Source organism: Amycolatopsis sulphurea (assembly GCF_002564045.1).
GTDB classification, from domain to species: Bacteria; Actinomycetota; Actinomycetes; order Mycobacteriales; family Pseudonocardiaceae; genus Amycolatopsis; species Amycolatopsis sulphurea.
The window spans coordinates 2,925,662-2,981,608 of the sequence record NZ_PDJK01000002.1; the positions used below are offsets into that span (position 1 = coordinate 2,925,662).

Sequence of the window (55,947 nt, forward strand, 5' to 3'; positions counted from 1 at the left end):
CGCCGACGAGGCGGTCGAAGAGCTGTACGAGATCAAGGACTTCCTGCAGAATCCGGCGCGCTATCAGGCGCTCGGCGCGAAGATCCCGAAGGGCGTATTGCTCTACGGGCCGCCGGGTACCGGTAAGACGCTGCTCGCGCGAGCCGTCGCCGGTGAGGCGGGGGTGCCGTTCTACACGATCTCCGGTTCCGACTTCGTCGAGATGTTCGTGGGTGTCGGCGCTTCCCGGGTGCGCGACCTGTTCGAGCAGGCCAAGCAGAACGCGCCGTGCATCATCTTCGTGGACGAGATCGACGCGGTCGGCCGCCAGCGCGGCGCCGGCCTCGGCGGCGGCCACGACGAGCGCGAGCAGACGCTGAACCAGCTGCTGGTCGAGATGGACGGCTTCGACGCGCGCGGCGGCATCATCCTGATCGCGGCCACCAACCGGCCGGACATCCTGGACCCGGCGCTGCTGCGCCCCGGCCGGTTCGACCGGCAGATCCCGGTCTCCGCGCCGGATCTGCTCGGCCGCAAGGCGATCCTCGAGGTACATGCGAAGGGCAAGCCGATCGCGCAGGGCACCGATCTGACCGGGCTGGCCAAGCGCACCGTGGGCATGTCCGGTGCGGACCTGGCCAACGTGCTGAACGAGGCCGCGCTGCTCACCGCCCGCGAGAACGGGCACGTGATCACCGACACCGCGCTCGAGGAATCGGTCGACCGGGTGGTCGGCGGTCCGGCGCGCAAGAGCCGGATCATCTCCGAGAAGGAGAAGAAGATCACCGCCTACCACGAGGGCGGGCACGCGCTCGCCGCGTGGGCGATGCCGGACATCGAGCCGGTGTACAAGCTGACCATCCTGCCGCGTGGCCGCACCGGCGGGCATGCCCTGCTGGTCCCCGAGGACGACAAGCAGCTGATGACCCGGTCGGAGATGATCGGCAGGCTGGTGTTCGCGATGGGTGGCCGCACCGCCGAGGAGCTGGTGTTCCACGAGCCGACCACCGGTGCGTCCTCGGACATCGAGCAGGCCACGAAGATCGCCCGCGCGATGGTCACCGAGTACGGCATGAGCGCGCGGCTCGGCGCGGTCAAGTACGGCCAAGAGCAGGGTGACCCGTTCCTCGGCCGGTCCGCCGGACGGCAGGCCGACTACTCGCTCGAGGTGGCGCACGAGATCGACGAGGAGGTGCGCAAACTCATCGAGACCGCGCACACCGAGGCGTGGCATGTGCTCAACACCTACCGCGACGTGCTGGACAACCTGGTCGTCGAGCTGCTGGACAAGGAAACCTTGCAGCGCAAGGACCTGGAGCGGATCTTCGCGACCGTCGAGAAGCGCCCGCACATCACCGTGTTCAACGAGTTCGGTGAGCGCACCCCGTCGGACAAGCCGCCGGTGAAGACCCCGGGCGAGCTGGCGATGGAGCGCGGGGAGCCGTGGCCCCCGCCGGAGAAGGAGAAGCCGGTGCTCCAGCCGGCCCCGACCCCGGTCGCCACCGCGCCCGGTGCCGGTGACCTGCCCGGTGGCCCGCCGTACCCGGCCCCGGACCCGAACGCCAACCCGTACGCCCCGCCGGCCAACGGCGGCCGGCCGAACGGCGGGTCGAACGGTTCCGGCCGCTGGCCCCAGCCCTACGGCGGTCAGCAGCCGGGCGGCCCGCCCGGTGGCTACCACCCGGGTGGCCCGGGTGGCGCGCAGAGCGGCCCGCCGAACTACGGGGCGCCCCCCGGCTGGACCCCGGCGACGTCGCCGGGTGGTCAGCAGCCGTGGCGTCCGGCCGAGGACCGTCCGCGTGAGCCGGGCTGGTTCGCCGACGGCGCGAACGGCCAGCAGCCGGACGAGGGGCAGCAGCGGCGTGACGGCGACGGAACCGACAAGCAATAACCACGGCGGCCGCCCGGTCTTCGACCAGGACCGGGCGGAGCGCGCCATCCGCGAGCTGCTGCTCGCCTGCGGTGAGGCCCCGGATCGGGACGGTCTCCAGGACACCCCGGCCCGGGTCGCTCGCGCTTACCGGGAGATGTTCGCCGGTCTCTCCGCCGATCCGGACGAGCTGCTGACCCGCACCTTCGATGAATCGCATGAGGAACTCGTGCTCGTCACCGGCATCCCGATGTACTCGACCTCTGGGCCGGCCGGGCAGACCGTGGATGCGATCGCGGGGGCGAAATCGGCGGAAGACGTCGTGGTGGGGGATCGGCTCCGGACGCCGGCCGGCGTCCGGGTCGCGGAGACGACGGTCGTGGCGATCGGCTCGCACCGGACCAGCGCACTGGTCGAGGTCAACCTGATTCGGAGCACCCGATGATCCCGCGTCCAGGCCGATGCGCGGTGATGGGCGTGCTCAACGTGACGCCGGATTCCTTCTCCGACGGCGGCCGTTACCTCGATCTGGACCAGGCGCTGGACCACGCGCGGGAGATGTGGGCGCGCGGTGCGGACCTGATCGACGTCGGGGGTGAGTCGACGCGGCCCGGTGCGTCCCGCGTCGATGCGGATGTCGAGGCTGCGCGGATACTTCCGGTGATCCGGCAGCTGGCTTCCGAGGGCATCGCGCTCTCGGCGGACACGACGCGGGCCACGGTCGCGGAGGCCGCGCTGGCGGCCGGTGCCAAGGTGATCAACGACGTCTCCGGTGGCCTTGCCGACCCGGACATGGCGCGGGTGGCTGCCGAGACGGGTGCCCCGTGGGTGCTCATGCACTGGCGCGGCCACAGCAGGGACATGACCTCGCTCGCCGAGTACACCGACGTCGTCGCCGAAGTGCGGGACGAGCTGCTGTCCCGAGTGGACGATGCCATCGCCGCGGGAGTCGAGCAGAGCGCTATCGTGCTCGATCCCGGGCTCGGCTTCGCGAAGCGCCCAGAACACGACTGGGCCCTGCTGCATCAGCTGGATTCCTTGCTGTCGCTGGGTTTTCCAGTGCTCGTCGGCGCTTCGCGGAAACGCTTCCTCGGTCGTCTGTTGTCCGGAAAGGATGGTCATCCGCGGCCGCCGGGCGGGCGCGAGGTGGCGACCGCCGCGGTGTCCACTTTGGCCGCTGCGGCCGGCGCCTGGGGCGTGCGGGTGCACGAGGTGGGCGCCTCACTCGACGCCGTGGCAGTAGCCGCGGCCTGGCAACGCGGGAGGGCCGATGGCTGACCGGATCACGCTCACCGGGCTACGGGTGTTCGGCCGCCACGGCGTGTTCGAGCACGAGAAGCGGGACGGGCAGGAGTTCGTCGTGGACGTCACCGCGTGGCTCGACCTCGGCCCGGCCGCCGCTTCGGACGATCTCACCGAGACGCTGCACTACGGCGAGCTGGCCGAACTGGCCGCCGGGGTCGTCGCCGGGAAACCGTACGACCTGATCGAGAGCGTCGCGGGCAAGATCGCCGACGAGGTCCTCGCCGATCACCGGCTGCGCGCCGTGGAGGTCACCGTGCACAAACCGGCCGCCCCGATCCCCCTGACCTTCGACGACGTCGCGGTCACCATCCGGCGGGAACGATGAGCCGCGCCGTCTTCTCGCTGGGCTCGAACCTCGACGACCGGCTCGCCTGCCTGCGCATCGCGATCGAGGCCGTCCGCCCGGCGCTGGTCGCCGTGTCCAGCGTCTACGAAACGAAGCCATGGGGCGTGGAGGACCAGCCGGACTTCCTCAACGCGGTCTGCGTGGTCGACGACCCGGCCCGCGACCACTGGGCGTGGCTGTGCGTCGCCCAGTCCGCCGAGCAGTCCGCCGGCCGGATCCGCGAACTACGCTGGGGACCGCGCACGCTGGATGTCGACATAGTGACAGTGGACGGCGTCAGCTCGGCCGACCCGGAGCTGCTCCTGCCGCACCCCGGCACCCCGGAGCGAGCCAGCGTCCTGATCCCCTGGCTGGAAATCGACCCGGACGCCGAACTGCCCGGCCACGGCCGTATCTCCGGCCTGCTGGCCCGCCTTTCGCCTGCTGACCGCGAGGGCGTGGTCCGGCGGCCGGATCTGACTTTGATCTGACCGTGCCGCGCCGGTCCGGGTGCTGGGGTTGTGGCCGTCGCGGGGCCTGCCGGGATGCGCGCGAAAGGGGCAATGAGCCCGCGAACCTGCTGGTCGAACGCCCGGCAGGGTGGGTGCTGGTGGCTTCGGGTTCTTGAGCGTTGGCGGCGATCGATCGCACCGCCGCTCGGTCCGTAGCTGCACACCCAGCACCGAGATCGCGATCACAGCGGCCGGCGGCATCACTACCGCTACGAGCAACGCCGTCCAGCGGAACTGACGCAGGGTGTCGGCAAAGTCGGTGTGAGGGGCCCTGCGCAGACTGCGGAGGTCTGTGAAGGTCTGTGAAGGGGCCCTTCACGGACTCAGAGTCCGTGAAGGGCCCCTTCACAGACCCGAGACAGGTCCGGCGCACACCACGAGGTTGTCGCGCGTCTCGAACACCACTGCTTCGCCGCTGCCGGGCGAAATCGACGAAGATGGCAGGCGCCGTCGATGATGACGCGGCAGCCACGGCTCACCCTGATGATCACTGGTCCTCGACCGACTTTGCCGGGACCCTGGGGTGCGGCCGCGAGATACAACCGCCGCCGGCGTCCTTGCCGGACAGCCCTCTCGTTCATCCCCGTTCCCCCTCGCCGCCTTGGTTTACGAGAAGTCGTGGACTCCGGGCCTCCCGTGACTCACCACGCCGGTCCGTACGCCCTCGCTGACACCGACCCTGGCCAAGAACTCATTGCCCGAGTCGGCCGGGCCGAGTGGTTCGCACTCGGCCCGACCAGGTCGCTTCAGCGGTATTCGGCTGTCCGCGCAGGCCGAGCCCCGAAGACTCCGCTCACGCCCGCAACGCCGCCAGCAGGAACCGCAGCTCCTCCTGGCTGCTCGGGATGGCCGGCCAGCCGTTGATGATCGCCAGTAGCTGCCAGTATCGCTCGGCTCGGGGATCGCCGCCGTCGGCGAAGGTGGCGGCCAAGGCGTGGCGGAACCCCGGGTCCTGCGGATTCTGGTCTGGACGGGCGGAGTCGGCCGCGACCTTCGTGGCCAGTGCGCGACCGACCGCGGAGTCCGGGGTATCACCGGCATCGAGGGCGGCACGAGCTTCAGTCATCCAGGTGAACCAGTGCTCTCGCTGGGCCTGGCCGGGCTGCTCGTACTCGCCGGCCGCGCGGGCGGCGGCCTGACGTTCGCTCAGGTGCCGGATCAGCGCGCGGAAGTCCGGATCCTGCACGAGTTCGGCGAACTCGATCCAGGCTTCCAGCTGCTGCGGGCTCGGATCGTCCGGCAGGGCGGGTCTGGCCGCGCGCATCCGGGCGTAGAACTCGGGGTCCACGTCCAGCCCCGCTTCCATTTCCGTCCAGAATTCCTCGACCAGCCGGTGCCGCTGTTCGTCGGACATCTGTGCGAGTCGGTTCATCAGTTTCACTTCCTCCAGCTCGGAATCACGTTTCACCACCGCGCGCAGGACCGCGCGGCGCAGCCGTAGCCGCCGGATCTGCTCGTCCAGCGCCTCGACGTGGTGCACGGCGAGGTCGCGCACCGTCGTCTCCCGCGCGAGCGCGCGGGCCACGTCGGGCAGGCCGACGCCCAGTTCGCGCAGCGTCCGCACCAGCTCCAGCCGGGCGAGCGCGTGCACGTCGTAGAGCCGGTAACCGGCGCCGGAGCGCCGGGTCGGCGGGAGCAGGCCCTCGTCGGAGTAGAACCGGATGGTCTTCACCGGCAACCCGGTGCGCCGGGACAGCTCGCCGATGGTGAAGACCGGGGTGGCAGGCATGGCAGTCATGGTGAAGTCTCCAGTCACTGGAGAGTCAAGACTGCCAGAGCGGGGTCGGTACGGTGGGCGTATGCACTTCACCCGGCCCCGGGACCTGGTGGTGGCCGCAATCGCCGGGTTCGTCGTGGTCTACCTGCTCTTTCAGTTCGACTACGGGAACCTGCCCCGGCTGCCGCTGCTGGCCGGGGTCACCTTCGCGGTACTCGCCGCGGCCGAGCTGGTGCTGTCGTTGTCGATCCGGTCGCGGATCCGGTCCGGCCGGGTGACCGGCGCGGTCGGTATCGCCCGTTCGGTGGCGCTGGCGAAGGCCTCGTCGCTGGCCGGCGCGTTTCTGGGTGGTGGCTGGCTGGCCGCTTTCGGTTACGTTTTCCCACGCCGTGACGAACTCGCCGCCGCGGTCGCCGACAGTCGTTCGGCGGTGGTCGGCGTGGTGTCCTCGGCACTGCTCGTAGCTGCCGGTTTGTGGCTGGAACACTGCTGCCGGACCCCGCCGGAGAAACCGGAGCGACCGACCGGTTAACGATTCGATCCGCCCGCTCGAAGTACCGACTGGGTCTCATTAAGGTCACTGGAAGGTACGGTGTTCGGCATGACTGGCGTGGGTGACGACTCGCGCGGCCGCCGTTGGGGCGGGCCGTGGCTGATCGTCGGATTGCTCCTCGCCGTCGGAGCCACGCTCGCTATGGTGCTCAGCGACGACCTCCGGTTCCTCCGGCTGGGTATCGTCGCCGCGCTCTGGGCCGCGCTGATCGGCGCGTTCCTCGCCGTGCGGTACCGCAAGCACGCCGCACACAGCGAGGACGCGGTCTCCGAGGCGCAGGCGGTGTACGAACTCGAGCTGGAACGCGAGATCGCGGCCCGGCGGGAGTACGAGCTGGAGATCGAGGCCGAGACGCGCGAAGCCGCGCAGTCGCAGTCTCGTGACGAGCTGGAGGCACTGCGGGCCGAGGTGTCCGCGCTGCGCGAGAGCCTGCAGTCCCTGCTCGGTGGTGAGGTGCTGCTCGAACGCGTGGCGCTCACCGCGCAGGCGACCCGGATGCGCGCGCTGAACGACGAGCAGCGCCTGGTCACCACCGGCGCGGAGAGCGGCAACGGCAGCAAGAAGCCCGCCCAGCTGCTGGCCCCGCAACGGCCGGTGAGCGAGACGCCCGAACGGCAGACCGAGCTGATGGACCGGGTGCTGGACCCGGCCGGCGCGCAACGGCGCCGGCCGCAGCCCCCCGCGAATCCGGTGGGCGGTCATCCGGTCGCGCACCGGACCGAGCAGCTCACCCGCCGGCAGCCCGACGAGTCGGTCGGCAGCGGCGAGCCCGGTCCCGAATCAGCTGCCGCGCGCGCGGTGAAGGAGGCCGAGCGTCGCGCCGAAGCCGCCCGCCGCACCGCCGAATCCCAGCCGACGCGCATGGTCGCCCCGGTGGCCAAGCCGGAACCGGCCGCGGAGCCGCCCGCCGCCGAGCCGGCCCGGCAGGCCCCGCGCCTCGGCGTCAGCCCAGGTCCGCGCCGTCGTCCGGAGCCGTCCGAGCAGCACGCGGAAGCCGGGGAACGGACTGAGATCTCGGCCCCTGCCCGTCGCCCGGAGCCACTGGCGGAGCCGGCTGGCCGCCGCCCTGCGCCGGGTCCTCGCGGTGACGCGGAAGCAGATCTGTTCGACGGCCGCCGGACGGTCGCACTGCGGGCCGAGGGCGAATCCGAGCCGCCCGGCCGCCGCCCGGCACCGGGTCGCTGGACCGAGCCGGAACCGATCGAAGCCCGTCCGGCCCCCGGTCAGTGGGCCGAGGACGAACTGGCCGCCGAGCCCACCGGCCGTCCCTCCCCGGGCCAGTGGACCGGGCACGACCAGGAACCGGCCGAGCCGAACAGCAGCCGTGCCCGCTGGGCCGGCGCCGAACAGCAGCCGACCGGCCGTCGCGCGGCCACCGGCAGGCAGCCCGTCGGCGAGCAGGCGAACGGTCAGTCGGCGGCTCCGCGGCCGGAGGGCGATCGTGGCCCTCGTTGGGTCGACGAGCAGGACGAGCGTGCCCAGGCGGCTCCCCGGAGGGAAAGCGAACAGGCCCCGGCGGGCGGTGGCCGCCAGGCGCCCACGGGCCAGTGGGCGACGGACGAGCGTGCCCAGGCCGGTCCCGGCCGTGCCGCGGCCGGTCGTTGGGCCGGGACTCCGGCCGCCGCCGTCCAGTCCGCTCCGGCGGCTTCATGGTCGGACGACGAGTCTGCCGATCGCCGTGCGGCAGCGGCCCGCCGAGCCGAGGACGAACCCGATTCGGCTGCGGACGGTCGCCGTGCCCGCTGGGCGGGAGCTGCCGTTCGCCGCGAAGCGAGCCGTCGGGGCGCCGTGGCCGAGCAGCCTGCGACGGCGCAGCCGGGCGGCGCCGAGTCGCCCGCGGAGCCCGCCGTGAGCTGGAAACCCGTGCAGGACAACGCTTCCGAGCCGTCAACCGCGGACTCGGCGGACCGGGTACCGTCGCGGCTGCAGCAGCTCTCGCAGCCCGATGCGTCCCCTGTGTCCCCCTTGGCTGCGGAAACGCCGACCGGACGGCATGGTGCCCCGGCGGATGACGAACCTGCCAACTCGACCTTGCCGGAGGCCGTGCGCAGCAACGCCTCCTCCGGGGCCGGCGGCCGCCGTCGTCGGGCGGAGGACGAGCCGGCGGCCGCTTCGGGTGGCCGTCGCCGTCGTCCGGAGGGGGAGCCGCCGGGCTGGCAGAGCCAGCGGCACGCCGAGGCGGCAGGACGCCGGGCCGCACCGGAATCCGCGCACAGCCAGCATTCCGCGCCGGAGACGGACGAGCCAGCGTCCGGTCGCCGCGCCGCGCCGCGGGCCGAAACGGGTTCGCACGCGTCCGGCCGTTCGGTCACCGAGCTGCTCGCGGCCAACGGCAAGGCGGAATCCACGCCCCGCCGCCGTCGCCGCGCAGAGGACTGAACGGGGTCCGCCCACCCGGCATCCGCCAGCTCGTCTGCGTATGGTGACCGCTCGTGAACGGAACCCTGGCCATGAAGGGCTCGGCTCCCCGGTCCCGGCAGGTCACCGTGCTGCTGCCGGTGATCGGCCTGATCGTGGCCGCCTTGTGCGGCCTGTTCCTGTTCGGTCTCGCCACCGCGCGGGTCGGCTGGCTCGCGGTCGCGATCGGCGTGCTCGCCGCGCTGGTCCCGGTCGGGATGGTGGTCGCCGGGTTCCTCTGGGTCGACCGCTGGGAGCCCGAGCCCGCGAAGCTGCTGTTGCTTGGTTTCGCTTGGGGCGCCTGCATTGCCACGATCGTCGCGCTGCTCATCAACAGCGGTGCGGAAGCGGTCGGTGATCTGCTCCTCGGCGGTGGCCGTGGGAGCAAGTTCAGCGCGCTGCTGTCCGCGCCGCTGGTGGAAGAAGCCGCGAAGGGCGCCTTCGTACTGTTGATCTTCTGGCGGCGCCGCGACGAATTCGACGGCGTGGTCGACGGAGTCGTCTACGCCGGCTTCGCCGCGGCCGGATTCGCGTTCACCGAGAACATCTACTACTTCGGCCGCGCGTTCGCCGACTACGGTTTCGGCAACGGCGCGCACTCCGGCGTCCTGGCCGCGTTCATCCTGCGCGGCGTGCTCTCGCCGTTCACACATCCGCTGTTCACTGTGATGACCGGCATCGGCTTCGGCGTGGCCGCGCGTGCCACGCAACGGTGGGTACGGATCTGCGCGCCGCTGGCCGGTTATGTCGTCGGCGTCTGCTTGCATGCGTTGTGGAACAGCGCGGCCACGCTCGGTGGTTCCAATGCGTTTCTCACGGTGTATTTCCTGGTGATGGTGCCGCTGTTCATCGGCGTCGTCTACGTGATCGTGCTGCAGCGAAGACGGGAGCAGAAGATCGTCGCCGCCGCGCTGCCCCGGATGGCGGCGGCTCGCTGGATTTCGCCGTCGGAGATCCAGCTGCTGGCGAGCCTGTCCGGGCGGCGGGCTTGGCGACGGCAGGCTCGCCGCGAGTCCGGACGGGCCGCGGCGCGCGCGGTCGCGCAGTACCAGGCGAGCGTCAGCGAACTCGCCTTCCTCCGGCGTACCCGGCTCCGCACCGACGACGACCGTCGCCGCCAGGACGAGCTGCTGCACACGCTACGGGTGGCTCGCGCGGATGCGGTGCGATTGGCCAACCGCGGCCACACCCAGTGATCATCCACCCGCCAGGGGTAGCTCGGCGGTGTCAAAAACCTGATCCCACCGGGGTATCCCTGTCCCGCGGCCGACCGGCCCGGCTAGGGTACGGCCGCGCCGGACGCCCCGGGTGAAGCTGGTCACCCGGGCGCCGCGAACCGGCTCGGTCCGGGCTACCCTCGCGCGGTCGTCTGGTACCCGCGCCGGAAGCGGGACTGGAACGAGCACTAGGAGTTTCGAGCCATGAGCGTCCACAGGCGCACGCCATGAACCGGCCTGCCCGTCTCGCGGTCGGGGTGGTCTCCGCCGGCCGGGTGGGCAGCGTCCTCGGCGCTGCGCTGGCCAGGGCCGGACACACCGTGGTCGCGGCCTCCGGGTTGTCCGCCGCCTCGCTGTCCCGTGCCGAACGGTTGTTGCCCGGTGTTCCGCTGCTGCCGCCCGACGAGGTCGTGCGCAGCGCCGATCTGGTCCTGCTGGCGCTGCCGGACGACGCGCTCCCCGGCATGGTGCGTGGCCTCGCCGCCACCGAGTCGGTGCGGCCCGGGCAGATCGTGGTGCACACTTCCGGCGCGTACGGCGTCGACGTACTGGCGCCGGCCGCCGAGGCGGGCGCGCTGCCGCTCGCGCTGCACCCCGTGCTCACCTTCACCGGCCGCGAAGAGGATCTGGAACGGCTGGCCACCGCGAGCATCGGCATCACGGCCGCGTCCGAGGACGAGGCGGCGTGGCATGTGGGCGAGGCGCTCGCGGTGGAGATGGGCGCCGAACCGGTCCGTATCCCGGAATCCGCTCGCGCGCTTTACCACGCGGCGCTGGCGCACGGGGCGAACCACTTGATGACACTCGTGGCCGACTGCACGGAAGTCTTGCGGAAAGCGGGGATCGGGCAGGCCGAACGCCTTGTCGCGCCACTGTTGTCGGCGGCGTTGGACAATGTGCTGCGCCACGGCGACCGGGCGCTCACCGGACCGGTCACCCGCGGCGATCTCGGAACCGTGCGCAAGCATCTCGACGTGCTCTCCGCGCAGGCCCCGCAGATCGCTCCGGCCTACCGGTCGCTGGCCCGCCGCACCGCCGAGCGCTCCCGTGACGCCGGACTGCTCGACGCGGCTGCCGCCGACGCATTGACCGATCTCCTTTCCGATCCCGCCGAAGGACAAACGCCGTGACCACACCGAAATTTCAGCGCGGCACGCTCAACACGTTCCAGCCGCCCGAGCACATCGCCCAGGTGAGCCGGGCGCTGCGCGCGGTCGGCCGCAAGGTCGCGCTGGTGCCCACCATGGGTGCGCTGCACGACGGCCACCGTGAGCTGCTGCGCCGCGCGAAGCGACTGCCGAACACGGTGGTGGCCGCGTCGATTTTCGTGAACCCGCTGCAATTCGGCGCAGGGGAGGACTTCGAGGCGTACCCGCGTCCGCTGGAGAAGGACCTGGAGTCGTTGTCCGAAGCGGGTGTCGAGCTGGCGTTCACGCCGAAGGCCTCGGATCTGTACGCCGAGAACGCGATCGTCACGCTCAACCCCGGGCCGCTCGGCGACGAACTGGAAGGGGCGGTGCGGCCGGGGCACTTCAGCGGCGTGCTGACCGTCGTGGCGAAGCTGTTCAACCTGCTTCGCCCCGACTACGCGTTTTTCGGGGAAAAGGACTACCAGCAGCTGGTGCTGGTGAAGCGGATGGTGGCCGACCTGAACATCGACACCCGCGTGATCGGGGTGCCGACCGTTCGGGAGCGTGACGGGCTCGCGCTCTCCTCGCGCAACGTCTACCTGACGCCGGAGCAACGGGAGGACGCCGTCGTTCTCTCGGCCGCGCTTTCCGCGGGCGCGCACGTCGGCCGGGAGGGGGCCGGCGCGGTGCTCGAGGTGGCGCGCCGGACACTCGCCGCCCGGCCACGGGTGGAAGTGGATTACCTGGAGTTGAGGGGAACCGACCTCGGGCCCGCGCCCGTCGACGGTGAGGCACGGCTGTTGGTCGCCGCCCGGGTGGGGAGCACCCGGCTGATCGACAACGTGGGAGTGCTGCTCGGAAAGGCTGTGGAGCATCCGAGCGTGGAACCGGACGCAGGGGAATAGGGAGAGTCCACGATGTATCGCACGATGCTGAAATCGAAGATCCACCGGGCCACGGTGACCCAGGCGGATCTGCACTACGTGGGTTCGGTGACCGTCGACGAGGACCTGATGGACGCCGCCGATCTGCTGGCGGGCGAACAGGTGTCCATTGTGGATGTCACGAACGGGGCCCGGCTGGAGACCTACGTGATCAAGGGCGAGCGCGGCAGCGGCGTGCTCGGCATCAACGGCGCCGCCGCGCACCTGGTGCACCCCGGTGACCTGGTGATCCTGATCTCCTACGGCCAGATGGACAACGCGGAGGCGCGCGCCTACGAGCCCCGCGTGGTGTTCGTGGACGGGGACAACCGGATCGTCGAGCGCGGGGTGGACCCGGCCTACGCCCCGGAGGGTTCCGGGCTGCTCAGCGGCACCGTAGTGCTGCCGGAAGAGGAGACGATCTCTTTCCCGGTGGCCGAGACCGCCGACGCGCGCCGGCTCGACGCCTTGCTGCACGCGGAAAACTGAACCCTCTCACCGGAGTGCGCACGCCTGCGCCGCAGTAAAGGAAGTCGCGTTGCTGCTCACTGTGGACGTCGGGAACACCAATATCGTGCTCGGTCTCCACGACGGGCCGGACCTCGTCGGTGACTGGCGCATGCGCACTGACGCGCAGATGACCGCGGATGAGCTGGCGCTGACCATGCGCGGCCTGCTGGGCCCGCATGCGGACGCGATCACCGGCATCAGCGCACTGTCCACAGTGCCCGCGGTACTGCGTGAGCTGCGGGTGATGCTCGGCCGCTACTACGCGCGCGTGCCGAAGATCGTGGTGGAACCGGGCGTGCGCACCGGGGTTCCGCTGCTGGTGGACAACCCGAAGGAGGTGGGCGCGGACCGGCTGGTGAACACGCTGGCCGCGCACCACCTGCACGCCACCGCCTGCGTGGTGGTCGACTTCGGCACGTCCACGAACGTCGACGCGATCTCCGCCCGCGGCGAGTTCCTCGGCGGCGCGTTCGCTCCCGGGATCGAGATCTCGGTGGACGCCCTGGCCGCCCGCGCCGCCGCGTTGCGCAAGGTGGAGCTGGTCCGGCCGCGGTCGGTGATCGGCAAGAACACCGTGGAGTGCCTGCAATCCGGCATTCTTTTCGGCTTCGCCGGGCAGGTGGACGGCCTCGTCCGGCGCATCGTGCGCGAACTCGCGCACGACCCCGACGAGCCGGTCTCGGTGATCGCCACCGGCGGCCTGGCCCCCCTCGTGCTCGGCGAGTCGGAGACGATCACCGAGCACGTACCGGACCTGACCCTGCTCGGCCTGCGGCTGGTGTACGAGCGCAACGTGCGTTAGTGCAGCAATTTCAGCCCGACGACCCCCGCGACGATCAGCAGCAGGCAAGCGATCCGTCCGAACGTCATCGGATCGTTCAGCGCGAGGATGCCGTAAAGCGCGGTGCCGACCGCGCCGATGCCCACCCACACCGCGTACCCCGTGCCGATCGGGATCTCGCGCAGTGAGTACGCGAGCCCGGACATGCTGAGCAGCAACGCGGCGCCGAACAGCACGCTGGGCCACAGCTTGCTGAAGCCCTTGGCCGCGCCGAGTGCGGCGGCCCACACGGTTTCGAGGACTCCGGAAAAGACCAGGACGAGCCAAGCCATGATCGAACCCTTTCGCAGTGGCTGATTGAGTCACTGCGCCGTCTTGTCCTGACCGGGTACGACGCGCTCGTCCGGAACGCCGGAGCGCCACCTCGAAGGTAGCACCGCCGGCACCCCGATACCGGTGACCTTCGTCGCCGGTCAGCTCCGCCGGAGGCGGGCCACGATGGTGCGCAACGGATAGTCGAATTCGCCGCTCGCGGTTTCCGGCACGGTGTCCAGGTAGGCGCGAGCACGGGCCAGCAGTCGAGCGCGGTCCGCCGGCTCGGCGACCAGCAACGCGGAGTGAGTGGACACTGTGGCCAGTAGCGAATCGGTGGTGCGCCGGTGGCTGTGCGGGAACTCCGTCTTTTCGAACAGCTCGAACCCGGCGGCGTTCAGGTGCTCTTCGCCGTCGGCCACGCCACGGTTCACGTCGGTGTGCAACAGCCGGGAGAACTCGTTCGCCCAGGCCACCGATTCGTCCGGGTGGTTCCAGAGCGCCGCCAGCACACCGCCGGGGCGCAGCACGCGGTGTATTTCGGCGAACGCGGCGGGCAGGTCGAACCAGTGCAGGGCCTGCCCGACGAACACCGCGTCCACCGAGCCGTCCGGCAGCGGGATGTCCTCGGCCCGGCCGAGCTGTGCCGGTACGTCCGGCAACACCCGCGTCAGCTCGGCGAGCATTTCCGCATCGGGTTCGACCGCCGTCACCGCGCGGCCGGTCGCGACCAGCCCGGCGGTGAGCTTTCCGGTACCCGCGGCGAGATCGAGCACGTCGCGTACCGGGTGGCCGGCGCCTGCCATCCCCCATTCGAGGGCGGTGCGCGGGTAATCGGGACGGTGTTCGGCGTATGCCGCGGCCCGGCCGCCGAACGACGAGGCGCGCCGGGCGTGCAGTTCCGCATCGGCAGTGGGATCGGTCACGTAGCTCGACTCTAATACCGCCGGTACCCCGATAAGGGGAATCCGGTGGAACCGGTCCACCAGCGAGTTCGTACCCTGTGGGCCATGACCGAATTCCCCGCGTCCGACGCGTTGCCCGATGACGACCTGCCCGAACAGCTGCGGGTGCGCCGGGAGAAGCGCGATCGGATCATCGCGGCGGGCGCCGATCCTTACCCGGTCGAGGTTCCCCGGACGCACAGCCTCGCCGAGATCCGGGCCGCGCATTCGGGGCTGGCCCCGGACACCGCGACCGGCGTGACGGCCGGGGTCACCGGGCGAGTGATGTTTCTCCGCAATACGGGCAAACTCTGTTTCGCCACTCTTCGTGAGGGTGACGGTACCGAACTGCAGGCGATGCTCAGTCTCGCCAAGGTCGGGGAGGAGGCGCTCGCCGCGTGGAAGTCCGATGTCGATCTCGGCGACCACGTATTCGTACAAGGCGAGGTGATCACCTCCAAGCGCGGTGAGCTTTCGGTGATGGCCGAGAAGTGGCAGCTCACCTCGAAGTCACTGCGGCCGCTGCCGGTGGCGTTCAAGGAGCTGGCCGAAGAGACCCGGATTCGCCGACGTTATGTCGATTTGATCATGCGCCCGCGGGCCCGCGACGTAGTGCGTACTCGTGCCGGAGTCGTACGTTCCCTGCGTGAGTCGTTCCATCGGCGCGGCTTCACCGAGGTGGAGACGCCGATGCTGCAAACGCTGCACGGCGGCGCCTCGGCCCGGCCGTTCGTGACCCGGTCGAATGCCTTCGACCTCGAACTCTACCTGCGTATCGCGCCGGAGCTCTATCTCAAGCGCTGTGTGGTCGGCGGGATCGAGAAGGTCTTCGAGATCAACCGCAACTTCCGCAACGAGGGCAGCGACTCCTCGCACTCGCCGGAGTTCGCGATGCTCGAGTACTACGAGGCGTACGCCACTTATGACACGAATGCCGTCATGACCCGCGAACTCATCCAGGAGGCCGCGGAGAACGTGCTCGGTACACAGGTGGTCACGCTCGCGGACGGAACGGAGTACGACCTTTCCGGCGAATGGACGACACTGGGTATGTACGAGTCGTTGTCCGCGGCACTGGGCGAGGAAGTCGGTCCGGAGACGCCGGCCGCACAACTGCACAAGATCGCCGCCGCCCGGCAGATCGAGGTGGACCCGGCACTCGGCCACGGCAAACTGGTCGAAGAACTCTGGGAACACCTCGTCGGGGATGATCTTCGGGCTCCGACATTTGTCCGTGATTTTCCACTGGAGACCTCTCCGCTCACCCGGCAGCACCGCAGCCGGGCCGGGGTGGCCGAGAAGTGGGACCTCTACGTTCGTGGTTTCGAACTCGCCACCGGATACTCCGAACTGGTGGATCCGGTGGTGGAACGGCAGCGGCTCACCGATCAGGCCCGGCTCGCCGCCTCGGGGGATAGTGAGGCCATGCGGCTGGACGAGGATTTCCTGCGGGCGCTGGAGTACGGAATGCCGCCGAGCGGGGGAGTCGGAATGGGGATCGACCGGCTGCTCATGGCGCTGACCGGGCTCGGTATCCGGGAGACGATCCTCTTCCCGCTCGTCCGGCCGGAATAACCGGTCCCCCGGCTGCGACGTGACGGAGATTATCCGCATTGCGGATTTGCACTTGCGGGACCGAGCGGGTATTAATACAGGAGACAAAGACTTCTGTCCCCGGGGCTTGCCCCGTACCCCAGATCATTCGCGTAAGCCCGCAGGAGGAAACAGATGGCACAGAAGGTGCTGGTCTCCCTGGTCGACGACCTCGACGGGAGTGAGGCCGAAGAGACCGTCGAGTTCGGTTTGGACGGTGTGAGCTACCAGATCGATCTCTCTTCGGAAAACGCCGAGGAGCTGCGCGACGCTCTCGCTCAGTACGTGGAACACGCGCGCCGCGCGGGTGGCCGCAAGCGCGCGCCGTTGCGTCCGGTGGCCGGTGGCAAGGTCCCCGCGCGCCCGGCCGCGGTGGATCGCGAGCAGAACCAGGCCATTCGCGCCTGGGCCCGCAAGAACGGTTTCCAGGTTTCCGACCGCGGGCGCATCCCGTCCGAGGTCGTGGAGGCTTACCACAAGAAGAACTGAGTGCCCCGGCGAAACCGGTGCGCCGCCCGCCTCGGCGGGCGTCCACGGATTCGCTTCGGCAGACTCCGCAGGAGAACCGGCAGGACAGTGGCGGCCATCGGGAGAATTCCCGGTGGCCGTTTCACTTGTCCGGCGGCGGCCGGTGCGCGGATCGGGTGAACGCGGTCGGCGAGCGTCCGGTCACCGCGTGAAAATCACGGTGAAGTGCGGTTGACCGCTATAGTCCAGCCGGGCGGCCGGCCCAGCGTAATCCGGCGTCCGCTCGGCGGACGGCACTCGGGCCGCTTCGTGCAGCCGGTAAATCCGGATGGTCCACTTCGGTGTGCTGCCGGCCTGTTCGGCGAACAGCCGCGGCAACGCTCGCACGGACACTCCGGTGGCCGCCGCGAGGTGCGCCACCCGGGTGATTTCCGGGTCGGCCGGGATTGTTTCCACTGCTTCCGCCGCGGCCCGGGCGGCGACCGGAAACGTTCGTTCGCCTGCAATCAGCAACTTGTCGATTGCAGTGATCTTTTCTTCGCCGGTGCTCGCATTCTGCACCTCGGTGGCAGTCGTGGCCGCCCGCGCACCGAAGATCTCGGATACCGGCACCGCCCGGTCGGCCAGTGAACGCACGGGGGCGCCCAGGAACGACCGGAAACACCCGGGCCGCGATGCCGTGCCCGCGACCGATCAAGCAGTGGGTGAAGAGCCTGTGCATTGGGCCGTACGCCGCTGTCGCGCCGAGCTGGGCAGCACCTGTTGTTCATGCGGGCTCGGCCAGGTCCCAGCGCAGCAGCCAGTAGTACTCGACCGATTCGCGCAGTTCTTCCGCAGGCGGATGCCGGACGAGCGTGAACTTGGTGCGGCTGAGCCGCTCGTCCACGATGCCGCGGGGGATCCGGTGCATACCGAGCACGGCAATGCGTCGCGTTGCTTCAAGACGGCGCCATCGGGATGTGTTTGACTCTGCGCCATGTCCGATCACTCCGCATTGCTGGGGCCTGCTGCAGCCGAGCTGCTGCGCGTTGCCACCGCCGTGCCTTCGTTGGACGCGCGCACCGCCTGTGCTGGCTACGACGTACGCGGTCTGCTCAACCACCTTCTCTACTGGGGTCCGTGGCTGACAGCTGCCGGGCGGCGCGAGCCGTACGCAGCGTCGGTCGCCGAAGAAGCCGACGCTGCCCTTGTGCAGGACGGCTGGCCGACGCTGCTCGCGAAGCAGACCGACGAGCTCGTCGCGGCCTTCGCTCCGCCGGAGGCCTGGACCGGCACGGTGACGCTCGGTTCGGCCGAGCTGCCGGCCGCCGTCGTCGGAGACATGGTGCTCGGAGAGTTCGTCTTGCACGGCTGGGACCTCGCGTGGGCGAGTGGCAGCACGCTGTCGTGTTCCGACGCAGCTGCGGCTGCTGTCCTCGCTTCTGCGACGGCGATGGGTGTACAGGCGCGCTCGATGGGCGTTTACGGCGAAGTGGTCCAGGTGCCCGAGACTGCGTCGCTGTTGGACCGTGCGCTGGGGGCTTCCGGGCGCGACCCGTCATCCGATGCGGTTCAGCGCTGACAGATGCGCGGACACTCTTCGCATTCCGCCTCGCCGGGGAGGAGATAGGAGAAGCAGCAGCTCTCACGCTGCCGTCGCCAAGCGCGATGGCCTTCGTCGTCGACAGTGGCCCGTAGCTTGGACGCCGACGTAAACGGCCGGTACCGCGCGTCGAGCACCAACGCTGCGTCGGCGACTCCGGCGCCTTCCGCTTCCGGCGTACCGCCTTGTCGGCCGGCCCACCAGAGGGAGTTGTCGAGCGCATCGGTGGCCGCAGCCCACATCATCCGCCGTCCAAGCCGCGTACTCGGTGCGTACGCGCGAACGAAGCGCGATGCGTGCGCCGTGAACTGCGCGCGGAGCATCGCGGCCAACGCACGCTCGTCGCGAACGACTGTGGCTTCCGGCCGGGCGGAGCCGGGGTCGGTCGGCAGGCAGTAGAAGGCCTTGCCGAGCACTGCGATACCTACCGGGTGCGGACGGTCTTCGCCAAGGCTGAACGCCAGCCGCTCCGGCTTGAGGGACGGCACACGCCGCTCGTGATGAAGCAGGAGAGCGCCGACGTACGCGGGGACGTGGAGATACCACGACATCACGTAGCTGGCCGCTGTCCGCTCGGGTGCGGCATCGTGCGCTTCGGTGAGCCAGGCAGACAGCCGTGCTCGCCAGTCGGCGATGAGCGTTGGCTGCTCCAGCAAGTCTCCGCAGCGAAGCCAGCCGGACGGGACGTCGGTACGCAGCTCACCACGCTCCTGGCGGCGGCCGGCGCGCAACAGCGAAGACGCGAGGTCGTCGCCGACGTCGCGGACGTCACCGCCGGTGCGCGACCGCTGCGGGTTCACCCGATCCACCCGTCCTCTCAGCATCGTGATTAGGCCTGCCTAACCTAAACGACCGGGCAGAATTGCGCCAATCGGGTGCCCCATTGCCGGACGACCGGGTGGTCGCCGCCGTGTTCGCGCTGAGCGGACAGGGGTACCCGATCGGAATCACGGCGCGGTCCCGTACGTTCGAACTGGCGTAAAGGTGCAGCGCAACCGGCTGACCACAGATGCCCGCACGGGGCGCCGGCCGGGAGCGAGCGGGCCACCGGGAGCCGTAGTGGTACGCATCCGCGACCACATGGCTACTAGAGTGGTCTCACGGTGCTGTCTCTCCGTGGGTGATCCACGGGGGTTACGGGCCGCCGACGCAGCAGTCGAGGGAGTGCGCATGTTTGAGAGGTTCACCGACCGCGCGAGGCGGGTGGTCGTCCTGGCCCAGGAAGAAGCCAGGATGCTCAACCACAACTACATCGGCACCGAGCACATCCTCCTGGGTCTGATCCACGAGGGTGAGGGTGTCGCCGCCAAGGCGCTGGAGTCGCTGGGCATCGCCCTCGAGGGCGTGCGCCAGCAGGTCGAAGAGATCATCGGCCAGGGCCAGCAGGCACCGAGCGGGCACATCCCGTTCACGCCGCGGGCGAAGAAGGTGCTGGAGCTGTCGCTGCGCGAAGCGCTGCAGCTCGGCCACAACTACATCGGCACGGAGCACATCCTGCTCGGCCTGATCCGCGAGGGCGAGGGCGTGGCCGCCCAGGTGCTCGTGAAGCTGGGCGCCGACCTCAACCGGGTCCGCCAGCAGGTCCTGCAGCTGCTGTCCGGCTACCAGACCGGCGAGAAGTCCACCGAGAGCGGCTCCGGCCGCGGCGAGGGCACCCCGTCCTCCTCGCTGGTGCTCGACCAGTTCGGCCGCAACATGACCGTGCTCGCCCGTGAGGGCAAGCTCGACCCGGTCATCGGGCGCGGCAAGGAGATCGAGCGGGTCATGCAGGTGCTGTCCCGCCGGACCAAGAACAACCCGGTGCTCATCGGCGAGCCGGGCGTCGGCAAGACCGCCGTCGTCGAGGGCCTCGCGCAGAGCATCGTCAAGGGCGAGGTGCCCGAGACGCTCAAGGACAAGCAGCTCTACACGCTGGACCTGGGCTCCCTGGTGGCCGGCTCGCGCTACCGCGGTGACTTCGAAGAGCGCCTGAAGAAGGTGCTCAAGGAGATCAAGACCCGCGGCGACATCATCCTGTTCATCGACGAGCTGCACACGCTCGTCGGCGCGGGCGCCGCCGAGGGCGCGATCGACGCGGCGTCGATCCTGAAGCCGATGCTGGCCCGCGGTGAGCTGCAGACGATCGGTGCGACCACGCTCGAGGAGTACCGCAAGTACATCGAGAAGGACGCCGCGCTGGAGCGCCGCTTCCAGCCGATCCAGGTCGGCGAGCCCTCGCTCGAGCACACCATCGAGATCCTGAAGGGCCTGCGGGACCGGTACGAGGCGCACCACCGCGTCTCGATCACCGACTCCGCGCTGGTCGCGGCCGCGACGCTGGCCGACCGCTACATCAACGACCGGTTCCTGCCGGACAAGGCGATCGACCTGATCGACGAGGCCGGCGCCCGGATGCGCATCCGCCGCATGACCGCCCCGCCGGACCTGCGCGAGTTCGACGAGAAGATCGCCGACGTGCGCCGGGACAAGGAGTCCGCGATCGACGCGCAGGACTTCGAGCGGGCCGCCCGCCTGCGGGACGAGGAGAAGACGCTCCTCGGCCAGAAGGGTGAGCGGGAGAAGCAGTGGAAGGACGGCGACCTCGACGTCGTCGCCGAGGTGGACGACGAGCAGATCGCGGAGGTGCTGGCCAACTGGACCGGTATCCCGGTGTTCAAGCTCACCGAGGAGGAGACCACCCGGCTGCTGCGCATGGAGGACGAGCTCCACAGGCGCATCATCGGCCAGGAGGACGCGGTCAAGGCGGTCTCCCAGGCGATCCGCCGTACCCGCGCCGGTCTGAAGGACCCGAAGCGCCCGTCCGGCTCGTTCATCTTCGCCGGCCCGTCCGGGGTCGGTAAGACCGAGCTGTCCAAGGCGCTGGCGAGCTTCCTGTTCGGCGAGGACGACGCGCTCATCCAGATCGACATGGGTGAGTTCCACGATCGGTACACCGCTTCGCGGCTGTTCGGTGCCCCTCCGGGCTACGTCGGCTACGAAGAGGGCGGACAGCTGACCGAGAAGGTGCGGCGCAAGCCGTTCTCGGTGGTGCTGTTCGACGAGATCGAGAAGGCGCACCAGGAGATCTACAACACCCTCCTGCAGGTGCTGGAAGACGGCCGCCTCACCGACGGCCAGGGTCGCACGGTCGACTTCAAGAACACGGTGCTGATCTTCACCTCGAACCTGGGCACCTCGGACATCTCCAAGTCCGTGAGCCTCGGCTTCTCCTCCGGAGCGGATTCGACCAACCGCTACGAGAAGATGAAGCAGAAGGTCAACGAGGAGATGAAGAAGCATTTCCGGCCGGAGTTCCTGAACCGGATCGACGACATCATCGTCTTCCACCAGCTCACCCAGGAACAGATCATCGAGATGGTCGACCTGATGATCGGCCGGGTGGAGACGCAGCTCAAGGCCAAGGACATGGAAATCGAGCTGACCGAGAAGGCCAAGGCACTGCTGGCCAAGCGCGGCTTCGACCCGGTCCTCGGCGCCCGCCCGCTGCGCCGCACCATCCAGCGTGAGATCGAAGACCAGCTGTCGGAGAAGATTCTCTTCGGCGAGGTCGAAGCAGGCCAGATCATCCTGGTCGACGTCGAAGGCTGGACCGGCAACCCCGAAGACCGCGACGACGAGGCCCGCTTCACCTTCCGCGGTGAAAAGCGCCCCTCCTCGGTCCCGGACGCCCCGCCGGTCAGCATCGGAGCCGCCGAAAACAGCGAATCCGAGAACGACTGACCTGAACCACGAAAGGGCGGCACCCAGGGCGGGTGCCGCCCTTTCGCCTGTCCGGCTTTCTGCGTGTCTGCTCTTTTCGGGTGTCTGGCCTTCTGCGTGTCCGGCCTTCTCCGTGTCCGGGCTGCCCCCGCGATGCTTGCCTTGGTTGCAACGGTCGCGGCGCCTTTGTTCGTGCGTCTGTGCCTCCTCCTCGGCGCCTTCTCCTCTGCGCCAACCAGTTGCCGTGGCCAAGGTGCCTTCTGACTCCTCTCGCCTACTCCTGCAAGGTCTCAGCCATCTGTGGCCGCTCTGTTGCTCGGTGGGAGGCAAGGTTTGCTGTGCCAGGTACCTCCACCGCTGCTGCGGAGGGAAGGCTGCCTTCGCTACGCTCGGGCGGTATGGCGGACTCCCGGATCGCTCGGCACACCGCGGTGGCTACCGCGCTTTCCTTGCTGAGCAACCATCAGCTCACCCGGATGCTCGATCGCGCACCGGTGGTGGCCGAGGGAATCGGGGGCACCGCAGTGCGGTTTGAGGTGGCGGGGACGCCGGTGTTCGCCAAGCGGGTGCCACTCACCGAGCTGGAACGCCGGGGTGAGAACGTCCGTTCTACGGCCAATGTGTTCGAGCTGCCTCCTTACTGTCATTACGGTCTCGGCTCGGCCGGTGGTGGCGTCTGGCGGGAGTTGGCGGTGCACGTGATGACCACGGGCTGGGTGTTGTCCGGGGAATGCGCACACTTCCCCTTGCTGCACCACTGGCGTGAGCTGCCGATGGCCCGCCGGGTGCGCGACCCTGGCGAACGCGAGAAGTCCGTGGCCTTCTGGCATGGTTCAGCTGCGGTTCGCCGCAGGCTCGAGGAGCTGGACGGCGCGACCACGAGCCTTGTGTTGTGCTCCGAATACCTGCCGACCACGGTGCACCGCTGGCTGCGTGACCACCTGAGCGACGCGGAGCGGATCGAGGAGCAGCTGCTCGCCATGGCAGATTTCCTTGAGCGGCAAGGTCTTCTGCATTTCGATGCGCACCTCGGCAACATCCTCGCCGACCGCGACCGCATCTATCTCACGGATTTCGGGCTCGCCTTGTCCACTCGGTTCGACCTCAGCCCGCAAGAGCAGGAGTTCGCCGCCCGCAACATCGGACACGATCGCGCATACCTCCGCACCCAGCTGGTCAACTGGCTGGTGACCGAACTTGCCGGTACCACTGATCGTGCCGAACGCACTGCCTACCTCCAGCGCTTTGCCCAGCGCCTTCAGGATGCACGGAGTAGCGAGAGCCCGCACGACGCGCGGAGCGTCCATCATCCTCGGAACTCGATCGATTTGCCGGAACCTGCTGCTTCGATCGTCTCCCGGCATGTCGGCACGGCCGTGCGTATGAACGACTTCTACCGGCGCTTGGCCGAGGAGAGCCGGGCCACCCCGTTTCCGACGGAAGAGTTCAGTCGCCTGCGCGATTAGCCATCGACCACCTCCAAAACCTCGTGCAATTTGGCGCGGAGCGAGTCCGCGTCGGCTCCGGCCGGTGCCAGCGGGCTGTGGTGCGCGATGTCCACCAATGCATCGACCAGCGCCGGTGCGGGACGGATCAGGTCGATTTCACCGAACTCGGGTTCGTGGCTGATCTGGTGGATCCGCTGGTGGGACAGTCCGATCAGATCGGCCAGTGCGCGCTGGGACAGTTGCCCGTTCAGTTCGCCGACGAGCCGGCGGCGGGCTCGGTCGCGCCAGTGGGCCAGCGCGGCCGCGACCCGTTCGGCTGCCTGATACTCACGGATGAGAGCAGTGTGGTCCTGTTCGGAGAACTCATAGCGCCAGCTGATGTCGAAGTGGTCCGGCTCGGTGCTGGTCAGATCGGCGATGACCTCGCGCATGCCCGGATCGACCTCGGCGAAGTGCTCGAAGTCCGCTGCTCCCACGGTGCCTTCGGCCAGGCCGTCGGTCACGACCGACACCCACAGGTTGTCCTCGCGCGTGACGGTGACCGGATAGGTCGGGCAACTCATCGTTTCTCCATCCACTTTTCGCCGAACAGGTGGGACAGTCCGCTTTCCACCGCGCGCAGTACTCCGATCGAGACGTCGCGCGAATGGCCGGTCAACGCGAAGCGGGCAACTGCGCCGCCCTTGTCGACCACCACGTACATCATGTGCGAGCTCTTGCCTCTTCCCCTTCGCTCCTCGATTGTGTAGCCCTTGTGTCTTGCCGCCGCTCTGGCCAGCTGCAACACCGCTGCGGCTTTCATCCTCTTGATGACCACATGCTAAGTCTAGCTCTCTAGACGCGCAAGTGTCTAGCCTGATAGACTCGTTCCCGTTGATGCCGGCTCGCCTGCTTCGTGGGATCACGCGCCGGGGATTGTGGAGGGGGAGAATGTGGGCGTCTTGTCGATCGATTTCGGCACTGCGAGCACGGTCGGAGTGCTTTCCGCGGTCGGGAGGGAATCTCGGGCCCTTGAGATCGACGGATCGGTCACCATGTCGTCCGCGGTCTACGCCGCCGAAGGCGGCCTGCTCGTGGTCGGCCAGGACGCGCAGCGGCGGGCTCGGCTCGATCCGAGCCGCTTCGAGCCGAGCCCGAAGCGGCGGATCGGGGACGGGGAGCTGGTGCTCGGCGAGCGTGCAGTGTCCATTGTCGACGTGTTCGCCGCGGTGCTCCGGCGGATGGGCGAGGCGGCCGCGCGACAGCTTTCGGGGCTCCCGAGCGAGGTGCGGCTCTCGCATCCGGTGGGCTGGGGTGTGGCCTGGCAAGAAACTCTGCGCGCCGCGGCGGAGAAGGCTGGGTTCCGCGGGATCCGGTTGGTGCCGGAGCCCGTCGCCGCAGCTGCGCACTATGCTTCGCGCGGTGCACGGCTTTCCGGACCGCTCGCGGTCTACGACCTCGGGGCGGGTTCCTTCGATTGTGCGGTAGTCGGCTTCGGTGCGGATGGACTCTCCGTGCTTGCGGGGGACGGGCTGGCGGATCTGGGCGGCCTGGACATCGACCAGGCGCTGATCGTCCACATCGGACGGTTGATCTCGCATGCCGATCCAGCGCAGTGGCAACGGTTGTTGCGGCCACAGTCGACCGCTGATCCCGGCAGCGGCGCGCGTTGCTGCAGGACGTGCGTGACGCGAAGGAGAGCTTGTCCCGGCACGCGCGGACCGAGGTGCCGATGCCCGATCCGTTCGGCGACGTGCTGGTCACCCGGGCGGAGCTGGAAGCCTTGGTGCGGCCGAGCCTGTTGCGCAGCGCCGAGCTGCTCGCCGCGACGATCCGGCGAGCCGGGCTGACCGCGGCGCAACTCGGCGGGGTCTACCTGGTTGGCGGTCCGAGCCGGATGCCGCTGCTGGCCGAGCTGGTCGGCAAGATCGTCGGCGTGGCACCGGCCACCCAGGACCAGCCGGAAACAGCGGTCGCTTTCGGGCTCCACCACGTGCCACTCGACGAGATCGATTCGGGAAGTCTTGCTGTAGCACCAGGCATGGCGCCGGGGTTGCCATGGATCCCGGTTTCGGGCCCAGGACAAGGTTGGGCTGGACGACAAGAGGAATCACCGGCTTCGGAGGGCGTTACGGGTGCGCCGCCGGAAGAAGGGAAGTCGCCGGACGGGGTGCGAGCTTCGCCGCCGGGGTACCGGGCGGTTCGAGGTCGAGGCAGGACGTGACATTGCCGGGTGGTTCGGGGTTGTGGCGAGGTGTGGCTGGGCCGGGTAGTTCGGTGTTGCAGGGAGGTATGGCTGCGCCGGGTGGTTGGGGGTTGGAGGGAGGTGTAGCTGCGCCGGGTGGTTGGGGGTTGGAGGGACGTGTGGCTGCGCCGGGTGCTTCAGGGTTGCAGCGAGGCATGGCCGTCTCGGGCGTTTCATAGTTGCGGCAAGGCATGGCCTGGCAGGGCGCCTCGGAGTCGCAGCACGGCATGGGGGCGGAACCGGAGACGTGGCAAGGTTCGGCCGCATATCAAGGGTCGTTGCCTTCGGCGGGACCGGAAGGGACGGCAAAGGGCTCTTCGTCGGCGTCATCGGGCACGGCAGTCTCCACGAAACCCGGGGCCTGACAATTGGTCCTGTCACAGTCCTCCGGTTCGCTGCCGGTCTCGATCCCAGGCTTGGGGCTGTATCAAAATCGGCCGGGAGTCTCGGGGCCGGATGGGCCGACTCCGTGCATGCTCAAGCTGGCCGGCTCCGTCGCAAGCCGTGCGTCGTGTTCGGGCGAGCCCGCGATCGCGGACGGGATCGCGGGCCGGGCGGCGCTTTGCCGGTTTCCGCAGAAAAGTTGCTGCGTCACCCTTTACGAGGGCATCGAACTGGGCAAGATCGAGCAAAGCGTGCACAGGCAGATGAATGGCCGGGTCCTTGATCACCGATGGCAGGCGGGTGAGTTGCGCGGGCGATATCTGGTCGGCATCGGGAGGAAGGCCGGTCTTCTGTTCTTCCAGTCCGATGGGCTGGGGGGACCGGGATGCTGAGGAACAAGCGGCGCGGAGCACCCAGCCCAACGGCCGGAAGAGACCTTGTCGGCTACTTCGAGGAGGAAATTCTGCCAGGACAGTGAATCGAGAGACTCAGTGCAGGGTGCCGGACGGTACCGGTATGCCCGTGGTGACCGTCTGCGCGGTGTCGATCACGAGGCCAAGCGCAGTAGCCGAGTCCGGGACGGAGAGATCCGCCTCGGCGGGGACGTGCACGAATCCGCCGCGGAGGTCCGGCAGTTCGGTGGCGAGCAGGTGGAGGAGGCCGTAGAAGACCTGATTGCACACGTACGTACCGGCGGTAAATGAGACCGCGGCGGGCAGCTCGGCCGCTTCGATCGCGGCAACTGCGGCTTTGACCGGCAATTTCGTGAAGTACGCGGTCGGGCCGTTCTCGACCACCGGTACGTCGATCGGCTGTGCCCCGGCGTTGTCCGGGATCCGCGCGTCGACGAGGTTGATCGCCACCCGCTCCGGCGTTACCGCGTGGCGGCCGCTCGCCAGGCCGGTGCACACGACCAGCGAAGGCCGGTACTCCTCGACCGCGGCGCGCAGCGCGGGCAGCGCCGCGCCGAACTCGCAGGGCAGTTCGACTGCCACTGTGTCGTTCCGGCGCGACGCCACCAGCGAAGCCGCCTGCCAGGAGGGGTTCGCGGTCGCTCCGTCGAACGGCGCGAACCCCGTCAGCAGTACTGTTGTCACGCGGCTGGCTTCAGATCGCCCGGGTAGAGGTACTGATCCGCGGGCTTTCCAGTGCCATAGATCCAGGCATCGAAAAAGCCTTGCAGATCCTTGTGCGCCACCGCTTCGGTGTAGTGCTGGAATTCCTGCATGTTCGCGTTTCCGTCACGGTGCAGCGCGGGCCAGGTCTTGAGTACGCGGTCGAAAGCGGCCTGTCCGATGTACTTGCTCAGCGCGTGCAGCATCATCGGGCCCTTGGAGTACACCGCAGTGAACTCCTTGCCAGGGCCCATGTCGTAGAGCTTGCCGTTCCAGAAACCCTGGGTGACCGCGCCGACCTTGGTCCGGTACTGGTCGTCCAGGTTCACGCCGTGCTTGGCCTGGTCCCAGAGCCAAGTCGCGTACGAGGCGAAGCACTCGTTGAGGCAGATGTCCTTCCAGTGGTCCACCGCGACCGCGTCGCCGTACCACTGGTGGGCATTCTCGTGCACGATCGTGCTCTCGTCGCCTGCCCGGCCCGAGTAGATCGGCCGGCTCAGGGTCTCCAGCGAGAATCCAATCGGCTCGGCGAGGAAGATGCCGCCTGCGGCGTCCACCGGGTACTTGCCGAACTTCGACTCCAGGAAGTCGAGGATCTCCGGCAGCTTCGCCTCGGCCTCCTTGGTCGTGTCCGGCGTGCCGGGTGCGAATGCGCTGACGATCGGGGTGCCGTCCGTGCGCTGCTGGCGATCGAAGGTCCACTTGTCGATGGCGACCGTGGTCATGTACGGCGCGGCCGGCGTGTTCTCCGCCCAGACGTGCGTGGTGCCGCCGGGCGCGGCGAACGAACGGCCTTCGCGGCCGTTGGAGATCACGCCCCATTCGTCCGGAACCGTGATGGCGAGATGGAACGTCGCCTTGTCCCGCGGAGTGTCGTTCGCCGGGTACCAGGTGGTGGCCGACTTCGGCTCACCGGCCACGAACGCGCCGCCGGACTCCGAGAACTGCCAGCCGTTGTTGCCGAGCACCGGGTCCTTGATCGGCGCGGGCACGCCGTGGTAGGCGATCTCCGCCCGGAACGGCAGCCCCTTGAACAACGGCACCCGCGGCGTGATGACGAGCTCGTGGTCGCCGCTGCGGGTGAACGTCGCGGACTGCCCGTTCACCTTTACCGTGTCGACGGTGAGGCCCTTGAGATCGAGGTTGAACGAGCTGAGCGACTGGGTCGCCCGCGCGGAAATCGTCTGCCGACCGGTCAGCTCGTGGCTGTCCGGCGCGTAGGAGACCTTCAAGTTGTAGTCGGCTACGTCGTAGCCGCCGTTGCCGTCCTGCGGATAGTAGCTGTCGCCGGCGCCGTCCGAGCCGGGCGCCGGTCGTTCCCAGCCGTCCTGCCCGGCCGACGCGACCCCGGTGACCAGGCTCAACGCGGCGAGCGTGGCGGCGGCCGTCACCGTCGGGCGGCGCCAGCGGTTCGATGCAGTCATGAGGCTCCTGTCTGATCGGCGGATCAAGGCAACGTATCGGGCGCGGCCGGTCGCGGGGATCGGCCGAAAGTGATATGTCCGGAAAATCCCCACTTCCGTCGGGTGCGGCCCGTTCGCCGCCGCAGTCTGGAAAGCTGGAGTCGTGTACGTGGCGTTGCTGGGGCCGTTACGGGCGGCGGAGGACGACGGCACGCCGATCGACATCGGCGGCGCACGCCTCCGCACGCTCTTGGCCAGGCTCGCGCTGGACGTCGGCCGCGCGGTACCGCCTGACATGCTGATCGACGGGCTGTGGGGCGGCGAGCCGCCTGCCGACGCCGCCAACGCGCTGCAATCCCTGGTCTCGCGGCTGCGCCGGGTGCTGCGGCAGCCCGGCGTACAGCTGGAGTCCGGCCCAGGCGGGTACCGGCTCGCGATCCCCGCCGAAGCAGTGGACGTGCACCGGTTCGAGCAGCTGGCCGCGGAGGGCCGGAACGAGCTTGCCGCCGGACGTGACCCTCGTGCTGCCGAGATACTGCGTGAAGCGCTGGAGCTGTGGCGGGGTGTGGCGCTCGCCGATGTGCTCGACGCGCCGTTCGCTGCCGAGTTCGCCGGTCGGCTGGACGAGCTGCGTGCGGAGGTCATGGAAGACCGGTTCGAAGCCGAGCTGCGGCTCGGCCGGCACGCCGAGGTGCTGTCCGACCTGGCTGCCGCCGTCCAGCAGCAACCGTTGAGAGAGCGGCTGGTCGGTCTGCGGATTCAGGCGTTGTGCGCCGCAGGGCGGCAAGCCGATGCGTTGCACACGTACGAGGCGACGCGCGTCGTCTTGGCCGAAGAACTCGGTGTGGATCCGTCCGCGGAGCTACAGGACGTCCACTTGCGAGCCTTACGTGGCGAGTTCGCGTCGGCACCCGCCGTGGCCGACCGGTTGCCGCAACGGCTGACCAGCTTCATCGGACGGACGGACGAGCTGAAACTGCTTGCCGAACTGCTCGCGGACGCCCGGCTGGTGACACTCGTCGGTCCGGGCGGGGCCGGGAAGACGCGGCTCGCGACCGAAGCGGCATCGAGACACCCCGCGCAGGCGCGGAGCCGGGTGTGGTTCGTGCCGCTCGCCGGCGTGCGCGATGCTGCGGACGTGCTCGGTTCGCTGCTCGCCGCGCTTGAAGTGCGGGAGACGCGAGTGGGCGAGACCGAGGTGCGGCGTCGTCCGCTGGGGTCGGTGGAGCACGCGGCGGAGGTGCTTTCCAGCGGGGAATCGCTGCTGGTTCTGGACAATTGCGAGCACGTGATCGACACCGCGGCCCGGCTGGCCGACGACCTGCTGCGCCGGGTGCCCGGGTTGCGGGTGCTTGCGACCAGCCGCGAGCCGCTCGCGATCACCGGTGAGGCGCTGTGCCCGCTCGGCCCACTGCCGGTGCCCGCGGAGACCGCGCTCCCGAGCGAGGTCGGTGCGCTCGATTCCGCGCGGCTCTTCCTGGATCGTGCGGTCGCGGTACGTCCGGGCTTCCACCTCGACGAGTCCACAGTGGAGGCTGTCACGCAGATCTGCCGCCGGCTGGACGGAATGCCGCTCGCCTTGGAACTGGCCGCGGCCCGGTTGCGCTCGATGACCGCCGGGCAGATCGCCGAGCGGCTCGACGACCGGTTCCGCCTGCTGACCTCGGGCAGCCGCACCGCTTTGCCGCGTCAGCGCACCCTGCGGGCGGTGGTCGAGTGGAGCTGGGATCTGCTCACCGACACCGAACTCCGGCTGGCCCGGCGGCTGGCGGTCTTCGCGTCGAGCTTCGACGAAGCGGCGGCGGAGGCCGTTTGCGCGGACGAGCACCTGCCCGCCGGGGAGGTCGTGTACGTACTCGGATCGCTGGTCGAGAAATCCATTGTGGACACGTTGGGGACGCGTTACCGGATGCTCGAGACCTTGCGTGTTTACGCCGACGACCGGCTCGCCGCGGCCGGCGAACGGGAGCGGTTCCGGTCCGCGATGGTGGCGTACTATCTGGACCTGGCCGAGCGCACCGAACCGATCCTGCGTTCCCGCGAACAGCTGGACGCGATCGCCGTCTACGAAGCCGAAAACGACAACCTGAGCGCGGCCCTGCGTGCGGCCATCGACGCCGAGGACGGGATTTCCGCCGGCCGGTTGCTGTTCGCCATGTTCTGGTACCTCACTGTGCTCGGGCAGAGCGAGCGCGCGGGTTCCTTCCTCAACGATGTGCTCAAACTGGACGAACAGCTGCCGCCGGACGTCTCCGCGAGCTTGCGGATGAGTCAGGCCATGCTGCGCGCCATCGGAGGTCCGCAACACCTGACCGGGGTCACGGAGCTGGTGGACGAGTGCGTGCGCACGGGTGCCGCCGACCGGAGCCGGTGGCTGACGGTGGCGTTGCCGGTGGTGGCGCATGTCAGCGGGCTGCCGGAGCTGGCCCGGCGGGAGGTCCGCCGGGCCGTCACCGGCCCGGATGCCTGGGGCCGGGCCGCGGGGTACTGGGCGGAGAGCTTTCTGCGCACCGACGCCGGGGACCTGGCCGGCGCGGCCGCTGCACGCGAGCGCGCGCACGCCGGTTTCGCCGAGATCGGCGACCGCTGGGGGCTCGCCATGACTTACGGTTTCCGCGCGGCGGACCGGTCCCAAAGCGGCGACCACGAAGGCGCGATCGCCGACTACACCGAAGGAGTGCGGCTGGCGCTGGAGCTACGTTCCCACGACGATGTTGTCCAGCAGTGGTGGCGGTTGGCCGAGGAACGTTCCCGGGCCGGCGATCAGCCAGGCTCCCGGCGGGAACTGGACGGCGCCTGGCGCTACGCCGAGGCCAGCGGGACCCGGCAACTGCAGGCGATTCTGTTGCTGGGGTACGAGGTGGTCGCGATGCGCGAGAGAGACTTTGCCCGCGCGCGTGAGATCGGCCGGGAGATTCGTTCCGCACAACAGGAATGGCCGTTTCCCGACGGTGGTTTCGAGGACGAGTGGCTGGCCGCGCTGGACGCTTCCTTGCTCGTCGCCGAAGAAAAGCCGGATGAGGCCGAACCGTTGGTCGCCACCGTACTGCGCGTGGTGGCCCACCGTGCCGATATGCCTCGGCTGGCGGAAGTGATCGAACTCCTGGCGCGAATCCGTTACCAGCAGCACGAAACCGAGGAGGCCGCTCGGCTGCTCTGGCTGACCGAGGTGGTTCGTGGCCGGCTGGACCTCGGCAGCCCGGAGGTGCGCGAGCTGATCCACAAGCTCGGCAACGACCTGGGGCAGTCCCGGCTCGAAGAGCTGGCCGCCGAGGTGCGCCGCGTCCCGCGAGCGGAGTCGCTTGAGCAACTTCTGTCCACATTGGATGGACATTCAGGACAGTAGTTCGGCCTCGATGGCGCGGAACAGGCGGGCGAGAGCATTGCTGCCCGCTGTGACCCGTCGCCGCGGACCTCAGACGCGGCGCCGATAAGCCCAGGTCGCCAACGGGAAGAAGACCACCACGAAACCCACCATCCACGCGATCGCGCCGGTCAGCGGTCCGGCGACAGGGCCGCCATTGAGCAGGCCGCGCAGGGTATTGGTGAGAAGGCTGACCGGATTGATGTCGGCCCAGGCGCGCAGCCAGCCGGGCATCTGCACGGGGGAGACGAATACGTTGCTGGCGAAAGTGAGCGGCATGATGAACACGAACATCAGCCCCTGCGCCGCACCCGGCGATTTCATCAGCATTCCGACGAATACCGAGGCCCAGCACAGGCACAGCCCGAACGCGATGACCAGCAGAATCGCCACCACGAACTGGGTCGGTCCGGTTTCCACCCGGTAGCCCATCACCGTGGCCACCACCATCAATACCGTCAGGCACACCAGGTAGCGCACGATGTCCGCGAGCACCGCGCCTACCAGCGGTGCCGAACGCGCGATCGGCATGGCGCGGAAGCGGTCGAACACGCCCTTGGTCACGTCGGTGTTCAGCTGGGTGCCGACGGTGAGGCAGGCCTGCAGGATGTTCATCACGATCACGCCCGGCACGAGGCTCTGCAGGTAGTTCGCGGTCGAACCGCCCAGTGCGTTGCCGAACAGGTAGGTGAACATGAGCAGGAAGATGATCGGCGCGATGGTCACGTCGGCCAGCTGCTCGGGGTTCTTGCGGATCTTCAGTATTCCCCGCCAGGCCAAGGAAAAGGAGTGTTGCACCGCCGGTCCGAAGTGGATTCTGCGGGGTGGGTCGAGCACGGGCGCGGTCATCGGAGGCTCCCTTCGAGCGCTCGGTCCGAAGTGGGCTCTTTGGCGGTATGCCCGGTCAGCGCCAGGAAAACCTCGTCGAGGCTGGGCAGGCGCAGGGCCAGCTCGTCGGAGGTGATGCCCGCCTCGTCCAGTTTCCGGACCAAAGTGGACAGCAGGACCGGATCCGACACCGGCGCGGTGAGCAGCCCGCTGCCGCTGTCGCGGGCAGGCGTGACGCCGGTGAGCTCGCCGAGGATGCGGGCGACGGTGTCGAGATCGTCCGCACGCGTCGGGCGTACCTGCACGGTCTGGCCGCCGACGAGCCGCTTCAGCTCGTCGGCCCGGCCGTCGGCGACCACGTGCCCGTGGTCGAACACGGTGATCCGGTCGGCCAGCTGATCGGCCTCTTCCAGGTACTGAGTGGTCAGCAGCACGGTCGCCCCGTCGGCGACCAGCCCGCGTACCACGGCCCACACCTCGTTGCGGGCGTGCGGATCCAGCCCGGTGGTCGGCTCGTCCAGGTAGAGCACCGCCGGACGGCCGACCAGGCTCGCGGCCAGGTCCAGCCGGCGGCGCATGCCCCCGGAATAGGTGCGGATCGGCCGTTTGGCCGCGTCCGACAGCTCGAACCGCGCCAGCAGCTCCTTCGCGCGGGCGCGCGCGTCCGGCCGGGTGAGCCCCAGCAGCCTGCCGAGCAGCACCAGGTTCTCGGTGCCGTTGAGGTCCTCGTCGACCGAGGCGTACTGGCCGGTGAGGCCGATCTGGCCGCGGACCCGCACCGGGTCGCGCACCACGTCGTACCCGCCGACCGTGGCGTGCCCGGCATCCGGTTTCAGCAGGGTGGCCAGGATACGGACCGCGGTCGTCTTGCCCGCGCCGTTCGGCCCGAGCACCCCCACCACGCGGCCGAACGGTACCTCCAGGTCCACCCCGTCCAGCGCTTTCGTCTCCCCGAACCGCTTGACCAGGCCCTCGGCCCGGATCGCGTGTGACATTCGTTCCTCCTTCGAGACGGCACCCGCGACTTTGCCCGCCTGACCTGGCAGGCCACGCACAGCTCGCTGACAGCGCCTGTCAGGCCCCGGCAGCGGCACTGATCGGGACGGCATACTCGGGCACATGGTGATAGAGGCCAAGCCGCGCAACCGGGTAGTCACAGCTCTGCTGCTGCTCGCCGGGCTGCCCCTGTTGACGGTCGCAGTGCTGCGCACGTTCGGCTACGACGGCGGTGGCTGGTACCTGACCGCACTGCTCTCGCTCACGCCGTACCTGGTGGTCTACGGAGCGATACTGGGTGCGCTTGCGCTGCTGCTGCGTCGCTGGTGGATCGGCGGGGTGGCGCTGGCGCTGGCAGTGCTGCTCGTGGTGTTCGTGGTGCCGAGGGTGCTGCCCGGCGATCAGCCGGACGCCCACGGCCGCACGGTGCGGGTGCTGGCCACGAACCTCTACCTCGGTCGCGCAGAGCCCGCGTCGGTGCTGCAGCTGGTCCGGGACAACCGGGTGGACGTGCTGAACCTGCTGGAGCTGACCCCGGCCGCGGTGGCCGGGCTGGAGAAGGCCGGGCTGTTCAAGGACCTGCCCTACCGCGTGCTGCACCCGGCGAACGGCGCGAACGGCTCCGGCATCGTGTCGCGGTTCCCGCTCACCGAGCAGAACTACGCCGGGGATTCCTCGGCCAAGCAGCCCGGCGCGGAGGCCGACCTCGGTGGCGGCGCCAAGATGGAGGTCATCGCGGTGCACCCGCGTTCGCCGGACGTCGGGTTCGACGGCTGGGAGCGGGAGTTGCGGGACCTGTCCCGGGCGATCGGGGAGCACGGGCTGCGCGTGCTGGCGGGCGACTTCAACGCGACCCTCGATCACGCCGCGCTGGGCACCGTGCTCTCGCGCGGGTACGTGGACGCGGCGGCGAGCGTCGGCGATGGCCTCGACCCGACCTGGCCGAACACCGCGATCCCGTTCGCGACCCTCGATCACGTGCTGGTCGATCGCCGCGTCGCCGTGCGTGACTACCGAGCGCTCGACGTTGCGGGCACCGACCATCGTGCGGTGTATGCCGAGGTTCAGCTGCCGTGACGGCTCAGGACAGCCGCGTCAGGGTCTCCAGCGCACCCGCCGGGATGGAGACACCGCGGCCGTGGCGGACCTGCGGTTCGCGTGGGTTGATCCGGATCAGCGCGCCGTTCGCCGCGCTCGCCAGCTCGGCGTAACGGCGGACGGTCGGTACCGCCTGTCCGGCGCCCAGCTCGACCACCACCAGGTCACGGTGCTCGCGCCGCCAGGCGGTCAGCTCGTCCAGCTGCGCCTGGCTGCGGCCGGGGACCCAGTCGTCATCGCCGAACATCAGGATGTTCGGCCGGGCCAGGTCCCCGCAGCGGGGGCACGCCGGCAGCGGCGGACGCGCCCGCATGGTCGGCTCGTCCAGATCCACCACGACCTCGTCCGCGGGCCAGATCTCCCGGGTGCAGCCCGCCAGGCACTGCAGGTGGTGGATCGAACCGTGCGCCTCCGCGACGAAGGGGAAGCCGGCCACCTGGAACTGTCCGTCCACATTGGACGTGAACACGCGCACGCCGCCGGGTTTCGCACGTCCCCATTCGAGCAGCAGGCCGAACCCGGCATGCGGCACGGTGGCCTGGTAGAGCGCGCGCCGATGTCCGTAGAAACCCCAGGCCAGCTCGGGGTCGTCGGCGAAATGCCGGGGATCGGCCAGCTCCTCGAACCGCAGGCCGAGCTCCGCGTAGGGCGGATAGGCCCGCCAGAATCCCTCGCCGCCGCGGAAATCGGGCAGTCCGGAGTCCACGCCCATCCCGGCGCCGGCGCACACGAGCAGTGCGCCCGCCCCGTGGATCAGCTCCGCTGCGCGGGCGAGTTCGTCACTCACCCGGCTTGGACGCCTGCACGACCTCGAACTCCAGCAGAGTCGCCCCGGTGGCGACCGGGTTCTTGCGCTCGCCCGCGTGTGCCTCGCGCGACGGTCCCTTGGCCCAGGCCTGGTAGTGCTCCTCGGACTCCCACTTCGTGTAGACGAAGTAGCGCTGGTCGCCGGACACCGGCCGGAGCAGCTCGAAGCCCAGGAATCCGGCCTGCTGGTCCACTGCGTGCAGCCGGGCGGCGAACCGCTTCTCCAGTTCGGGGCCGGCGCCTTCGGGAACCTCGATTGCGTTGATCTTCACCACTGCCATGCCCCCAGCCTACTGACGCCGGGGCGTACGGGTCAGTGGCGCAGCGCACCCGGGTAGAGGTCGGCGTCGGTGGGCAGTTTCGTGCCGTGGAACCAGTCGGTGAGGAAGCCGTGCATGTCGTGGCCGGCCAGCCGGGCCACGAGCTGCTCGAAATCCGCCCACGTCGCGTTGCCGTTGCGGTGCTCGGCGGGCCATTCGTGCATCAGCTTCGAGAAGGTCGCTTCACCCAGCTCCCGGCGCAGCGCGTGCATGGCGAGGATGCCTTTGTCGTACACCGCCTCGAACTCGTGCCCGGCACCCATGCCGACCAGCTTGCGGGCCCAGAAATCCGCGCTGTTCCTGGTGATCTCCACGGCTGTGCGGTACTGCTGGTCGAGGTCGTTGCCCTCGCGCTCGGCCCACAGCCACTGCGCGTAGGAGGCGAAGCACTCGTTCAGGCAGATGTCGGACCACGAGTCGAGAGTCACCGAATCGCCGAACCACTGGTGTGCGTTCTCGTGCACCACTGTGGGCACTTCCGCCCATTTGGCGTACGTGGGGCGGGTCTGGGTCTCCAGCGAGAAGTGGATGTCCTCGTCGAGATAGATGCCGCCCGCGGCGCTCTGCGGGTACGGGCCGAATTTGCTTTCCAGGAACGAAAGTATCTCCGGCAGCCGGGCACCGGCCGCTGCACGGGACTCCGCGCCGGGCGCGTATCCGGAAACCACCGGCGTGCCGTTCGGCAAGGTGGTCCGTTCCACCGTGAACTTGCCGATCGCGATCGTGGTCAGGTAGCCGGCCACCGGATTCGGTTCTTGCCAGGTCGTCGTGGTCTTACCGTCCTTTGTGCCGCTGCCCTGCTCGCGGCCGTTCGAGAGCACCGTCCAGCCCGACGGCACGTGCGCGGTGAGCGTGAAGGTCGCTTTGTCGCGCGGGGTTTCGTTGACCGGATACCAGAACGACGCGGAATGCGGCTCCCCGACCTGATAGGCGCCGCCGTCCGCGGACCGGCTCCACCCGTTGTCGCCGACGCCGGAATGCGGGGTCTTCTCCGGTATGCCGGAATAACGCACCCGCGTGCGGAATTCCGTGCCGGAGCGCAGCGGATCGGCCGGGGTGATCACCAGCTCGTGTTCTTTCTGCCGGCTGAACTTCGCCGGTTTCCCGTCCACCTCGACCGACGCCACGTCGAGCCCGCGCAGGTCCAGGTCGTAGCTGCTGAGGTCCTCGGTGGCCTTCGACGTGACGGTGGTGTCCCCGTCGAGCCGGCCGCTCGGCGGGTCGTAGCTGACGTCCACGTGGTAATCGAGGGCGTTGTAGCCGCCGTTGCCGTCGTCCGGGTAGTACGGATCGCCCGCTCCGCTCGCCCCGGGAACGGGGTGCAGTGGCGGCGGGTCGTCCGTGCTGCACGCGGACAGTGCCAGCACGCCGGTGAGGACGAGGACAGCGGGTCGGCGGCTGCGCATGAGACTCAGCCTAGGGTCTCCAGGGAGCGCGTGAACCTGAGCAACCCCGGGAGGACCAGTGCGACCAGGCCTGATCGACTTCGGCGGCGACCGCGGCACCGGCGTGTCGATCCTGGTGCTGCACGGGCTGATGGGCCGCGCCCGCACCTGGTGGCCGGTCGCGCAGTGGCTCAAGCGGTACGGCACCGTGCACGGTCTCGACGCGCGTGGGCACGGCCGGGCGCCGCGCACCGGGCCTTGGACCACCGAGCAGTTCACTGCGGACATCGCCGACGTGCTGGCCGAGCTGGGGCCGTCCGTACTGATCGGGCATTCGATGGGCGGGCTGCACGCCTGGTCAGCCGCGGCCGAGCACCCGGCGCTGGTGCGCGCGGTGGTCAGCGAGGACTTCGCGCCGGATCAGCGCGGTCGCACCGTGGAGACCTGGCGCGGGCATTTCGAGAGCTGGCCGGTGCCGTTCGCATCGCTTGCCCACGTCCGCGAGTTCTTCGGTGCGGCAGGGGACTACTTCGTCGAATGCGTGGAAGAGCGCGAAGACGGCTATCACCTGATCGCCGATTTGCCCGATCTTTACGAGATCGCCGCGGAATGGGGCCGTCGCGACTATTGGCCCGTGGTGTCCCGGATTCGCTGTCCGTTGCTGGTGATCGAGGGCGAGCACACCGCGATGCCGCCGGGGCAACAGGCCGAGATCGCGGCCCGGGTGCCGGGCGCGCAGCACCTCGTCGTGCCCGGTTCGGCGCATCTGCCGCACGCCGAAGCGCCGGAGACTTACCGCGGTGCGGTGGAGGCATTCCTGTCCGGCCTGTGACGCCTCAGCTCGCTGCGCCACGCCGCGGCGGATCGGCCCGTCGGCACGATCAGCGGCCAGACGTCCGAGCCGAGGAAGCCGGACTCGTCGGCCGCCCGCGCGGCCGTGCAGCTGTCGCGGGACAGGCCGTGTTCGGCTGCCAGCGCCGCGACTGCCTGCGTGGTCGCACTGCCGAACACTCCGTCGGTCGGCACTGAGAAACCGGCTGCGCGCAGGAAACGCTGCGCGGTGGCCACTTCGGGGCCGGTGTCGCCCGGCTTGAGCAGCGGCCACTCCGGGACGTCGGCCCGGCTCGGGGCGATCCCGAGCTGCTGTCCGACGGCTTTGCGCAGCTCCGGCAGCCGGTCGTAGAGGACTTGGCCACAGCATTCGGTGGAGTTGAAGTCGCGGTGGCCTTTGATGAAGTCGGGCGTGATGTGGTACTGGCTTGCGAGGTAGGCGAGCAGCTTGACCAGCGAATTCCACAGCGCCACCGGCACGTCGACCAAACTGTAAATGCCTTCGTTCTCGATGCCGAGGCATTCGCTGTTGTGGTTGGCCACGTTCGCGCCCTGCACATGCTTGGTGCCGCCGCGCAGGACTTCCAAGCTGCGGTGCCGGCCCTCGGTCACGTACCCGCCGCGGCTGTTCGTGAACTGCTGCCCGGTGTCGATCCAGCCGCGGGTGTCCATGTGGAGGTTCTGGATGTCCCGCGAGATCTGCAACGCGTGCGCGAGTGAGTAATCGGTGTTGTTGCCGGGATCGACCGTGTGGTGCACGACGAGGTAGGTGGGCTTGTGGTTCTCCACCACGATCGCGCCGGTTGCGGCACGAGCCTTCCACTCGCTCGTCGGGTGGATGACCGGAGCCTCGGCTGCGGCGGCTGCCCGGCCCGCCGGGGCGAGCCCGAGCGCTCCGGCCGCGGTGACCGTGAGCCAGCCCTTCAGCGCGGTCCGACGCGTTGTTTCCCCCATGCGAACTCCTTCACCGGAATACGACGGAGGAAAGCTAACCCCGCGGCAAGATCATGACAACTTTTTGCCGACTTTAGGAGTAACTCGTCAGTGTTCCCCGGGAAGGGCGAACAGGCCATCACCGGTCTGTTCCAGCAGGCCGTCGACCAGCAGTGAGCCGAGACAGCGGTCGCGCTGGCCCGCCTCGTGCCACACCAGATCCAGCCGCGCCTTCTCGACCGGGCCTTCGCTGCCGCGCAACACATCCAGCAGCAGCCCGCGGACCTGACGGTCGGTGCCGGCGAACTTCTGCACCGGCTTGGCCGGGCCGCTGTATTCGGGACGGCCGTTGTGCTGCCACGCGCAATCGGCGTGGATCGGGCAGTCCGCGCACCGCGGCGAACGCGCCGTGCAGACCAGTGCGCCCAGCTCCATCAACGCCGCGGACAGCTTCGCGGCCGGGGCATCCTCCGCCGGCAGCAACGCGTCGACGTCGGCCATGTCGCGGCTGTTCGACGCCGGACCCGCGTCGCCCGCGCCGTGCACAGCCCGCGCGACGACCCGACGTACGTTCGTGTCCACCACCGGCGCCCGCTTGCCGTAGGCGAAGGCGGCGACAGCCCGCGCGGTGTACGCGCCGATGCCGGGCAACGCGAGCAGGGTGTCCACATCGGACGGTACGACATCGCCGTGCTCGGCTGCGATCACGGTGGCCGCCGCGTGCAGCCGCAGCGCGCGCCGGGGGTAGCCGAGCTTGCCCCAGGCGCGCACCACCTCGCCGGTGGTCTCCGCGGCCAGCGCCGAAGGCACCGGCCAGCGCGCCAGCCATGCCAGCCAGATCGGCTGCACGCGGGCGACCGGCGTCTGCTGCAGCATGATCTCGCTGACCAGCACGCCCCACGCCGAACACTCCGGCTCGCGCCACGGCAGGTCGCGGCCGACCTCGGAGAACCAGTCGATCAGTACGTCGGTGTCCACAGCCACCCCGACATTGAAGCCGACCGGCCTCAGGCCACCTCGGTCAGGCTCCCTGCCTTGACGTCGTAGACGAATCCGCGCACGTTCTCGGTGTGCGGGAGGTACGCGCTGCGCCGGACCCGCTCGACCGAGGTGCGCACGCTGTCCTCGACCTTCCGGAACGCCTCGACCGCCCAGGTCGGGCGCAGGCCGCACGCGGCCTCCAGCTCGTCCTTGAACTCCTCGTCGGTCACCATGGACAGCCCGCATTCGGTGTGCTGCACGATCAGCACCTCGCGGGTGCCGAGCTTGCGCTGGCTGAGCGCGAGCGACCGGATCATGTCGTCGGTGACCACGCCGCCGCCGTTGCGCAGCACGTGTGCCTCGCCCTGCAGCAGGCCGAAGATCTCGAACACCCGGATCCGGGCGTCCATGCAGGTCAGGATGGCTATATGCATGGACGGCCGGGGGGAGGACCGGTCGCCGGGAACGATGTCGCCGATTTCCTGGTTGCGCTTGAGCAGCACGTCGATGGAGGTCATGGTCACCCTTCGGCCACGCTTCCCCGCTGCTACGCGGGCGGTTCATGCCATGGAACCCGCCTGAGCCCGCCCGCACAATGCGGTGGGCTGGAAATCACGGGATGGGCTGTGAAGGACCCCTTCACGGACGCTGAGGCCAGGTCCCGGCAAAGTTGGTCGGGGACCCGTGATCAGCAGAGTGAGCCGTGGCTGCCGCGCATCATCGACGGCGCCTGTCATCTCGATCGATCACGCCCGGCAGCGGGCGCTGCGGAGGTGTTCGAGGCGCGATCCCCTCGCGCTGTGCGCCGGACCTGTCCCGGGTGTCTGTGAAGGGGCCCTTCACAGACTCAGAGTCCGTGAAGGGCCCCTTCACGGACCTTCACAGACCTTCACGGACGTCGGACGCAGGGGGTCAGCCGCCGAACCAGGGTTCGTCGATGGTGCGCGGCGGTGCGGAGGTGCGGCCCAAGCGCAGTTCGGTGGGCAGCGTGATCACCTTCGGCCCGACCCGCTCGGCGGAGCCGAGCAGGAGCCGCCCGGCCACCTTGCCCTTCTCCAGCACCGGCTGGTGCACCGTGGTCAGGCCGGCCCGCTCGGCCTCGGAGATGCCGTCGAAGCCGGTCACGGTGAGGTCGAGCGGCACCCGCAGGCCACGGCGTTCGGCCTCGGCCAGCGCGCCGAGCGCGAGGATGTCCGAAGTGCAGACCAAGGCGGTGACCTGCGGATACGCATCGAGCAGCTGGCGGGCCGCGGACGCCCCGTCGTCCACCGTGTGGTCGAAGCGCTCGACCACCGGCACGCTCGCCCAGTCCACGCCCGCACCGGAGAACGCGGCGGCCAGCGCCTCCAGCCGGGTGCGCTGGACGTGGAAGTGCGCACTGCTCTGCCGCTGCGCGTTGACGAAGTCGTCGTTGCGTTCGCGGGCCAGCCGCATGCAGAGCACGCCGATCTGCCGGTGACCGAGTGCGATCAGGTGGTCGGCCAGCCGGGTGACGGCGGCGGCGTCGTCCGGGCCGACGCGGTCGATGCCCTCGATCCGCGGCTGGTCGATGATCACCGTGGGCACCGGCCGCTCCAGCACCGCGGCCAGATGCGGATCGTCGTCCGGCACGGAGTAGACGACGAAGCCGTCCACTCCGGCGCGGTGCACTGCGGCGAGGTCCTCCCGGCCGGGGCTGGCGGGCACCAGATGCAGCCCCACGCCGGCGTCCTCGCAGGCCAGCGCGAGTCCTTCGAGCACGCCGACGGCGGCCGGGTCGCGGAAGGCGTAGGACAGGTTCTCGGTCAGCAGCAGCCCCACCGCGCCGGCCTTGCGGGTGCGCAGCGAGCGGGCGACCGGGTCCGGGCCGGGATAACCGAGCCGCCGGGCGGTTTCGAGCACGCGCCTGCGCAGCTCGGGAGACAGTTGATCCGGGCGGTTGTAGGCGTTGGACACCGTGGTCCTGGACACCCCGAGCTCCGCCGCCAGCGACGCCAGTGTCGCCTGCCTCCGGGTGCGAATAGGTCGGCCCATCCGCGAACCGTAACGGTTCAGATCGGTTTCCTGAAGCAACACCCCTGTGGTGAGCGTCTCGATCCGCTGGGTGATCACCGGAGGTAGGGCCACCTGGTGGAGCGACCGCGGTCATTCGGATGGGGTAAGCTGAATGTGACAACGGTTTCCATTAGCGATTACCATGATCATTTTCTGCGCTCAGGAGTGCTCCGATGACTTCCCGCCGCACCAGAATGGCGCTCGCCGCGACCTCTGCTCTCTCCGTACTCGCGCTGGGCGCGTGCTCCGGCACCTCGTCCGATTCCGCCGCCGGCCCCCCGGCCGAAGCGGGGGAGCAGGTGAAGGTGATCGCCGCCACCGACGTGTGGGGCAGCGTGGTGACCGCGGTCGGTGGCGACAAGGTGAAGGTCACCTCGATCATTCACGACCCGTCCGCCGACCCGCACTCCTACGAGTCCACCGCCGACGACGCGCTCGCGGCCAAGGACGCCAAGCTCACGCTGGCCAACGGCGGCGGCTACGACGAGTTCTTCACCAAGCTCACCGGCGAGGCCACGAGCGCGAAGAAGCTGGTCGCCTACGACATCGCCGCGACCGGCGACGAGAACGAGCACGTCTGGTACGACCTGCCGGGCGTGGAGAAGGTCGCCGACCAGGTCGCCGCCGCACTCGGCGAGATCGCGCCGAGCGCGAAGCAGACCTTCGACGACAACGCCAGGAACTTCAAGGGGCAGCTCGAAGGCCTGATCAAGAAGGCGGGCGAAGTGGGCGCCGCGCATCCGGGCAGCAAGGTCGTGGTCACCGAACCGGTCGCGCACTACCTGCTGCAGAGCGCGAAGCTTGCGGACGCCACGCCGAAGGCGTTCTCCGACGCGGTGGAGAACGAGACGGACGTGCCCGCGGACGCGGTCGCCCAGTTCACCCAGCTGATCAAGGCCAAGCAGGTCAAGGCGCTGCTGAACAACGTGCAGACGACCACCCCGCTGACCAAGCAGGTGGTCGGCGACGCGAAGGCCGCCGGCGTGCCGGTGGTCGATGTGGCCGAGACGCTGCCCGCCGGTGTCAAGGGCTACATTGACTGGATGACCAAGGAAGTGGACTCGCTGTCCGCGGCGCTGAACAGCTGATGCCCGCGTCGCTTCCCGAGGCCCGGCCCGCGGTACGCGTTCGCGGTGCCGGGCTCGCGTTCGGTACGCGCACCCTCTGGTCCGGGCTGGACCTCGACGTCGAGCCCGGGGAGTTCCTCGCCGTGCTCGGGCCGAACGGATCCGGGAAGAGCAGCCTGCTGAAGGCGTTGCTCGGCGTGCAGCGGCTGTCCGAGGGCACGGTCGAGATCGCGGGTGGGCGTCCGGGCGGCGCCAACCGCGCGGTCGGGTACATCCCGCAGCAGCGCGCGATCGACGATTCGCTGACGCTGCGCGGGTCCGACCTGGTGGGCCTCGGGCTGGACGGACACCGCTGGGGCACCGGCTTCGCCGGAATGCGTGCCCGAAAGCGCCGTGTCGCCGAAGTGATCGAAGCCGTCGGCGGGACGCGGTACGCGAAGCAGGCCGTCGGGCGGTTGTCCGGCGGCGAGCAGCAACGGCTGCGGGTGGCGCAGGCGCTGGTGGGTGACCCGTCGGTGCTGCTGTGCGACGAACCGTTGCTGTCGCTGGACATCGCGCATCAGCGCGCGGTGAGCGAGCTGATCGACGCGCGCCGCCGCGAAGCCGGGACGGGCGTGCTTTTCGTGACGCACGAGATCAATCCGATCCTGCAGTTCGTCGATCGGGTGCTGTACCTGGTCAACGGTCAGTTCCGGATCGGCAAGCCGGACGAGGTGATGACCTCGGACACGCTGTCGGAGCTGTACGGCACGCGCGTCGAGGTGCTGCGCGTCGGCGGTCAGATCCACATCGCCGGGGCGCAAAGCGCGCTGTGCGAGGACGAACCGCACCACCACGAGCAGGAAGCAGTGAGCTGAGCCTTGGACGGCATGTTCGACTTCGCCAAGACCTGGGACCTGATCACCGCGCTGCCCAGCGTGCAGACCGCGCTGGTGGCCGCCGCGGTCCTCGGTCTCGTCGCCGGGATACTCGGCCCGCTGATCGTGATGCGCCGGATGTCCTTCGCCGTGCACGGCACTTCGGAGCTGGCGTTCACCGGCGCGGCAGGCGCCCTGCTGCTCGGCGTCGGCGTGGAGTACGGCGCGCTGGCCGGCGCGGTGGCGGCGGCGCTGCTGCTCGGCATCCTCGGCACCCGCGACGCCGACCGTGATTCGGTGATCGGCGTGATCCTGTCGTTCGGGCTCGGCATGGGCGTACTGCTGCTGTCGTTCTACAAAGGACGGTCGGGCAACAAGTTCGGCATCCTCACCGGCCAGATCATCACGGTGGACAACACCAACCTGACGTCGCTGGTGATCTCCGCGGTCGCGGTGCTCGCGGTGCTCGCCTGCATCTACCGGCCGCTGCTGTTCGCAAGTGTGGACCGCCCGGTGGCCGAAGCACGCGGTGTGCCGGTGAACCTGCTGACGGTGCTTTTCGCGCTCCTGGTGGGTGTTTCGACGGCGCTGAGCGTGCAGATCGTGGGCTCGCTGCTGGTGGTCGCGCTGATGGTCACGCCCGCTGCGGCGGCCGCGCGCGTGACGGCGAGCCCCTTGCGCGCGACGGTGCTCTCGGTCGTCTTCGCCGAAGTCGCCGCGCTGGGTGGCATTGTGCTTTCGCTCGCCCCCGGCCTGCCTGTGAGCGCCTTCGTCACGGCGATTTCGTTCCTGATCTACCTTGTCTGCCGCGTGATCGCCTGGGCGCGCGACCGCAGCCGCGGCGTGCGCAGCCCACGCGACACCGTCGAGACCGCTCCGGTCCCGGCCGGCTGACCCGGCCCGCCACGCTCAGCGGACCGGGTGCTGGGCCAGCGCCGTCTTCACGCTCTGGATGAACCCTTCGCCGGTGAACGGCACGAGCCCGCCGGACACATTGCGCTCCACCGCTTGCAGCACGACCACTTGGGAATTCACGAACTGGTCCACGGCCTGCGCCTGGGTGGTCTTGTCCGTCGAGTACGCCAGGTAGGTCACGTTCGTGAAGGCCGCGTCGAGGTAGCGCGAGGAAGCCAGGCTGAACGAGTCACCGTAGATGAGCGTGCGCTGGCTGATGGTGCCCGCCAGCGGCGGTGCCGTGCGCTGCACCGGGGTGTCGATGTTGGCGAGGAACTCCGACGCCCGATCCGTCACGCCGTCCGGGCGCAGGGTGTACATCTGGTTCGTCTTGAACTGGCCGGATTTGCCGAGCAGCAGCGGCAGGTCGGCGACCGCGTCGTACTGGCCCGACGGGGCGGACTGCCAGCTGTTCGAGATGCCCGGCTGCAGCTGGTCGGCCAGTGCGCGGGCGAGGATCAGCCCGCCCTCGTCCCGCCAGTGCGTGTCGTTCGGCGCGTAGATCGGCTTGCCGATCCGCGCGGCCGAGGCGGCCAGCGCCGGGCGCAGATCGAGCGAGTGGCCTTCGGTGATGATCTTGTACCAGTCGTTCGGCGCGGCGGCCTGCGAGCAGTCCTTGCCCGGGTAGCTGTCGGGCAGGAACTGGGGCACCATCGTCGACTTGTCGGGCGTCACCGCGAACACGAACTTCCGGCCGGAGGATTCCACCGCCTGACGCAGTTGCTCGATCCGCTTCATGGTCGTGTCGATGTCCTGGGCCGGCGTGCACTTGGACTCGGCGTCGTAGCCGTAGTAGAGCCAGCCGTCCAGCCCCTGCACAACATTGCGGTATCCGGCCTGGGTGGTCGTGGGCAGCGTGGGACCGGCCGGACCGGACTTCGGTGCGCCGGGCTGCTGCAGCGGCGGCGCGGGAATCGGCCCGGAGTTCGCCGCCGATCCCTGGTCCAGCGGGGGCTCCTCGCCGAACACTCCCCGGCTGACCGCGCCTGCGGCGTCGATCGCGCCCGCCCGGAAGGACAGCTGGTCCGTCGCCCACTTCGGCAGGTCGGTGAAGAACCCGAAGCCGGCGCCGAGGCTGGGGAACCCGGCCAGCTTGTGGTTCTCGATCTCGCCGGGGCGCACCCCGAACACCCACAGCAGGGTCGGCGTCGTGAAGAACAGCAACGCGCTGACCAGCGCGATGAGCTGGCGCTTGCCGTGCCGGGGACGGTGCAGCGCGTGTTCGCGAGGCAGGTACGACTCGTGCACGGCGGGCAGCTGGGGTGGTTCGGACACGGGTTCACGTTAGCCACGTCGGGCGCGCCCGGTGCGGGGAACACCGAAACTCAGCCGAGCATGAGCAGCACCTGCAGTTCGCCGACCAGGAACCCGATCACTCCGCCGACCGCGATCAGCTTCCACTCGTCCTGGCGGAACGCCGGGCGCAGCAGTCCCTCGAACTCCAGCGGGGTCAGCGCGAGCATCCGCTGTTCCACCAGCTTCGCCACGTCCATGGCCTGGGTCAGGTAGCCCTCGGCGTGCCGGACGGTCAGCGGCAGCTCGGCCAGCGCCCGCTGGGCGGCGTCGTGCTTCATCTCCTGCAGCCGCTGTGTGCCGACAGCCAGGGTGACCACCGGCCGGGCAACGCTGACCTGCGAGTCCACCGCGTGCCCGACGGCGCGTTCGACCAGGCTCATCAGCCGGTCCGACTTCGGCCCGCGCAGCAGCGCGTCGAGCAGATTCTGCACGGTCAGCACCTCGTTGGCGATCATCTCGCCGTACTGGCGGGCGACCTCCGCGCGGCGGCGCTGGAACTTGCCCTGCAGGATCACCCGGCCCACCCGCACCGGCTCGCGCGGGAGGAAGATCAGCTTGATCGCCAGCCAGTCGGTGAACAGCCCGATCGCGCCGCCGAAGATCGGCAGCACCAGCGGTTCGCGCGTGAACGCCCACACCACCGCCTGCACCAGCCCCAGCCCGAAGCCGAAGAAGATGCCCGCGCGCGCGATGAACGTCATCTCCGGCCGGGAGGTTTCGCGGATCAGCCGCACCAGCAGCGCCCGATCGCGGGTGAGCCGTTCGACGGTCATGTGCCGGACGTCGAGCACCTCGTCGAGGCGGTCGCGGATCTCGTCGAGGAATTCCCGCACCAGCTGCGGGGTGCTCGCCTGGATCTGCTTGATCAGCATTTCCTGGGCGAGTGCGGGCAGCATTTCCCACAGCCGCGGGTGATGCTGCCGGAGCACGTCGCGGGCGATGCCGTCCACGACGCGCAGCAGCGGCTGTTCCAGCTCCCGGGTGACCAGCGCGGGATCGACGCGGGCGAAGACCTCTTTGATGTCGAGCAGGTTCGAGGTGAGCAGGTCCGTGGCGATCGCCGCCATCCGGCCGCCGTGCTTGGGCACCACGCCCTGCCAGCCGAAGAACGGGCGGAGGCCGACGAATTCGAGCGGCCGGAACATCATCTCGATCGCCACGCGTTTGGTGACGTAGCCGATCAGCGCGGCGACGAACGGCATCGAGGCGTACACCGGCCAGTGCCGCGCGAGATCGTCCAGTACCGCGTCCACCGGGCCTCCCTCCGGCTCCGGCGAAACCGTATCGCACCTGCGCAGGAGTGGTTGCGCTCGCTCGATGCCGGCGGAACTCTCTCGCAATGATCTCCGCTCCCCCCACACAGCGGCGGGCGCGCTCCCCTGACCAGGTGCACCCCACACGAGTGAGTCACCCGAACGAGGCGGCTGCCGTCCTCCCGGCCGTGCGGCCGCCGGGTCCTGCCGACTTGCCCGGCGGTGACTCGCGCGGCCGGGATGCCGGGCCGTGACGGTGGGTCTCGCGTTTGGTAATGCAGCCGTTTGGCGGTACGTGTAGAAGGTGCCCAGGTCATTAAGGTGTCCCGATGGTCGCGCCCGAGAAGTCCGAGCCCGCCGCGAAGAGCGCCTCCTTCGCCGTCACGATGCGTGGCTACAACCAGCGGCAGGTCGATGAGCGAATCATCGAACTGACCCGCGAGCAGCAGCAGACGTCTCGCAACCGCGACGAGGCGATGGCCACCGTCGCCGAGCTGACCAAGGCGCTGACCACCGCGCAGCACGAGCTGGCCGAGGCGAAATCGGCGCTGGTCCGCGTCAGCTCCAGCCCCGCGGGCGCCGGCGCGATGGCCGAACGCGTCCGCCTGATGATGCAGCTGGCCGAGGAGGAGATCGCCGACCTGCGCGCCGCCGCCGAGGCCGACGCGGTATCCACGCGCACCGAAGCGGACCGCTACGCACACGAGACCCAGCGCGCCTCGGACAAGGCGGCCAAAGACTCGGAATCCGAACGGCAACGGCTTCTCGCCGAGACGAAGGCCTACCTTTCCGCCCGCGAGGCGGACCTGCAGGCCCGGACGACCGCCGCCGAAGAGGACATCGCCGCTCGTCTGTCCGACCTGGAATCCCGTACTGCGGCAGCGAATCAGGACATTGCCACCCGTACTGCGGCCGCCGATGAGGACATCGCCACGCGTACTGCCGCCGCCGATGCGGACATTGCTACGCGTACTGCCGCAGCTGACGCGGACATCGCGGGTCGAACCACGGCAGCTGACGAGGACATCGCCGCCCGGCTCGCCGACCTGGAATCCCGCGCCGCAGCAGCGAATCAGGACATCGCTACCCGTACCGCAGCCGCCGATGCGGACATTGCGAGCCGGACTGCCGCCGCCGAAGAGGACATCGCCACGCGCACTGCAGCTGCAGACGCAGACATCGCGGCCCGCACCCAAGCCGCCGACAACGCTCGCGCCGAGGCAGATGCAGCCGCAACCCGTGCCCGCACCGAAGCGGACGAAGCCGCCTTCGCGGCCCGTACCCAAGCCGACGAGGCAGCCGCCCAGGCCCGCGCCGAGGCAGACGCGGCCGCGTACCGCCTCCGCGCCGAAGCAGACTTAGCCGCGGAAGAAGCCCGTACGGAAGCCAATGCCGCCGCCGAACGCGCCCGCTTCGCAGCCGACGAAGCGTCCGCACTCGCCCGCACGAATGCCGACGAGGAAGCCGCCCGCGTACGCGCTGAGAGCGACGCCGCCGCCGAAGCCACCGCCGCCGCCATCCGCGCCGAAGCCGACCGCCGCGCCTCGGAAGAAATCGCCATCAAGAAGTCCCAGGCGGACAACGCGCTCGCCGACGCGCTGCAGAAACAGGCTGCGGCAACGGAAAACCACGCCCAGGTCCGGGCACTGCGCAGCAAGGTCGCCGACCACATCGCTGCCACCAACGATGCGTTCCAGGAAGCCCTCCGCCTGCTCGCTCCGCTGGAGGGCGAGGTGGAGAACGCCATCCCGAACAGGGCACCTCAGACGGTCGCGGATTAACTTCAGAGAGCGAGCAAGGTGCCCACTTCGTTTGCTGTCTCTCCTCCTGCGGCATCCGATGCTGGGTCGCTGAAGTCAGCGACCACCCGCAGATGACCGCCGAGCGCTGCGACATATCGGCGAAGGGTCTCGATCTCCATGACCTCGGGGTCGCCCTGTTCGATCTTGCTGACACGTGGCTGGCTGACCCCCATGCGCTCAGCGACATCCTGCTGTGTGAGTTCGGTGTGCTCACGTAGCTCACCCAGCCGGTGCCCCAGGACATAGAGCGCAGTGCGGTTGCTGGCCGCGGCGCGAGCGGTGTCCACGTCGCGGCCGGCGTTGATGTCGCTCTGTTCCTTGCGTGCCTTGACTTCCTTCCAGGACTTAGCCATCTCCATCGACCTCCAATGCGGTCAAGTGGTCCTTGTAGCGCTTTTCTGCGATCTCGATCGCGTCTTCATACCAGCGGTTCCACTGCCCCTGCTTGTCTCCCGCTACAAGCAAAAGTGCGCAGCGCCGTGGGTCAAAAGCGAATAAGATCCGAACTTCGCTGCGTCCGCTGGAAGCCGGTCGCAACTCCTTCATATGATGGATTTGAGAACCCTGAATACGATCTACCAGTGGTCGGCCAAGCTGGGGGCCAACCTGTGCCAACATGTCGATCGCAGCTTCCACCAGGTCTGCGCTCTCAGGGTCTTCTTCGGCAAGCGCAAGCAGCCAGTCCTCCACGTCTTCGTGCAGCTCCACTGCCCACTCCATGAAGTCAGTATAACACGAGGGTTATGCCACGTCCGTCACAATGGGTAGCGTTCTTGGTGCGTATGGCGAGCAGGGTGGCTGGCTAACGTAACGCGTCCGACCTGATCGAAGGCCCGGTCCGCCCACCCAGGGCAGGTACTCAGAACTGGTAGTAAAGGAACGGGCTGAACGTCCCCGTAGCCACCAGAATCCCCGCGTAGACCAGTCCGGCCGTCATCACCCCGATACGGAGGGCGGTTGCCGTGCGGCTGCGGGAGGATTCGAGGAGTGGGCCGGTCACCGGGTTGGCGGGGAGGGCGAACACGGCGAGTGCGGCGAGCAAAATGACCAGGCGCTGGTTCGTCAGGGCGCTGTCCACGACGTCGCCGAGGCCGTTGAAGTCCGGGATGAGCATGTGGCCGATCATGGCCAAAGCGTGGCCCAGGTCGGTGGCGCGGAAGAAGACCCAGCCGATCACCACGAGGATCAGGGTCACCGCACGGCGGACAATACGGGCTGCCGGGTTCGCTGGGGGGCCGCCGACGTTGAAGCGGCGTTCGAGTACCAGGAGGGCGCCGTGGTAGCAGCCCCAGATCAGGAACGTCCATTGTGCGCCGTGCCAGAAGCCGGTCAGGACGAAGACGATGCACAGGTTTCGGTAGGTTTTGCCGGCGCCGGAGCGGTTTCCGCCCAGGGGAATGTATACGTAGTCGCGGAACCAGCGGGACAAGGACATGTGCCAGCGGCGCCAGAACTCGGTGATGGTCACCGACGAATACGGGCGGGCGAAGTTCTCCGGGAGGCGGAAGCCGAGCATGCGGCCTAAGCCGATCGCCATGTCGGAGTAGCCGGAGAAGTCGAAGAACAGCTGCAGGGTGTATCCGATCGCGCCGAGCCACGCGGTCGCGAACGTCATCTGGCTGGACGGGGTGGCGAAGCAGGCCTCGACCATCGGGCTGAGCGAGTCGGCGACGATCGCCTTCTTGCACAGTCCCAGTGCGAATCGCGGGAAACCGGCGGCGATGTCGTCGAGCCGGTGGGAACGGTGCTGGGGCAGCTGGTCGGCGATCTCCCGGTAGCGCACGATCGGGCCGGCCACCAGTTGCGGGAACATCGCGATGTAGGCGGCGAACGACACGGGGTTGCGCAGCGCTCGCCGTTCGCCTCGGTAGATGTCCACTACGTAGGAAATGTGGTGGAAGGTGTAGAACGAGATCCCGATCGGCACCACGATGTTCGCCACGCCGACATCGCCGCCGAACCAGTGTGCGACGGCCGCGATCTGCTGGGTGGCGAAGCCGGCGTACTTCCAGATCACGAGCACCAGCACGTCGAGCGTGATGACGCCGATCAGGATCCGCTTCCGCCTGGTGCCACGCAGATCCCACGGACTGGGCTCGAGCGCGGGTCCGGCGAAGAAGTTCACCGTCATGCAGAGCAGCAGCAGGAACAGGTACGGCCCGGCGCCGATCGTGTAGAACAGCAGGCTCGCCACCGCGACGATGCCGTTGCGCCAGCTGCGCGGGCAGACCAGCACCGCGACCAGTACCGCGGGCAGGAAGTACCACAGGAACAGCGGCGAAACGAACGACATCGGTGATGGACCCCCTCGGTTCCGGAGGAGACCTTAGCCCGAGTCGATGCCCCGGCGGGGCGATGCCCGAAGGATCACAGTCCGAATCACTGAGGGTGACCAGGCCCGAGACCGCATCGCTGCCCGGCCCGTCCGGACCGAGCAGCGCAGGATCAAACCCGCCCAGCCGCGCGACGACGGCGGGCCACCTCGGCGAGCAGCACGCCGGCCGCGACGGAGGCGTTCAGCGACTCCACACCGGCGGCCATCGGGATCGAAACGGTCGCGTCGCAGGTCTCGCGGACCAGCCGGGACAGCCCACGGCCCTCCGAACCCAGCACGATCACCAGCGGCTCCGACGCCAGATCGAGGCCGTCGATGTCCACCGTGCCGTCTGCATCGAGGCCGACGATCATCAAGCCCTCCGACGCCCACGCACGCAGCTGGCGCGTGAGGTTCGTCGCGACCGCGATGGGCAGCTTCGCCGCGGTACCGGCGCTGGTCCGCCACGCCACCGCGGTCATCCCCGCGCTGCGGCGTTCGGGCAGCAGCACGCCCTGCGCGCCGAAGGCCGCGGCGGAGCGGATCACCGCGCCCAGGTTGCGCGGGTCGGTCACCCCGTCCAAGGCGACGAACAGCGGCGTGTTCCCGGAGTCCCGCGCGGTCTCCATCAGATCGTCCGGATGCGCGTACTCGAACGGTGGTACCTGCAGGCCGAGGCCCTGGTGCATGGCCCGGTTCGTCTTGCGGTCCAGCTCTTCGCGGGGGATCTCCAGGATCGAGATGCCCTTGTCCCCGGCGAGCCGCACGGCCTCGTTCACGCGGTCGTCGATGTCGATGTTCAGCGCGACGTACAGCGCGGTGCCCGGCACGTCCGCACGCAGCGCTTCGACCACCGGGTTACGGCCGGCGATCAGCTCCGGCCGGTCGGCCTTCTTCTGCCGGGCCTGATCCCGCGTCCGCGCCGCGTTCGCCGCCCGGTGGGCCTTGTGGCCAGGCCGGTCCTCGGCCTTCGGCGTCGGGCCCTTGCCCTCGAGCGCCTTGCGCCGCTGCCCGCCGGAACCGACGACGGCGCCCTTCTTCGTGCCGCTCTTGCGAACGGCACCCCGGCGCTGTGAGTTGCCTGCCATCAGTCCTCAATCCTCTGCCACCGCAAGGAAGTCAGGAGTTCCTGACCGTCCACTGCGGACCGTTCGGGGTGTCTTCGACCGCGACGCCCGCCTCGGTGAGGCGGTCGCGGGCGGCGTCCGCGCGGGCGAAGTCCTTCGCCGCGCGGGCTTCCTGGCGCTCGGCCAGCAGGCCTTCCACCAGCCGGCCCAGCGCGGTGCGGACCGGGGCGTCGGAACCGCCGCCCTCGGCCCAGCGGGCCGACAGCGGGTCGAGACCGAGCACGCCGGTCATCCCGCGTACCGCACCGGCCAGCTCCAGCGCCTTCGTGGTGTCGCCCTCGTCGAAGGCGGCGTTACCGTCTCGCACGGTGTTGTGCACCACGGCGAACGCGGCCGGCGTGGCCAGGTCGTCGTCCAGCGCGGCGGCGAACTCCACGGGCACCGCGCCGAGCGGCACCTCGCTCCCGGCGGCTGCGCGCCGCAGGAACGCCTCGATCCGCCGGTAACCCTGTGCCGCTTCGGCCACCGCCCCGTCGGAGTACTCGACCGTGGACCGGTAGTGCGGCTGAACCAGGTAGTAGCGCAGCTCCGGCGCCCGATAGCGCTCCAGCATCGCCGGAATCGACACGGTGTTGCCCAGCGACTTCGACATCTTCTCGCCGGACATCGTCACCCACGCGTTGTGCAGCCAGTACCGCGCGAAACCGTCGCCGGCCGCGTTGGACTGCGCGCGCTCGTTCTCGTGGTGGGGGAACACCAGGTCGACGCCGCCGCCGTGGATGTCGAACTCGGCGCCCAGGTAGCTCGTCGCCATCGCCGAGCACTCCAGGTGCCAGCCCGGCCTGCCGTCGCCCCACGGCGTCGGCCACGACGGCTCGCCCGGCTTCGCGCTCTTCCACAGCGTGAAGTCGCGTGAGTCGCGCTTGCCCCGGGTCGGCGTCTCGCCCTGCTGCACCTCGTCGAGCTGCTGGCCCGACAGCTGCCCGTACGCGGGGAAGGACTTCACGGAGAAGTAGACGTCGCCATCGGCGGCGTAGGCATGCCCACTGTCGATCAGGCGCTGCATCAGCTGGACCATCTGGGTCATGTGCCCAGTCGCGCGCGGGGTAACCGACGGCGGCAGGCAGCCGAGGTCCGCGTACGCCTGCTCGAACGCCCGCTCGTGCGTGGCACCCCACTCCCACCACGGACGGCCCGCGTCGGCGGCTTTGGCGAGGATCTTGTCGTCGATGTCGGTGACGTTGCGGACCAGCAGCACGTCCAGTCCACTGTGGAGCAGCCAGCGGCGCAGCACGTCGTAGTTCAGCATGCCGCGTACGTGCCCTATGTGGGGGACGCCTTGCACCGTGGCACCACACACGTAGATGGACGCCGTTCCACTGTGGGCAGGAGAAAACTCCCGCTGAGCACGGGCCGCGGTGTCATAGAGGTGCAGAGCCACACACAAAGAGTACGGGGTCGGTGTGGGCGACGTCGCAGGACGTCAGAGCAGGCCGTGTGCCCGTAAAGCCGCCAGCAGCGCATCCGGCCGCTCCGCGGTGGGCCGCGGGTCGACGAGCGCGAACTCGCAGCCGAGCGCGCGGGCGCCGCCGTCGGCCTCCTCGCTGTCGCCGACCATCAGCGTCTCCGCGGCGGCGACCCCGAGCCGTTCGACCGCGGCCCGGAAGATCTCCGGCTCCGGTTTCACCGCGCCGACCTCGAAGGACAGGGTGAAATCGGACACGTACGCGTCCCACCCGCGCTGGGTGAACGCGGGCCGGATGTCGAACGCGATGTTGCTCAGCACGCCGACTTTGCGCCCGCTGCCGGCCACTGCCTTGAGCGCCGCCTCGGTGTCCGGGTAGGGCGTCCACTCACCCGGCGTGATCAGCCGGCGGTAGAGCGCTTCGGCCTGACTCCGCTGCGGCACGCCGGAGCGGCGCAGCACCTCCAGGTACACCTTCCGGTGCAGGTCGGGGTCGCGGTCACGGTGGTGCCAGGCGTACTGGTGCTCGTCGTCCAGCTCGACGACCTGGCCCACCGGCGCGGTCATCCGGCGCATCAGCTCGGTCTGCGCCTCGAGATCGAGCACCACACCGTCGGCGCCACGCACCTCGGCGAGCCAGGAGGCGTCCTGCTCGAGACGGAAGAGCGTGCCGGAGAAGTCGAACAACACCGCGTTGATGGCCACGCCCCAACCCTAACCAGGAAGGTGCCCGTCAGGAGGCGTATCCGGTGATCTTCTCCGGGACCACCCGCACCACCACGCGGACCACCTCGGGTGCCTCGGCCGCGAAGTCCGCGCCCCGGTACTTGCGCGACAGCTCGTCGATCAGCTCACGGCCGCCTGCCTCGGTGACCTCCGCACGGCCGCGGATCTCCACGTACTGGTACGGGTCCGCGGAGTCGAACACGGAGATCGAAACCCGCGGGTCACGGGCGATGTTGCGCTCCTTCCGGCGCCCCTTGGTGGTGGAGAACAGGACCGCGTCCCCATCGCGTTTGGCCCACACCACGGTGGTCTGCGGAGAGCCGTCCTCGTTGGTGGTGGCCAGTACCGGGAAGTTGGTGCCGTCGAGCAGGGACCTGGTCGCGTCGTTGAAGATCGGTGCCATGGCACCGAGGTTAGCCGGATTGCCGGGTCAGGAGGAGGGGTCCGACAGCGCGGCGAACTCCGGGGTCGAGTTGACCCGCACCCGCAGGATCGGGATCACCTTGTTCACCGGATTGCCCTGCTCGTCGAACGAGATCGCCCCGCTCGCCCCGGGTACCGCGAGCTGGTCGTGCAGCCGGTTCTTCGCCTGGAGGACGTCCTGCGAGGTGACCGCGGTGCCGGTGCTGATTTGCGGCAGGCCCCGGATCGCCCAGACCACGGTCACCACCGCGTCGTGCGCGAGGATCGCGGTGCCGTCGTCCAGCCGCTCCTGCGGGAAGAGCACCTCGAAGCAGTCCGTGCAGCGCGGCTCCTGGAAACTGGCCACCGACGGCTTGTTGAACAGCTCCGGGTGGCTGGTCCAGGCCTGCGGGTGCGCCAGGCCCGGCCCCAGCACGGTCACGTTCGCCTCCAGGCCACGGCGCATGTCCGGGCCGGGCGGGCCGGTCTGGGCCAGATCGCCGGTGAGCACGGTCAGGTGCTGGTCGAGACAGCGCCGCTGGGCCAGCTGGGCGATGAACGAGGTGAGGTTCTGCTCGCGGCCGGCGAAGTAGAGCACGTCCGGATGGTCGCTGCAGATGTTCGGCATCATCTGCAGGAAGGTGTTCTCCACCCCGGTCTGGTTGGAGTCGAAGTACTCCGTCCGCCCGGCGAGCCGGTGCGTGCCGTCCACGAATTTCGCGGTGAACGCGCTGGCCAGCGTCTTCGGGTACAGGTCGCGAGGGTTCTGGTCCTGG

At 69.3% G+C, this 55,947-nt stretch carries 53 protein-coding genes, 2 pseudogenes and 1 riboswitch (2 of these 56 only partly in view); of the genes and pseudogenes, 26 read left to right on the forward strand and 29 right to left on the reverse strand.

Annotation, left to right across the window (positions count from 1 at the left end):
- The 5 genes and pseudogenes from ftsH to folK form a co-directional block, all read left to right on the forward strand.
- Positions 1-1,870: the 3' portion of an ATP-dependent zinc metalloprotease FtsH gene (ftsH, locus tag ATK36_RS19410; RefSeq protein ID WP_098512835.1), read on the forward strand. It extends 524 nt beyond the left edge of the window; only the last 1,870 of its 2,394 coding nucleotides appear in the window; its start codon lies off the left edge, out of view; its stop codon occupies positions 1,868-1,870.
- Positions 1,842-2,111: pseudogene (locus tag ATK36_RS19415) on the forward strand (GTP cyclohydrolase I); the annotation flags it as partial. The gene ftsH and the pseudogene ATK36_RS19415, both read left to right, overlap by 29 nt.
- 179 nt (positions 2,112-2,290) lie before the next feature.
- Entirely contained in the window at positions 2,291-3,127 is an 837-nt protein-coding gene (gene folP / locus ATK36_RS19420; RefSeq protein WP_452039190.1) for a dihydropteroate synthase, read from the forward strand.
- Positions 3,120-3,479 (forward strand): dihydroneopterin aldolase, encoded by a 360-nt coding sequence (gene folB, locus ATK36_RS19425; RefSeq protein WP_098512837.1) that lies wholly within the window; start codon positions 3,120-3,122, stop codon positions 3,477-3,479. Before folP ends, folB begins: the two co-directional genes overlap by 8 nt.
- A complete protein-coding gene (folK, locus tag ATK36_RS19430) occupies positions 3,476-3,970 on the forward strand; it encodes a 2-amino-4-hydroxy-6-hydroxymethyldihydropteridine diphosphokinase (RefSeq protein WP_098512838.1) in 495 nt (164 codons plus the stop codon). The genes folB and folK overlap by 4 nt, the downstream gene beginning before the upstream one ends.
- 814 nt (positions 3,971-4,784) lie before the next feature.
- On the opposite strand, the gene ATK36_RS19435 is transcribed toward folK, so the two are convergent.
- Positions 4,785-5,720 (reverse strand): helix-turn-helix domain-containing protein, encoded by a 936-nt coding sequence (locus ATK36_RS19435; RefSeq protein WP_170069807.1) that lies wholly within the window; start codon positions 5,718-5,720, stop codon positions 4,785-4,787.
- A 70-nt stretch (positions 5,721-5,790) separates the two neighbouring features.
- Between ATK36_RS19435 and ATK36_RS19440 the strand changes: the two genes are divergently transcribed.
- From ATK36_RS19440 to ATK36_RS19470, 7 genes are all read left to right on the forward strand, one after another.
- Positions 5,791-6,240 carry a DUF3180 domain-containing protein gene (locus tag ATK36_RS19440; protein ID WP_098512840.1) on the forward strand — a complete coding sequence of 150 codons (450 nt, stop codon included), beginning with the start codon at positions 5,791-5,793 and terminating at the stop codon, positions 6,238-6,240.
- 69 nt (positions 6,241-6,309) lie between these two features.
- Positions 6,310-8,640, forward strand: coding sequence for a DUF6779 domain-containing protein (locus ATK36_RS34245; protein ID WP_141544488.1), 2,331 nt, complete (start codon positions 6,310-6,312; stop codon positions 8,638-8,640).
- A 107-nt stretch (positions 8,641-8,747) separates the two neighbouring features.
- Positions 8,748-9,854 carry a PrsW family intramembrane metalloprotease gene (locus ATK36_RS19450; RefSeq protein ID WP_098515014.1) on the forward strand — a complete coding sequence of 369 codons (1,107 nt, stop codon included), beginning with the start codon at positions 8,748-8,750 and terminating at the stop codon, positions 9,852-9,854.
- Between the two features lie 197 nt (positions 9,855-10,051).
- The gene (locus ATK36_RS19455) at positions 10,052-11,005 is read left to right on the forward strand and encodes a Rossmann-like and DUF2520 domain-containing protein (RefSeq protein ID WP_386998521.1); all 954 of its coding nucleotides are present in this window, start codon (positions 10,052-10,054) and stop codon (positions 11,003-11,005) included.
- Positions 11,002-11,910, forward strand: coding sequence for a pantoate--beta-alanine ligase (panC, locus tag ATK36_RS19460; protein ID WP_098512842.1), 909 nt, complete (start codon positions 11,002-11,004; stop codon positions 11,908-11,910). Before ATK36_RS19455 ends, panC begins: the two co-directional genes overlap by 4 nt.
- A 12-nt stretch (positions 11,911-11,922) precedes the next feature.
- Positions 11,923-12,417 carry an aspartate 1-decarboxylase gene (gene panD, locus ATK36_RS19465; RefSeq protein WP_098512843.1) on the forward strand — a complete coding sequence of 165 codons (495 nt, stop codon included), beginning with the start codon at positions 11,923-11,925 and terminating at the stop codon, positions 12,415-12,417.
- 49 nt (positions 12,418-12,466) lie between these two features.
- Positions 12,467-13,240, forward strand: a complete 774-nt coding sequence (locus ATK36_RS19470) for a type III pantothenate kinase (protein ID WP_098512844.1) — start codon at positions 12,467-12,469, stop codon at positions 13,238-13,240.
- Here the strand turns inward: ATK36_RS19470 and ATK36_RS19475 are convergent.
- Positions 13,237-13,551 carry a DMT family transporter gene (locus ATK36_RS19475; protein ID WP_098512845.1) on the reverse strand — a complete coding sequence of 105 codons (315 nt, stop codon included), beginning with the start codon at positions 13,549-13,551 and terminating at the stop codon, positions 13,237-13,239. The two genes, ATK36_RS19470 and ATK36_RS19475, sit on opposite strands and share 4 nt — an antisense overlap.
- A gap of 32 nt (positions 13,552-13,583) precedes the next feature.
- Positions 13,584-13,645, reverse strand: a riboswitch (guanidine-III (ykkC-III) riboswitch).
- Between the two features lie 47 nt (positions 13,646-13,692).
- The gene (locus ATK36_RS19480) at positions 13,693-14,457 is read right to left on the reverse strand and encodes a class I SAM-dependent methyltransferase (protein WP_211291908.1); all 765 of its coding nucleotides are present in this window, start codon (positions 14,455-14,457) and stop codon (positions 13,693-13,695) included.
- A gap of 84 nt (positions 14,458-14,541) precedes the next feature.
- Between ATK36_RS19480 and lysS the strand changes: the two genes are divergently transcribed.
- Together lysS and ATK36_RS19490 are read left to right on the forward strand one after the other, a co-directional pair.
- Positions 14,542-16,050 (forward strand): lysine--tRNA ligase, encoded by a 1,509-nt coding sequence (gene lysS, locus ATK36_RS19485; RefSeq protein WP_098512846.1) that lies wholly within the window; start codon positions 14,542-14,544, stop codon positions 16,048-16,050.
- Positions 16,051-16,203: 153 nt separating this feature from the next.
- Positions 16,204-16,557, forward strand: a complete 354-nt coding sequence (locus ATK36_RS19490; protein WP_098512847.1) for a histone-like nucleoid-structuring protein Lsr2 — start codon at positions 16,204-16,206, stop codon at positions 16,555-16,557.
- Between the two features lie 180 nt (positions 16,558-16,737).
- Here ATK36_RS19490 and ATK36_RS33650 read toward each other — a convergent pair whose 3' ends face one another.
- Both ATK36_RS33650 and ATK36_RS33655 read right to left on the reverse strand, forming a co-directional pair.
- On the reverse strand, positions 16,738-17,172 hold the full coding sequence (locus ATK36_RS33650) for a helix-turn-helix domain-containing protein (protein WP_245914900.1): 435 nt from the start codon (positions 17,170-17,172) through the stop codon (positions 16,738-16,740).
- 130 nt (positions 17,173-17,302) lie between these two features.
- On the reverse strand, positions 17,303-17,446 hold the full coding sequence (locus tag ATK36_RS33655; RefSeq protein WP_245914902.1) for a hypothetical protein: 144 nt from the start codon (positions 17,444-17,446) through the stop codon (positions 17,303-17,305).
- Positions 17,447-17,512: 66 nt separating this feature from the next.
- Between ATK36_RS33655 and ATK36_RS19500 the strand changes: the two genes are divergently transcribed.
- Positions 17,513-18,097, forward strand: a complete 585-nt coding sequence (locus tag ATK36_RS19500) for a TIGR03086 family metal-binding protein (RefSeq protein WP_098512848.1) — start codon at positions 17,513-17,515, stop codon at positions 18,095-18,097.
- Here the strand turns inward: ATK36_RS19500 and ATK36_RS19505 are convergent.
- Complete coding sequence (locus tag ATK36_RS19505; protein ID WP_245914904.1) at positions 18,088-18,918, reverse strand: (2Fe-2S)-binding protein; 831 nt, start codon at positions 18,916-18,918, stop codon at positions 18,088-18,090. The two genes, ATK36_RS19500 and ATK36_RS19505, sit on opposite strands and share 10 nt — an antisense overlap.
- A gap of 370 nt (positions 18,919-19,288) precedes the next feature.
- Between ATK36_RS19505 and ATK36_RS19510 the strand changes: the two genes are divergently transcribed.
- Together ATK36_RS19510 and ATK36_RS19515 are read left to right on the forward strand one after the other, a co-directional pair.
- A complete protein-coding gene (locus ATK36_RS19510) occupies positions 19,289-21,838 on the forward strand; it encodes an ATP-dependent Clp protease ATP-binding subunit (protein ID WP_098512850.1) in 2,550 nt (849 codons plus the stop codon).
- Between the two features lie 377 nt (positions 21,839-22,215).
- Positions 22,216-23,283 (forward strand): protein kinase family protein, encoded by a 1,068-nt coding sequence (locus ATK36_RS19515; RefSeq protein ID WP_098512851.1) that lies wholly within the window; start codon positions 22,216-22,218, stop codon positions 23,281-23,283.
- On the opposite strand, the gene ATK36_RS19520 is transcribed toward ATK36_RS19515, so the two are convergent.
- Positions 23,280-23,828, reverse strand: a complete 549-nt coding sequence (locus ATK36_RS19520; RefSeq protein ID WP_098512852.1) for a hypothetical protein — start codon at positions 23,826-23,828, stop codon at positions 23,280-23,282. The two genes, ATK36_RS19515 and ATK36_RS19520, sit on opposite strands and share 4 nt — an antisense overlap.
- On the reverse strand, positions 23,825-24,082 hold the full coding sequence (locus ATK36_RS19525; protein ID WP_098512853.1) for a hypothetical protein: 258 nt from the start codon (positions 24,080-24,082) through the stop codon (positions 23,825-23,827). The genes ATK36_RS19520 and ATK36_RS19525 overlap by 4 nt, the downstream gene beginning before the upstream one ends.
- Before the next feature lie 115 nt (positions 24,083-24,197).
- Here ATK36_RS19525 and ATK36_RS19530 point away from each other — a divergent pair.
- Both ATK36_RS19530 and ATK36_RS19535 read left to right on the forward strand, forming a co-directional pair.
- Positions 24,198-25,408, forward strand: a pseudogene (locus tag ATK36_RS19530) (Hsp70 family protein); the annotation flags it as partial.
- Between the two features lie 554 nt (positions 25,409-25,962).
- Positions 25,963-26,265, forward strand: a complete 303-nt coding sequence (locus ATK36_RS19535) for a hypothetical protein (protein WP_098512854.1) — start codon at positions 25,963-25,965, stop codon at positions 26,263-26,265.
- A 96-nt stretch (positions 26,266-26,361) separates the two neighbouring features.
- Here ATK36_RS19535 and pcp read toward each other — a convergent pair whose 3' ends face one another.
- Both pcp and ATK36_RS19545 read right to left on the reverse strand, forming a co-directional pair.
- Entirely contained in the window at positions 26,362-26,970 is a 609-nt protein-coding gene (pcp, locus tag ATK36_RS19540; protein WP_098512855.1) for a pyroglutamyl-peptidase I, read from the reverse strand.
- On the reverse strand, positions 26,967-28,412 hold the full coding sequence (locus ATK36_RS19545) for a M1 family metallopeptidase (RefSeq protein WP_098512856.1): 1,446 nt from the start codon (positions 28,410-28,412) through the stop codon (positions 26,967-26,969). Before ATK36_RS19545 ends, pcp begins: the two co-directional genes overlap by 4 nt.
- A gap of 142 nt (positions 28,413-28,554) precedes the next feature.
- On the opposite strand from ATK36_RS19545, the gene ATK36_RS19550 reads away from it, so the two are divergent.
- Positions 28,555-31,737, forward strand: a complete 3,183-nt coding sequence (locus ATK36_RS19550; protein WP_098512857.1) for an AfsR/SARP family transcriptional regulator — start codon at positions 28,555-28,557, stop codon at positions 31,735-31,737.
- Positions 31,738-31,806: 69 nt separating this feature from the next.
- Here ATK36_RS19550 and ATK36_RS19555 read toward each other — a convergent pair whose 3' ends face one another.
- Together ATK36_RS19555 and ATK36_RS19560 are read right to left on the reverse strand one after the other, a co-directional pair.
- The gene (locus ATK36_RS19555; protein WP_098512858.1) at positions 31,807-32,604 is read right to left on the reverse strand and encodes an ABC transporter permease; all 798 of its coding nucleotides are present in this window, start codon (positions 32,602-32,604) and stop codon (positions 31,807-31,809) included.
- Positions 32,601-33,578: an ATP-binding cassette domain-containing protein gene (locus tag ATK36_RS19560; RefSeq protein ID WP_098512859.1), complete on the reverse strand. Its 978-nt coding sequence runs from the start codon at positions 33,576-33,578 to the stop codon at positions 32,601-32,603. Before ATK36_RS19560 ends, ATK36_RS19555 begins: the two co-directional genes overlap by 4 nt.
- A gap of 124 nt (positions 33,579-33,702) precedes the next feature.
- Between ATK36_RS19560 and ATK36_RS19565 the strand changes: the two genes are divergently transcribed.
- Entirely contained in the window at positions 33,703-34,656 is a 954-nt protein-coding gene (locus ATK36_RS19565; protein ID WP_098512860.1) for an endonuclease/exonuclease/phosphatase family protein, read from the forward strand.
- Positions 34,657-34,660: 4 nt separating this feature from the next.
- Here the strand turns inward: ATK36_RS19565 and ATK36_RS19570 are convergent, their stop codons facing one another.
- Genes ATK36_RS19570 through ATK36_RS19580 form a run of 3 tightly spaced genes read right to left on the reverse strand, consistent with a single transcriptional unit; the run spans position 34,661 to position 37,210 of the window.
- On the reverse strand, positions 34,661-35,464 hold the full coding sequence (locus tag ATK36_RS19570) for an SIR2 family NAD-dependent protein deacylase (RefSeq protein WP_098512861.1): 804 nt from the start codon (positions 35,462-35,464) through the stop codon (positions 34,661-34,663).
- Positions 35,457-35,765: an antibiotic biosynthesis monooxygenase family protein gene (locus ATK36_RS19575; protein ID WP_098512862.1), complete on the reverse strand. Its 309-nt coding sequence runs from the start codon at positions 35,763-35,765 to the stop codon at positions 35,457-35,459. Before ATK36_RS19575 ends, ATK36_RS19570 begins: the two co-directional genes overlap by 8 nt.
- Before the next feature lie 32 nt (positions 35,766-35,797).
- Entirely contained in the window at positions 35,798-37,210 is a 1,413-nt protein-coding gene (locus tag ATK36_RS19580; protein WP_098512863.1) for a M1 family metallopeptidase, read from the reverse strand.
- A 58-nt stretch (positions 37,211-37,268) separates the two neighbouring features.
- Between ATK36_RS19580 and ATK36_RS19585 the strand changes: the two genes are divergently transcribed.
- The gene (locus ATK36_RS19585; RefSeq protein WP_386998514.1) at positions 37,269-38,021 is read left to right on the forward strand and encodes an alpha/beta fold hydrolase; all 753 of its coding nucleotides are present in this window, start codon (positions 37,269-37,271) and stop codon (positions 38,019-38,021) included.
- Here ATK36_RS19585 and ATK36_RS19590 read toward each other — a convergent pair.
- From ATK36_RS19590 to ATK36_RS19605, 4 genes are all read right to left on the reverse strand, one after another.
- Positions 37,982-38,974, reverse strand: a complete 993-nt coding sequence (locus tag ATK36_RS19590; RefSeq protein WP_098512864.1) for a peptidoglycan recognition protein family protein — start codon at positions 38,972-38,974, stop codon at positions 37,982-37,984. The genes ATK36_RS19585 and ATK36_RS19590 overlap by 40 nt on opposite strands.
- Before the next feature lie 87 nt (positions 38,975-39,061).
- Entirely contained in the window at positions 39,062-39,937 is an 876-nt protein-coding gene (locus tag ATK36_RS19595; protein WP_098512865.1) for an HhH-GPD family protein, read from the reverse strand.
- A 23-nt stretch (positions 39,938-39,960) separates the two neighbouring features.
- Complete coding sequence (locus tag ATK36_RS19600) at positions 39,961-40,452, reverse strand: beta-class carbonic anhydrase (RefSeq protein ID WP_098512866.1); 492 nt, start codon at positions 40,450-40,452, stop codon at positions 39,961-39,963.
- Positions 40,453-40,846: 394 nt separating this feature from the next.
- A complete protein-coding gene (locus ATK36_RS19605) occupies positions 40,847-41,947 on the reverse strand; it encodes a LacI family DNA-binding transcriptional regulator (protein WP_098515017.1) in 1,101 nt (366 codons plus the stop codon).
- Positions 41,948-42,141: 194 nt separating this feature from the next.
- On the opposite strand from ATK36_RS19605, the gene ATK36_RS19610 reads away from it, so the two are divergent.
- Genes ATK36_RS19610 through ATK36_RS19620 form a run of 3 tightly spaced genes read left to right on the forward strand, consistent with a single transcriptional unit; the run spans position 42,142 to position 44,786 of the window.
- Positions 42,142-43,056, forward strand: a complete 915-nt coding sequence (locus tag ATK36_RS19610) for a metal ABC transporter solute-binding protein, Zn/Mn family (protein ID WP_098512867.1) — start codon at positions 42,142-42,144, stop codon at positions 43,054-43,056.
- On the forward strand, positions 43,056-43,892 hold the full coding sequence (locus ATK36_RS19615) for a metal ABC transporter ATP-binding protein (protein ID WP_098512868.1): 837 nt from the start codon (positions 43,056-43,058) through the stop codon (positions 43,890-43,892). Before ATK36_RS19610 ends, ATK36_RS19615 begins: the two co-directional genes overlap by 1 nt.
- Before the next feature lie 3 nt (positions 43,893-43,895).
- Positions 43,896-44,786 carry a metal ABC transporter permease gene (locus tag ATK36_RS19620; protein WP_098512869.1) on the forward strand — a complete coding sequence of 297 codons (891 nt, stop codon included), beginning with the start codon at positions 43,896-43,898 and terminating at the stop codon, positions 44,784-44,786.
- A gap of 15 nt (positions 44,787-44,801) precedes the next feature.
- Here the strand turns inward: ATK36_RS19620 and ATK36_RS19625 are convergent, their stop codons facing one another.
- Both ATK36_RS19625 and ATK36_RS19630 read right to left on the reverse strand, forming a co-directional pair.
- Complete coding sequence (locus tag ATK36_RS19625) at positions 44,802-46,121, reverse strand: alginate O-acetyltransferase AlgX-related protein (protein ID WP_098512870.1); 1,320 nt, start codon at positions 46,119-46,121, stop codon at positions 44,802-44,804.
- Between the two features lie 50 nt (positions 46,122-46,171).
- On the reverse strand, positions 46,172-47,395 hold the full coding sequence (locus ATK36_RS19630; RefSeq protein ID WP_098512871.1) for a DUF445 domain-containing protein: 1,224 nt from the start codon (positions 47,393-47,395) through the stop codon (positions 46,172-46,174).
- Positions 47,396-47,724: 329 nt separating this feature from the next.
- Between ATK36_RS19630 and ATK36_RS19635 the strand changes: the two genes are divergently transcribed.
- A complete protein-coding gene (locus ATK36_RS19635; protein WP_211291909.1) occupies positions 47,725-49,176 on the forward strand; it encodes a coiled-coil domain-containing protein in 1,452 nt (483 codons plus the stop codon).
- A gap of 2 nt (positions 49,177-49,178) precedes the next feature.
- Here the strand turns inward: ATK36_RS19635 and ATK36_RS19640 are convergent, their stop codons facing one another.
- From ATK36_RS19640 to ATK36_RS19675, 8 genes are all read right to left on the reverse strand, one after another.
- Positions 49,179-49,550 carry a helix-turn-helix domain-containing protein gene (locus tag ATK36_RS19640; RefSeq protein WP_098515018.1) on the reverse strand — a complete coding sequence of 124 codons (372 nt, stop codon included), beginning with the start codon at positions 49,548-49,550 and terminating at the stop codon, positions 49,179-49,181.
- Positions 49,543-49,917, reverse strand: a complete 375-nt coding sequence (locus ATK36_RS19645) for a type II toxin-antitoxin system RelE/ParE family toxin (RefSeq protein ID WP_098512872.1) — start codon at positions 49,915-49,917, stop codon at positions 49,543-49,545. Before ATK36_RS19645 ends, ATK36_RS19640 begins: the two co-directional genes overlap by 8 nt.
- Before the next feature lie 139 nt (positions 49,918-50,056).
- A complete protein-coding gene (locus tag ATK36_RS19650; RefSeq protein WP_098512873.1) occupies positions 50,057-51,490 on the reverse strand; it encodes an MBOAT family O-acyltransferase in 1,434 nt (477 codons plus the stop codon).
- Between the two features lie 152 nt (positions 51,491-51,642).
- Positions 51,643-52,599: a 23S rRNA (guanosine(2251)-2'-O)-methyltransferase RlmB gene (gene rlmB, locus ATK36_RS19655; RefSeq protein WP_098512874.1), complete on the reverse strand. Its 957-nt coding sequence runs from the start codon at positions 52,597-52,599 to the stop codon at positions 51,643-51,645.
- 31 nt (positions 52,600-52,630) lie between these two features.
- Entirely contained in the window at positions 52,631-54,019 is a 1,389-nt protein-coding gene (gene cysS / locus ATK36_RS19660) for a cysteine--tRNA ligase (RefSeq protein ID WP_098512875.1), read from the reverse strand.
- A gap of 42 nt (positions 54,020-54,061) precedes the next feature.
- On the reverse strand, positions 54,062-54,748 hold the full coding sequence (locus ATK36_RS19665; protein ID WP_098512876.1) for an HAD family hydrolase: 687 nt from the start codon (positions 54,746-54,748) through the stop codon (positions 54,062-54,064).
- A 28-nt stretch (positions 54,749-54,776) separates the two neighbouring features.
- A complete protein-coding gene (locus ATK36_RS19670) occupies positions 54,777-55,172 on the reverse strand; it encodes a PPOX class F420-dependent oxidoreductase (protein ID WP_098512877.1) in 396 nt (131 codons plus the stop codon).
- 27 nt (positions 55,173-55,199) lie between these two features.
- Positions 55,200-55,947, reverse strand: partial view of an ABC transporter substrate-binding protein gene (locus ATK36_RS19675; protein WP_098512878.1) — the 3' portion only. It continues 734 nt past the right edge of the window; 748 of the gene's 1,482 nt are visible here — the last part of the coding sequence; its start codon lies beyond the right edge, outside the window; it ends in the stop codon at positions 55,200-55,202.

Coding starts and splice junctions, on each gene's coding strand:
- ATK36_RS19490 (WP_098512847.1), top strand. CDS start 16,204: ATGGCACAGAAGGTGCTGGTCTCCCTGGTCGACGACCTCGACGGGAGT.
- ATK36_RS19590 (WP_098512864.1), bottom strand. CDS start 38,974: ATGGGGGAAACAACGCGTCGGACCGCGCTGAAGGGCTGGCTCACGGTC.
- folK (WP_098512838.1), top strand. CDS start 3,476: ATGAGCCGCGCCGTCTTCTCGCTGGGCTCGAACCTCGACGACCGGCTC.
- ATK36_RS19670 (WP_098512877.1), bottom strand. CDS start 55,172: ATGGCACCGATCTTCAACGACGCGACCAGGTCCCTGCTCGACGGCACC.
- ATK36_RS19645 (WP_098512872.1), bottom strand. CDS start 49,917: ATGGAGTGGGCAGTGGAGCTGCACGAAGACGTGGAGGACTGGCTGCTT.
- ATK36_RS19610 (WP_098512867.1), top strand. CDS start 42,142: ATGACTTCCCGCCGCACCAGAATGGCGCTCGCCGCGACCTCTGCTCTC.
- ATK36_RS19635 (WP_211291909.1), top strand. CDS start 47,725: ATGGTCGCGCCCGAGAAGTCCGAGCCCGCCGCGAAGAGCGCCTCCTTC.
- lysS (WP_098512846.1), top strand. CDS start 14,542: ATGACCGAATTCCCCGCGTCCGACGCGTTGCCCGATGACGACCTGCCC.
- ATK36_RS19500 (WP_098512848.1), top strand. CDS start 17,513: ATGTCCGATCACTCCGCATTGCTGGGGCCTGCTGCAGCCGAGCTGCTG.
- ATK36_RS33655 (WP_245914902.1), bottom strand. CDS start 17,446: ATGCACCGGATCCCCCGCGGCATCGTGGACGAGCGGCTCAGCCGCACC.
- ATK36_RS19515 (WP_098512851.1), top strand. CDS start 22,216: ATGGCGGACTCCCGGATCGCTCGGCACACCGCGGTGGCTACCGCGCTT.
- ATK36_RS19605 (WP_098515017.1), bottom strand. CDS start 41,947: ATGGGCCGACCTATTCGCACCCGGAGGCAGGCGACACTGGCGTCGCTG.
- ATK36_RS19545 (WP_098512856.1), bottom strand. CDS start 28,412: ATGACTGCATCGAACCGCTGGCGCCGCCCGACGGTGACGGCCGCCGCC.
- ATK36_RS19580 (WP_098512863.1), bottom strand. CDS start 37,210: ATGCGCAGCCGCCGACCCGCTGTCCTCGTCCTCACCGGCGTGCTGGCA.
- ATK36_RS19535 (WP_098512854.1), top strand. CDS start 25,963: ATGCTCAAGCTGGCCGGCTCCGTCGCAAGCCGTGCGTCGTGTTCGGGC.
- ATK36_RS19600 (WP_098512866.1), bottom strand. CDS start 40,452: ATGACCTCCATCGACGTGCTGCTCAAGCGCAACCAGGAAATCGGCGAC.
- rlmB (WP_098512874.1), bottom strand. CDS start 52,599: ATGGCAGGCAACTCACAGCGCCGGGGTGCCGTTCGCAAGAGCGGCACG.
- folP (WP_452039190.1), top strand. CDS start 2,291: ATGATCCCGCGTCCAGGCCGATGCGCGGTGATGGGCGTGCTCAACGTG.
- ATK36_RS19440 (WP_098512840.1), top strand. CDS start 5,791: ATGCACTTCACCCGGCCCCGGGACCTGGTGGTGGCCGCAATCGCCGGG.
- ATK36_RS19575 (WP_098512862.1), bottom strand. CDS start 35,765: ATGGCAGTGGTGAAGATCAACGCAATCGAGGTTCCCGAAGGCGCCGGC.
- panD (WP_098512843.1), top strand. CDS start 11,923: ATGTATCGCACGATGCTGAAATCGAAGATCCACCGGGCCACGGTGACC.
- ATK36_RS19475 (WP_098512845.1), bottom strand. CDS start 13,551: ATGGCTTGGCTCGTCCTGGTCTTTTCCGGAGTCCTCGAAACCGTGTGG.
- ATK36_RS19565 (WP_098512860.1), top strand. CDS start 33,703: ATGGTGATAGAGGCCAAGCCGCGCAACCGGGTAGTCACAGCTCTGCTG.
- ATK36_RS19615 (WP_098512868.1), top strand. CDS start 43,056: ATGCCCGCGTCGCTTCCCGAGGCCCGGCCCGCGGTACGCGTTCGCGGT.
- ATK36_RS19510 (WP_098512850.1), top strand. CDS start 19,289: ATGTTTGAGAGGTTCACCGACCGCGCGAGGCGGGTGGTCGTCCTGGCC.
- ATK36_RS19555 (WP_098512858.1), bottom strand. CDS start 32,604: ATGACCGCGCCCGTGCTCGACCCACCCCGCAGAATCCACTTCGGACCG.
- ATK36_RS19560 (WP_098512859.1), bottom strand. CDS start 33,578: ATGTCACACGCGATCCGGGCCGAGGGCCTGGTCAAGCGGTTCGGGGAG.
- folB (WP_098512837.1), top strand. CDS start 3,120: ATGGCTGACCGGATCACGCTCACCGGGCTACGGGTGTTCGGCCGCCAC.
- ATK36_RS34245 (WP_141544488.1), top strand. CDS start 6,310: ATGACTGGCGTGGGTGACGACTCGCGCGGCCGCCGTTGGGGCGGGCCG.
- ATK36_RS19650 (WP_098512873.1), bottom strand. CDS start 51,490: ATGTCGTTCGTTTCGCCGCTGTTCCTGTGGTACTTCCTGCCCGCGGTA.
- ATK36_RS19435 (WP_170069807.1), bottom strand. CDS start 5,720: ATGCCTGCCACCCCGGTCTTCACCATCGGCGAGCTGTCCCGGCGCACC.
- ATK36_RS19520 (WP_098512852.1), bottom strand. CDS start 23,828: ATGAGTTGCCCGACCTATCCGGTCACCGTCACGCGCGAGGACAACCTG.
- ATK36_RS19640 (WP_098515018.1), bottom strand. CDS start 49,550: ATGGCTAAGTCCTGGAAGGAAGTCAAGGCACGCAAGGAACAGAGCGAC.